The sequence below is a fragment of the Pantoea sp. OVA07A genome (genome assembly GCF_019969975.1).
GTDB lineage: Bacteria > Pseudomonadota > Gammaproteobacteria > Enterobacterales > Enterobacteriaceae > Pantoea > Pantoea agglomerans.
Genome location: NZ_JAHXYM010000001.1, coordinates 346,028 through 403,698 on the forward strand (window position 1 = coordinate 346,028; position 57,671 = coordinate 403,698).

General features: G+C 54.5%; 56 protein-coding genes and 1 pseudogene (1 of these 57 cut by a window edge). 34 read left to right on the forward strand and 23 right to left on the reverse strand.

Going from position 1 to position 57,671, the window contains the following annotated elements; all coding sequences use genetic code 11:
- From LC417_RS01555 to LC417_RS01600, 10 genes are all read left to right on the forward strand, one after another.
- Positions 1-1,083: the 3' portion of a methyl-accepting chemotaxis protein gene (locus LC417_RS01555; RefSeq protein WP_033757951.1), read on the forward strand. Its footprint begins 591 nt before the window's first position; 1,083 of the gene's 1,674 nt are visible here — the last part of the coding sequence; its start codon lies beyond the left edge, outside the window; its stop codon occupies positions 1,081-1,083.
- A 194-nt stretch (positions 1,084-1,277) separates the two neighbouring features.
- A complete protein-coding gene (locus tag LC417_RS01560; protein WP_022625501.1) occupies positions 1,278-2,840 on the forward strand; it encodes a methyl-accepting chemotaxis protein in 1,563 nt (520 codons plus the stop codon).
- A 106-nt stretch (positions 2,841-2,946) separates the two neighbouring features.
- Entirely contained in the window at positions 2,947-4,623 is a 1,677-nt protein-coding gene (locus LC417_RS01565; RefSeq protein WP_010258548.1) for a methyl-accepting chemotaxis protein, read from the forward strand.
- An 80-nt stretch (positions 4,624-4,703) separates the two neighbouring features.
- Positions 4,704-5,576, forward strand: coding sequence for a protein-glutamate O-methyltransferase CheR (gene cheR / locus LC417_RS01570; protein WP_010258551.1), 873 nt, complete (start codon positions 4,704-4,706; stop codon positions 5,574-5,576).
- Complete coding sequence (locus LC417_RS01575; RefSeq protein ID WP_010258555.1) at positions 5,576-6,625, forward strand: chemotaxis response regulator protein-glutamate methylesterase; 1,050 nt, start codon at positions 5,576-5,578, stop codon at positions 6,623-6,625. The genes cheR and LC417_RS01575 overlap by 1 nt, the downstream gene beginning before the upstream one ends.
- A 39-nt stretch (positions 6,626-6,664) precedes the next feature.
- Positions 6,665-7,054, forward strand: a complete 390-nt coding sequence (gene cheY, locus LC417_RS01580) for a chemotaxis response regulator CheY (protein ID WP_010258559.1) — start codon at positions 6,665-6,667, stop codon at positions 7,052-7,054.
- 9 nt (positions 7,055-7,063) lie between these two features.
- A complete protein-coding gene (cheZ, locus tag LC417_RS01585) occupies positions 7,064-7,705 on the forward strand; it encodes a protein phosphatase CheZ (protein ID WP_003849160.1) in 642 nt (213 codons plus the stop codon).
- A gap of 188 nt (positions 7,706-7,893) precedes the next feature.
- A complete protein-coding gene (flhB, locus tag LC417_RS01590) occupies positions 7,894-9,045 on the forward strand; it encodes a flagellar biosynthesis protein FlhB (RefSeq protein ID WP_010258565.1) in 1,152 nt (383 codons plus the stop codon).
- On the forward strand, positions 9,038-11,131 hold the full coding sequence (gene flhA, locus LC417_RS01595; protein WP_010258569.1) for a flagellar biosynthesis protein FlhA: 2,094 nt from the start codon (positions 9,038-9,040) through the stop codon (positions 11,129-11,131). Before flhB ends, flhA begins: the two co-directional genes overlap by 8 nt.
- On the forward strand, positions 11,131-11,523 hold the full coding sequence (locus LC417_RS01600) for a flagellar protein FlhE (protein ID WP_050679619.1): 393 nt from the start codon (positions 11,131-11,133) through the stop codon (positions 11,521-11,523). Before flhA ends, LC417_RS01600 begins: the two co-directional genes overlap by 1 nt.
- Before the next feature lie 162 nt (positions 11,524-11,685).
- On the opposite strand, the gene LC417_RS01605 is transcribed toward LC417_RS01600, so the two are convergent.
- From LC417_RS01605 to LC417_RS22390, 6 genes are all read right to left on the reverse strand, one after another.
- Positions 11,686-12,018 (reverse strand): HigA family addiction module antitoxin, encoded by a 333-nt coding sequence (locus LC417_RS01605; RefSeq protein ID WP_039391120.1) that lies wholly within the window; start codon positions 12,016-12,018, stop codon positions 11,686-11,688.
- Positions 12,019-12,098: 80 nt separating this feature from the next.
- A complete protein-coding gene (locus tag LC417_RS01610; RefSeq protein ID WP_050679618.1) occupies positions 12,099-12,416 on the reverse strand; it encodes a type II toxin-antitoxin system RelE/ParE family toxin in 318 nt (105 codons plus the stop codon).
- 74 nt (positions 12,417-12,490) lie between these two features.
- Positions 12,491-13,489: an aldo/keto reductase gene (locus tag LC417_RS01615; RefSeq protein WP_061703857.1), complete on the reverse strand. Its 999-nt coding sequence runs from the start codon at positions 13,487-13,489 to the stop codon at positions 12,491-12,493.
- A 212-nt stretch (positions 13,490-13,701) separates the two neighbouring features.
- Entirely contained in the window at positions 13,702-14,637 is a 936-nt protein-coding gene (locus tag LC417_RS01620) for a LysR family transcriptional regulator (RefSeq protein WP_223565376.1), read from the reverse strand.
- Positions 14,638-14,724: 87 nt separating this feature from the next.
- Positions 14,725-16,455 carry an arginine--tRNA ligase gene (gene argS / locus LC417_RS01625; RefSeq protein WP_010258588.1) on the reverse strand — a complete coding sequence of 577 codons (1,731 nt, stop codon included), beginning with the start codon at positions 16,453-16,455 and terminating at the stop codon, positions 14,725-14,727.
- Between the two features lie 210 nt (positions 16,456-16,665).
- The gene (locus LC417_RS22390; protein WP_009089698.1) at positions 16,666-16,788 is read right to left on the reverse strand and encodes a hypothetical protein; all 123 of its coding nucleotides are present in this window, start codon (positions 16,786-16,788) and stop codon (positions 16,666-16,668) included.
- A 314-nt stretch (positions 16,789-17,102) separates the two neighbouring features.
- On the opposite strand from LC417_RS22390, the gene LC417_RS01630 reads away from it, so the two are divergent.
- On the forward strand, positions 17,103-17,663 hold the full coding sequence (locus tag LC417_RS01630) for a VOC family protein (protein ID WP_061703859.1): 561 nt from the start codon (positions 17,103-17,105) through the stop codon (positions 17,661-17,663).
- Here LC417_RS01630 and LC417_RS01635 read toward each other — a convergent pair.
- A complete protein-coding gene (locus tag LC417_RS01635; protein ID WP_223565377.1) occupies positions 17,660-18,805 on the reverse strand; it encodes a MalY/PatB family protein in 1,146 nt (381 codons plus the stop codon). The genes LC417_RS01630 and LC417_RS01635 overlap by 4 nt on opposite strands.
- An 85-nt stretch (positions 18,806-18,890) precedes the next feature.
- Between LC417_RS01635 and cutC the strand changes: the two genes are divergently transcribed.
- Together cutC and LC417_RS01645 are read left to right on the forward strand one after the other, a co-directional pair.
- Positions 18,891-19,643, forward strand: a complete 753-nt coding sequence (gene cutC, locus LC417_RS01640; RefSeq protein ID WP_187484297.1) for a copper homeostasis protein CutC — start codon at positions 18,891-18,893, stop codon at positions 19,641-19,643.
- A gap of 413 nt (positions 19,644-20,056) precedes the next feature.
- Positions 20,057-20,905, forward strand: coding sequence for a hypothetical protein (locus tag LC417_RS01645; protein WP_223565378.1), 849 nt, complete (start codon positions 20,057-20,059; stop codon positions 20,903-20,905).
- 30 nt (positions 20,906-20,935) lie between these two features.
- Here the strand turns inward: LC417_RS01645 and LC417_RS01650 are convergent, their stop codons facing one another.
- Entirely contained in the window at positions 20,936-22,033 is a 1,098-nt protein-coding gene (locus LC417_RS01650; protein ID WP_033772007.1) for a glycerol dehydrogenase, read from the reverse strand.
- Between the two features lie 154 nt (positions 22,034-22,187).
- Between LC417_RS01650 and LC417_RS01655 the strand changes: the two genes are divergently transcribed.
- Complete coding sequence (locus LC417_RS01655; protein WP_223565379.1) at positions 22,188-22,808, forward strand: LysE family translocator; 621 nt, start codon at positions 22,188-22,190, stop codon at positions 22,806-22,808.
- 4 nt (positions 22,809-22,812) lie between these two features.
- Here LC417_RS01655 and cmoB read toward each other — a convergent pair whose 3' ends face one another.
- From cmoB to LC417_RS01675, 4 genes are all read right to left on the reverse strand, one after another.
- Positions 22,813-23,781, reverse strand: a complete 969-nt coding sequence (gene cmoB, locus LC417_RS01660; RefSeq protein WP_010258611.1) for a tRNA 5-methoxyuridine(34)/uridine 5-oxyacetic acid(34) synthase CmoB — start codon at positions 23,779-23,781, stop codon at positions 22,813-22,815.
- A complete protein-coding gene (cmoA, locus tag LC417_RS01665) occupies positions 23,778-24,506 on the reverse strand; it encodes a carboxy-S-adenosyl-L-methionine synthase CmoA (RefSeq protein WP_010258614.1) in 729 nt (242 codons plus the stop codon). The genes cmoB and cmoA overlap by 4 nt, the downstream gene beginning before the upstream one ends.
- 81 nt (positions 24,507-24,587) lie before the next feature.
- On the reverse strand, positions 24,588-24,983 hold the full coding sequence (locus tag LC417_RS01670; protein ID WP_010258617.1) for an MAPEG family protein: 396 nt from the start codon (positions 24,981-24,983) through the stop codon (positions 24,588-24,590).
- Between the two features lie 69 nt (positions 24,984-25,052).
- Entirely contained in the window at positions 25,053-25,874 is an 822-nt protein-coding gene (locus LC417_RS01675; RefSeq protein ID WP_201499470.1) for a DUF72 domain-containing protein, read from the reverse strand.
- Between the two features lie 211 nt (positions 25,875-26,085).
- Here LC417_RS01675 and aspS point away from each other — a divergent pair, with 211 nt between their 5' ends.
- The 6 genes from aspS (at position 26,086) to ruvB (ending at position 31,612) form a co-directional block, all read left to right on the forward strand.
- Positions 26,086-27,864 (forward strand): aspartate--tRNA ligase, encoded by a 1,779-nt coding sequence (gene aspS, locus LC417_RS01680; protein WP_201499469.1) that lies wholly within the window; start codon positions 26,086-26,088, stop codon positions 27,862-27,864.
- Positions 27,864-28,295, forward strand: coding sequence for a dihydroneopterin triphosphate diphosphatase (nudB, locus tag LC417_RS01685; protein ID WP_010258628.1), 432 nt, complete (start codon positions 27,864-27,866; stop codon positions 28,293-28,295). The genes aspS and nudB overlap by 1 nt, the downstream gene beginning before the upstream one ends.
- A gap of 284 nt (positions 28,296-28,579) precedes the next feature.
- Positions 28,580-29,323 carry a YebC/PmpR family DNA-binding transcriptional regulator gene (locus LC417_RS01690; protein ID WP_010258633.1) on the forward strand — a complete coding sequence of 248 codons (744 nt, stop codon included), beginning with the start codon at positions 28,580-28,582 and terminating at the stop codon, positions 29,321-29,323.
- A 37-nt stretch (positions 29,324-29,360) separates the two neighbouring features.
- On the forward strand, positions 29,361-29,888 hold the full coding sequence (gene ruvC, locus LC417_RS01695) for a crossover junction endodeoxyribonuclease RuvC (protein ID WP_003849205.1): 528 nt from the start codon (positions 29,361-29,363) through the stop codon (positions 29,886-29,888).
- A gap of 96 nt (positions 29,889-29,984) precedes the next feature.
- On the forward strand, positions 29,985-30,599 hold the full coding sequence (gene ruvA, locus LC417_RS01700) for a Holliday junction branch migration protein RuvA (protein WP_010670803.1): 615 nt from the start codon (positions 29,985-29,987) through the stop codon (positions 30,597-30,599).
- An 8-nt stretch (positions 30,600-30,607) separates the two neighbouring features.
- The gene (gene ruvB, locus LC417_RS01705; RefSeq protein WP_010258640.1) at positions 30,608-31,612 is read left to right on the forward strand and encodes a Holliday junction branch migration DNA helicase RuvB; all 1,005 of its coding nucleotides are present in this window, start codon (positions 30,608-30,610) and stop codon (positions 31,610-31,612) included.
- Here the strand turns inward: ruvB and znuB are convergent, their stop codons facing one another.
- Together znuB and znuC are read right to left on the reverse strand one after the other, a co-directional pair.
- Positions 31,613-32,398, reverse strand: a complete 786-nt coding sequence (gene znuB, locus LC417_RS01710) for a zinc ABC transporter permease subunit ZnuB (protein WP_010258643.1) — start codon at positions 32,396-32,398, stop codon at positions 31,613-31,615. It abuts the gene before it with no gap.
- The gene (znuC, locus tag LC417_RS01715) at positions 32,395-33,150 is read right to left on the reverse strand and encodes a zinc ABC transporter ATP-binding protein ZnuC (RefSeq protein WP_022625516.1); all 756 of its coding nucleotides are present in this window, start codon (positions 33,148-33,150) and stop codon (positions 32,395-32,397) included. Before znuC ends, znuB begins: the two co-directional genes overlap by 4 nt.
- Positions 33,151-33,227: 77 nt before the next feature.
- Between znuC and znuA the strand changes: the two genes are divergently transcribed.
- The 3 genes from znuA to lpxM all read left to right on the forward strand — a co-directional run bounded on the left by znuA (position 33,228) and on the right by lpxM (position 36,620).
- Positions 33,228-34,175, forward strand: a complete 948-nt coding sequence (gene znuA / locus LC417_RS01720; RefSeq protein WP_223565380.1) for a zinc ABC transporter substrate-binding protein ZnuA — start codon at positions 33,228-33,230, stop codon at positions 34,173-34,175.
- A gap of 13 nt (positions 34,176-34,188) precedes the next feature.
- The gene (gene mepM / locus LC417_RS01725; RefSeq protein ID WP_223565381.1) at positions 34,189-35,520 is read left to right on the forward strand and encodes a murein DD-endopeptidase MepM; all 1,332 of its coding nucleotides are present in this window, start codon (positions 34,189-34,191) and stop codon (positions 35,518-35,520) included.
- Between the two features lie 125 nt (positions 35,521-35,645).
- Complete coding sequence (lpxM, locus tag LC417_RS01730; protein ID WP_033771998.1) at positions 35,646-36,620, forward strand: lauroyl-Kdo(2)-lipid IV(A) myristoyltransferase; 975 nt, start codon at positions 35,646-35,648, stop codon at positions 36,618-36,620.
- 120 nt (positions 36,621-36,740) lie between these two features.
- Here lpxM and LC417_RS01735 read toward each other — a convergent pair whose 3' ends face one another.
- From LC417_RS01735 to LC417_RS01745, 3 genes are all read right to left on the reverse strand, one after another.
- Positions 36,741-37,973, reverse strand: coding sequence for an MFS transporter (locus tag LC417_RS01735; protein WP_022625519.1), 1,233 nt, complete (start codon positions 37,971-37,973; stop codon positions 36,741-36,743).
- An 84-nt stretch (positions 37,974-38,057) separates the two neighbouring features.
- Entirely contained in the window at positions 38,058-39,500 is a 1,443-nt protein-coding gene (gene pyk / locus LC417_RS01740; RefSeq protein WP_010258665.1) for a pyruvate kinase, read from the reverse strand.
- 107 nt (positions 39,501-39,607) lie between these two features.
- Positions 39,608-40,486: a MurR/RpiR family transcriptional regulator gene (locus LC417_RS01745; protein WP_010258668.1), complete on the reverse strand. Its 879-nt coding sequence runs from the start codon at positions 40,484-40,486 to the stop codon at positions 39,608-39,610.
- 364 nt (positions 40,487-40,850) lie between these two features.
- Between LC417_RS01745 and zwf the strand changes: the two genes are divergently transcribed.
- Positions 40,851-42,326: a glucose-6-phosphate dehydrogenase gene (zwf, locus tag LC417_RS01750; protein WP_010258671.1), complete on the forward strand. Its 1,476-nt coding sequence runs from the start codon at positions 40,851-40,853 to the stop codon at positions 42,324-42,326.
- Between the two features lie 214 nt (positions 42,327-42,540).
- Positions 42,541-43,179, forward strand: coding sequence for a bifunctional 4-hydroxy-2-oxoglutarate aldolase/2-dehydro-3-deoxy-phosphogluconate aldolase (locus tag LC417_RS01755; protein ID WP_033769234.1), 639 nt, complete (start codon positions 42,541-42,543; stop codon positions 43,177-43,179).
- Between the two features lie 34 nt (positions 43,180-43,213).
- Here the strand turns inward: LC417_RS01755 and purT are convergent, their stop codons facing one another.
- Positions 43,214-44,392, reverse strand: a complete 1,179-nt coding sequence (gene purT, locus LC417_RS01760) for a formate-dependent phosphoribosylglycinamide formyltransferase (RefSeq protein ID WP_223565382.1) — start codon at positions 44,390-44,392, stop codon at positions 43,214-43,216.
- A 166-nt stretch (positions 44,393-44,558) separates the two neighbouring features.
- Between purT and LC417_RS01765 the strand changes: the two genes are divergently transcribed.
- Together LC417_RS01765 and LC417_RS01770 are read left to right on the forward strand one after the other, a co-directional pair.
- A complete protein-coding gene (locus tag LC417_RS01765) occupies positions 44,559-45,215 on the forward strand; it encodes a tellurite resistance TerB family protein (RefSeq protein ID WP_010258682.1) in 657 nt (218 codons plus the stop codon).
- Positions 45,216-45,341: 126 nt separating this feature from the next.
- On the forward strand, positions 45,342-47,405 hold the full coding sequence (locus LC417_RS01770) for a prolyl oligopeptidase family serine peptidase (RefSeq protein WP_061703865.1): 2,064 nt from the start codon (positions 45,342-45,344) through the stop codon (positions 47,403-47,405).
- Here the strand turns inward: LC417_RS01770 and exoX are convergent.
- Entirely contained in the window at positions 47,399-48,070 is a 672-nt protein-coding gene (gene exoX, locus LC417_RS01775; protein ID WP_022625523.1) for an exodeoxyribonuclease X, read from the reverse strand. The two genes, LC417_RS01770 and exoX, sit on opposite strands and share 7 nt — an antisense overlap.
- Positions 48,067-48,300 (reverse strand): DNA polymerase III subunit theta, encoded by a 234-nt coding sequence (locus LC417_RS01780; protein ID WP_010258692.1) that lies wholly within the window; start codon positions 48,298-48,300, stop codon positions 48,067-48,069. Before LC417_RS01780 ends, exoX begins: the two co-directional genes overlap by 4 nt.
- Positions 48,301-48,451: 151 nt before the next feature.
- Between LC417_RS01780 and copC the strand changes: the two genes are divergently transcribed.
- The 6 genes and pseudogenes from copC to LC417_RS01810 all read left to right on the forward strand — a co-directional run.
- A complete protein-coding gene (gene copC, locus LC417_RS01785; RefSeq protein WP_010258695.1) occupies positions 48,452-48,829 on the forward strand; it encodes a copper homeostasis periplasmic binding protein CopC in 378 nt (125 codons plus the stop codon).
- A 5-nt stretch (positions 48,830-48,834) separates the two neighbouring features.
- Positions 48,835-49,710 carry a copper homeostasis membrane protein CopD gene (gene copD / locus LC417_RS01790; RefSeq protein WP_158131630.1) on the forward strand — a complete coding sequence of 292 codons (876 nt, stop codon included), beginning with the start codon at positions 48,835-48,837 and terminating at the stop codon, positions 49,708-49,710.
- A gap of 28 nt (positions 49,711-49,738) precedes the next feature.
- Positions 49,739-50,086: a YebY family protein gene (locus LC417_RS01795; protein ID WP_010258700.1), complete on the forward strand. Its 348-nt coding sequence runs from the start codon at positions 49,739-49,741 to the stop codon at positions 50,084-50,086.
- Positions 50,087-50,566: 480 nt separating this feature from the next.
- Positions 50,567-51,313: a hypothetical protein gene (locus tag LC417_RS01800; protein ID WP_223565383.1), complete on the forward strand. Its 747-nt coding sequence runs from the start codon at positions 50,567-50,569 to the stop codon at positions 51,311-51,313.
- Positions 51,314-51,334: 21 nt separating this feature from the next.
- Positions 51,335-51,784, forward strand: coding sequence for a hypothetical protein (locus tag LC417_RS01805; RefSeq protein WP_031377482.1), 450 nt, complete (start codon positions 51,335-51,337; stop codon positions 51,782-51,784).
- Between the two features lie 86 nt (positions 51,785-51,870).
- A pseudogene (locus tag LC417_RS01810) lies at positions 51,871-52,643 on the forward strand (phage portal protein); the annotation flags it as partial.
- A 28-nt stretch (positions 52,644-52,671) separates the two neighbouring features.
- Here the strand turns inward: LC417_RS01810 and LC417_RS01815 are convergent.
- From LC417_RS01815 to LC417_RS01825, 3 genes are all read right to left on the reverse strand, one after another.
- Entirely contained in the window at positions 52,672-54,930 is a 2,259-nt protein-coding gene (locus LC417_RS01815) for a hypothetical protein (protein ID WP_223565384.1), read from the reverse strand.
- A 1,172-nt stretch (positions 54,931-56,102) separates the two neighbouring features.
- Positions 56,103-56,402, reverse strand: a complete 300-nt coding sequence (locus tag LC417_RS01820; protein WP_223565385.1) for a DUF1493 family protein — start codon at positions 56,400-56,402, stop codon at positions 56,103-56,105.
- Positions 56,396-56,854: an STM2901 family protein gene (locus LC417_RS01825; RefSeq protein WP_223565386.1), complete on the reverse strand. Its 459-nt coding sequence runs from the start codon at positions 56,852-56,854 to the stop codon at positions 56,396-56,398. The genes LC417_RS01820 and LC417_RS01825 overlap by 7 nt, the downstream gene beginning before the upstream one ends.
- A gap of 25 nt (positions 56,855-56,879) precedes the next feature.
- Between LC417_RS01825 and LC417_RS01830 the strand changes: the two genes are divergently transcribed.
- Positions 56,880-57,242: a hypothetical protein gene (locus tag LC417_RS01830; protein ID WP_223565387.1), complete on the forward strand. Its 363-nt coding sequence runs from the start codon at positions 56,880-56,882 to the stop codon at positions 57,240-57,242.
- The last annotated feature ends 429 nt before the right edge of the window (positions 57,243-57,671 follow it).

Sequence of the window (57,671 nt, forward strand, 5' to 3'; positions counted from 1 at the left end):
ATCATGGCCGTCGTGGTCGCCGTGATCGTGCTCTGCTGGTTTGGACTGCGCAAAATCGTGATGACACCCCTCAACAGCAGCATTAATCACATTCAGCATATCGCCCAGGGCGATTTAACCCAGCCGATTGTGGTGGAAGGGCGCAATGAGATGACTCAGCTCGCGGCCAGTCTGCATGACATGCAGCAGTCACTGGTGCGCACGGTGACCAATGTGCGTGACGGCTCGGATGCGATTTTCACCGGTGCCAGCGAGATCTCTGCCGGAAACAATGATCTTTCTGCCCGCACAGAACAGCAGGCTGCGTCACTGGAGCAGACGGCGGCCAGCATGGAGCAGCTCACTGCCACGGTGAAACAGAACGCCGAAAACGCCCGCCAGGCGTCACAGCTGGCACTCAGCGCCTCAGAAACCGCAGAAAAAGGCGGCAACGTGGTGGCGGGTGTCGTGAAAACCATGAGCGAAATCGCCAGCAGCTCGAAGAAGATTGCCGATATCACCAGCGTGATTGATGGCATTGCTTTCCAGACTAATATTCTGGCGCTTAACGCCGCCGTTGAAGCGGCGCGTGCCGGCGAGCAGGGTCGCGGTTTTGCCGTGGTCGCGGGCGAGGTGCGTAATCTGGCCCAGCGCAGCGCCCAGGCGGCAAAAGAGATCAAAGGGTTGATCGATGACTCAGTGAACCGGGTCAATGTCGGTTCGCAACTGGTCGGCACCGCCGGGGAAACCATGAGCGATATCGTCAGTGCGGTTACGCGCGTCACCGACATCATGGGTGAAATCGCCTCGGCGTCGGACGAGCAGAGTCGCGGTATCGATCAGGTCGGGCAGGCGGTCACTGAGATGGATCGCGTTACCCAGCAGAACGCCTCGCTGGTGGAAGAGTCCGCTGCCGCAGCCGCCTCGCTGGAAGATCAGGCCAGCCGGTTAAGTCAGTCAGTGTCGGTCTTCAAAATTAAACGCGGCGCATTGCAGCAGACGCTGACAAAGCATCTGCCGATTGCCGCACCCGCTACGGCGGCGCTGGCACCACGCAAAGCCCTGACGGCACCGGTCAGTGATACTCACTGGGAAACCTTCTGATGTCATGCTGCGCATCCTGCGGGATGCGCAGCAACCCCTCGCGATTCCTCTGCGTAAAGCCAAACTCAGCAGCTCATGCTGATAAAAATAATTACAAAAGCCACTTCTCTCCTGAAAGCGCTGAATAGCGTTAATTAATCCTGTTACATCGCCGATATAGCCGCTGCACCTAAATTAACCTGCAGGGGAACAAGATGTTAAAAAAAATAAAAGTGGTGACCAGTTTAATCGCAGTCCTGGTCATCTTCGGCGCGCTCCAGCTTGTCGCTGGCAGCCTTTTCTGGTCAGCCCTCAATAAAGACAAAGAGTCCTTTGCGCTGTCGCAGGTCTCTAATCGCAATGTCACCGAGATGACTGACGCCTATATTTCACTGAACAACAGCCGTACCACGCTGAACCGCGGCATGCTGCGCTTACAGACCAGCATGGCCTCGCAGATGAACGGTGGTCAGCTTGATGAGCTGATCAACAAAGCCAATACCCAGTTAGCGGAAGCCGATCGCCACTTTAAAATCTATTACCATCTGCCAACCACGTCAGGTCTTGACGAAACCATGGGCGACACGCTTGAAGCCGATTACGCTAACTACGAAAACGGCCTGAAGGCGATGGTAAAAAGTCTGCAGGCGCGTGACCTGGAAGGGATGTTTAAACAGAACATTGAGCAGAAACAGGTCGCGATGCAGGAGAGTTACAACAAATGGCGTGCGCGTCAGACTGAGCTTTCCGATCAGGGAATGGCGCAGAACCAGAAAGCCTTTAAACAGATGATGTGGCTGCTGGCCGCGATTGGTGTTGCGGTGCTTGCGGTGATTATTACCTGCTGGTTTGGCCTGCGTCAGGTGCTGATTCAGCCGCTGCAACAGCTGCTGGCACAGATTCGCGCTATTGCCTCCGGCGATTTGACCCAGCCGATTGTGGTTGAGGGGCGTAATGAGATGAGCCAGCTGGCAGCAGGCATCCATGAGATGCAGCAGTCGCTGGTGATGACGGTGGGGAATGTGCGTGACGGCTCTGATGCCATCTTTACCGGTGCCAGCGAAATCGCCGCCGGTAACAACGACCTGTCGGCCCGCACCGAAGAGCAGGCCGCTTCGCTGGAGCAGACCGCCGCCAGCATGGAGCAGCTCACTGCCACGGTGAAGCAGAATGCTGACAACGCCCGTCAGGCATCCCAGCTGGCGCTGACCGCCTCCGAAACCGCGCAGCAGGGCGGTAAAGTGGTGAATGGCGTGGTCACAACCATGAAAGAGATCGCCGGCAGCTCGAAGAAAATCGCGGACATTATCAGCGTGATCGACGGCATCGCCTTCCAGACTAATATCCTGGCGCTGAATGCGGCGGTTGAAGCGGCACGTGCCGGTGAACAGGGTCGCGGTTTTGCGGTGGTGGCCGGTGAAGTGCGCAGTCTGGCCCAGCGCAGCGCCCAGGCCGCCAAAGAGATTAAAGGCCTGATTGAAGACTCGGTGTCACGCGTCAACAGCGGTTCACTGCAGGTTGAAAGCGCCGGCAGCACCATGAATGAGATTGTGGGTGCCGTGACCCGCGTTACCGACATCATGGGTGAGATCGCCTCGGCTTCCGATGAGCAGAGCCGCGGTATTGAGCAGGTCGGTCTGGCCGTTACCGAAATGGATCGCGTGACCCAGCAGAACGCCTCGCTGGTTGAGGAGTCTGCCGCCGCTGCGGCCGCACTGGAGCAGCAGGCCAGCGTCCTGACCCAGGCCGTCTCCGTTTTCAAAATTTCCCGCGCCTGATTTTTTCCTCTTTCAACATGGCGGCGGCGTAAAGCCGTCGCCATGCATAAAGTTCCCCCCGTCTCCGCCGATAAATACACACGAATCGCCAACCAATGAGGTGTTTATGTTTAGTCGAGTACGAGTCGTCTCCGGCCTGCTGTGTGTGCTGGCGCTGTTTGCGCTGCTGCAGCTGTTTTCCGGCGGAATGTTTTTCAAAACTGTCAGTTCAGATAAAGAGAATTTTGCCTACAACCAACGCCTGAATACTCTGCAACAGGCGATGGGCACCTCATGGGTTTCGCTGGTTCAGGCGCGCAACACCCTTAACCGCGCCGGTATCCGTTTTCTGCAGGATGCACAGATGTCGGGCTCGGGTGCCAGCGTGAAAGAGCTGGTCGCCCTGGCGGGTGAGGAGCTGAAGCAGGCTGAAGTCAGCTATCAGATATTCAACGATAACCTGTCAGAAGAAGGTAAAACGGCCGAAAACGTCCGGGCGTTACAGGCGAACTACAAGGCCTATCACGATGCGCTGGCGGAGCTGATGGTCTTCTTCACTGCCGGCAATTTCAAAGGTTTTGTGGATCAGCCGACCCAGAGCTACCAGGACAAGTTCCAGAAAGATTACAGCGAGTGGCTTGAGCACAATAAAGCGCTGTCTCAGCAGGGTGTGGAAGCTAACCAGCACGCGTATACCCGCTCCATCACTATCGTTATCGCCACGCTGGCAGTGACCTTGCTGATGATTATCCTGGTGTGGAACGTGATGCGCTCGGTGCTGATCCGTCCGCTGCGTCAGAGTATTGAGCATATCCAGCACATCGCACGGGGCGACTTGACCCAGCCGGTTGAGATTAGCGTACGTAACGAAATCGGTGAGTTACTGACTTCGCTGCAGCACATGCAGCAGGAGCTGGTCCGTACCGTGCGTACCGTACGAGACGGCTCTGATGCCATCTATACCGGTGCCAGCGAAATCTCCATCGGCAATAACGATCTCTCTTCGCGTACCGAACAGCAGGCCGCTTCGCTGGAGCAGACCGCTGCCAGCATGGAGCAACTCACCGCGACCGTGAAGCAGAATGCCGAAAACGCCCGTCAGGCGTCCAAGCTGGCGCTGACCGCCTCTGAAACCGCGCAGCAGGGCGGCAAAGTGGTGGATGGCGTGGTCACCACCATGAAAGAAATTGCGGGCAGTTCCAAAAAGATTGCCGATATCACCAGTGTGATTGATGGCATCGCCTTCCAGACCAACATCCTGGCGCTGAATGCGGCGGTTGAAGCGGCGCGTGCCGGTGAACAGGGTCGCGGTTTTGCGGTCGTTGCCGGTGAAGTGCGCAGCCTGGCGCAGCGCAGCGCCCAGGCCGCCAAAGAGATTAAAGGTCTGATTGAAGATTCGGTTAGCCGCGTTAATACCGGCTCGGTGCTGGTAGAGAGCGCCGGTGACACCATGAGCAACATCGTCAGCGCGGTCACCCGCGTCACCGACATCATGGGTGAGATCGCCTCAGCGTCAGACGAGCAGAGCCGTGGCATTGACCAGGTGGGCCTTGCCGTGACCGAGATGGATCGCGTCACCCAGCAGAACGCCTCACTGGTCGAAGAGTCAGCGGCAGCGGCTGCAGCGCTCGAAGATCAGGCAAGTCACTTAAAACAAGCGGTATCAGTGTTCAATATTGGTAAAGAATTTGTCGCTCAGGCCGTTAACAAGACAACGGCGATGAAAACTCTCCAGTCAGATGCACCGTTAGCCGTTGGTCGTTCGCCTGCTACCCGCAGCGACGACAACTGGGAAACCTTTTAAACGCCCGTGGCCCGGCCGCTATTGAGCCGCCGGGCATCGCAGCAGACAAATAATGTATTGAGTTCGGGCCAGGTGCAGAGATGAAAAAATCGACAATTTTAGATCAAAATGAGACGACAACGCTGCTGTCGCAAATGGTGCAGCGTTTACCGCTCTCCGATACGCATTTTCGTCGTATCAGCCAGCTGATCTATCAGCGTGCCGGTATCGTACTGGCCGATCACAAGCGTGAGATGGTTTACAACCGTCTGGTTCGTCGCCTGCGTACGCTGAATATCGATGATTTCGGTCGCTACCTGGCGCTGCTGGAGTCCGATCCGAACAGTGCCGAGTGGCAGGCGTTTATCAATGCCCTGACCACTAACCTGACCGCGTTCTTCCGCGAAGCGCATCACTTCCCGATTCTGGCGGAGCATGCACGTAAGCGACAGGGCAACTTCAGCGTCTGGAGTACCGCAGCGTCAACCGGCGAAGAGCCTTACTCCATCGCCATGACGCTGGCGGAAGCGCTGGGCACCGGACCGGGCAAGTTCCAGGTTCATGCCAGCGATATCGACACCCAGGTGCTGGAAAAAGCGGTGGCGGGTGTTTATCGCCAGGAGGAGCTGCGTACGCTGTCACCCGCGCAAATGCAGCGCTACTTCCTGCGCGGCACCGGTCCTCATGCCGGTATGGTGCGGGCGCGTCCCGAGCTGACCAATATGGTCACTTACGCGCAGCTTAACCTGCTGGCCAATGACTGGGCGCTGCCGGGTCAGTTCGACGCTATTTTCTGTCGCAACGTGATGATCTATTTCGATAAAGAGACGCAGGAGAAGATTCTGCGTCGGTTTGTCCCGCTCCTGAAGCCGGGCGGCATTCTGTTCGCCGGGCACTCAGAAAACTTCAGTCAGATCAGTAAAGAGTTCTGGCTGCGCGGGCAAACCGTCTATGGACTGACGAAGGAAAGATGATGAGCAAAATCACCGTGATGTGCGTAGATGACTCTGCGCTGATGCGGCAGTTGATGACTGAAATCATCAACAGCCATCCGGATATGGAGATGGTCGCTACGGCGCCCGATCCGCTGGTCGCCCGCGATTTGATTAAGCAGTTCAATCCGCAGGTGCTGACGCTGGATGTGGAAATGCCGCGCATGGATGGCCTCGATTTCCTGGAAAAACTGATGCGGTTACGGCCAATGCCGGTGGTGATGGTTTCATCGCTGACCGGGAAAGGCTCTGAAATTACCCTGCGCGCGCTGGAGCTGGGAGCGGTGGATTTCGTCACCAAGCCACAGCTCGGTATCCGCGAAGGGATGCTGTCTTACAGCCAGATGATTGGCGACAAAATTCGTGCCGCTTCCCGTGCCCGACTGCACAACCGTGCAGCGATGCCGGTGCCGGCGACGCTGAAAGCGGGCCCGCTGCTGAGTAGTGAGAAGCTGATTGCGATTGGCTCCTCAACCGGGGGTACCGAGGCGATTCGCCATGTGCTGCAGCCGTTACCGGCGACCAGCCCGGCACTGCTGATTACCCAGCATATGCCGCCAGGCTTTACCCGCTCTTTTGCCGAGCGTCTGAACAAGTTGTGTCAGATCACGGTGAAGGAAGCTGAAGATGGTGAGCGTATTCTGCCAGGCCATGCCTACATCGCGCCAGGCGCAATGCACATGGAGCTGGCCCGAAGTGGCGCCAACTATGTGGTGAAACTGAATGAAGGACCACCGGTTAACCGGCACAAACCCTCTGTGGATGTGCTGTTTAAATCGGTGGCAACTTACGCCGGACGAAATGCGGTGGGGGTCATCCTCACCGGCATGGGCAACGACGGTGCCGCCGGGATGCTGGAAATGCATCGGGCAGGCGCCTGGACTATTGCCCAGAACGAAGCCAGCTGTGTGGTATTTGGCATGCCGCGTGAGGCCATTGCCACAGGCGGCGTGAGCGAAGTCGTGGATTTAAGCAACATCAGCCAGCATATGCTGGCGAAAATTAGCGCCGGACAGGCATTGCGTATTTAACAGGCCCGTCCCGCCGGGCGAGACAACTCAGGAGTAGATATGGCTGATAAAAACATGCGCTTTTTGGTAGTAGACGACTTCAATACGATGCGTCGTATTGTGCGTAACCTGCTGAAAGAGCTGGGCTTCAATAACGTAGAAGAAGCGGAAGATGGTGTGGACGCCCTCGGCAAACTGAAAGCGGGTGGTTTCGACTTCGTGATTTCCGACTGGAACATGCCAAACATGGATGGCCTGCAGCTGCTGCAGACCATTCGTGCCGACGCGGCAATGAGTTCGCTGCCGGTGTTGATGGTGACCGCGGAAGCGAAGAAAGAGAACATTATCGCCGCCGCCCAGGCCGGTGCCAGCGGATATGTCGTGAAGCCATTCACTGCGGCAACCCTGGAAGAAAAGCTGGGTAAAATTTTCGAAAAACTGGGCATGTAAGGGGATGTGATGAGCGACTTTCCGAAACCAACTGAGGATGCCGCGGCACACGACATCATTTCACGTATTGGCTCTCTGACGCGCATGCTGCGCGACAGCCTGCGCGAGCTGGGGCTGGATAAAGCCATAGCCGATGCGGCTGAAGCCATTCCTGATGCCCGCGACCGTCTGGATTATGTTGTGCAGATGACGGCGCAGGCCGCCGACCGTGCGTTGAACTGTGTTGAAGCAGCACAACCCCATCAGGATAAGATGGAAGCCGGGGCAACCCAGCTGAAAGGGCGTTGGGATGAGTGGTTTGAGAACCCGATTGAACTGGGTGATGCGCGGGAGTTGGTGACGGATACGCGCGCATTCCTCACCGCCGTGCCAGAGCATACCGCCTTTACCAACAAGCAGCTGCTTGAAATCATGATGGCGCAGGATTTCCAGGACCTGACCGGTCAGGTGATCAAGCGCATGATGGATGTGATCCAGGAAATTGAGCGCCAGCTGTTAATGGTGCTGCTGGAGAATATGCCAGAAGTCAGCGCTGAGAAGCGTCAGGAAGGCACCAGCCTGCTGAACGGGCCGCAGATTCACGCCGATGCACCGGGCGTGGTGGCGAACCAGGATCAGGTTGATGACCTGCTGGACAGCTTAGGGTTCTAGGTTTCGTCCGCCTGCGGGCGGGCAAAACAGCTGCAGGTTATAATAAACAGGGTCACCTTCGGGTGGCCCCGTTCCGCATTGTCAGACCCATCCCCGAAAGAACGCCTGTTTTCTTCATCTTATCTCCGCTTTAACTTAAGCCAGATTTGGCATCCTATGCTCAGAATTCCTGCCAACCGAGGTTTGTCGTGGCTGAAGATAGCGACGAAGACAAAACAGAATCGCCCACGGCCCACCGACTTGAGAAAGCGCGTGAAGAGGGCCAGATTCCGCGTTCGCGCGAACTCACATCCGTACTGATGCTGCTGGCCGGCATCATGATCCTGTGGATGGGCGGCAACATGATGGCGCACCGGCTGGCGGCGATGGTCGCCACCGGACTCCGTTTTGATCACGGCATGGTCAGAGATGACAAAATTATCGTCAGCCACATCGGCAGCCTGATCACGCAGGCACTGATGGCGCTGCTGCCATTGATGGGCGGTCTGGTGCTGGTGGCAATCGCCGCGCCCATGCTGCTGGGCGGTATCGTTTTCAGCGGTAAATCGATCAAGTTCGACCTGAAGAAGATGAGCCCGATGGCTGGGTTCAAGCGAATGTTTGCGGCGCAGGCCTGGACCGAACTGTTTAAAGGCATCCTCAAGACTATTCTGGTTGGCTCGGTGGGCTGGTGGTACATCTGGAGCCACTGGCCCGAGATGCTGCGGTTGATCAGCGAAGCGCCCGTCACCGCGCTGATTCACGGCATGGAGATGATCGCAGTCTGCTGTTCGCTGGTGATGCTGGGGCTGATCCCGATGGTCGGGTATGACGTCTTCTGGCAGCTGCACAGCCACTTTAAAAAGCTGAAAATGTCGATGCAGGAGATCCGCGACGAGCATAAGCAGCAGGAAGGTGACCCGCACGTTAAAGGGCGCATCCGGCAGCAGATGCGCGCCGCAGCGCGACGCCGAATGATGGCGGATGTGCCGAAAGCCGATGTCATCGTCACCAACCCGACGCACTACTCGGTGGCACTGCAGTACAACGAGAAAAAGATGAGTGCGCCGAAAGTGGTGGCGAAAGGCGCAGGTGAGATCGCCCTGAGAATTCGTGAACTGGCTGCCGAACACCGCATCCCGGTTCTGGAAGCACCGCCGCTGGCGCGTGCGTTATACCGACATACTGAAATTGGTCAGCACATTCCCGGCGCGCTCTATGCCGCCGTGGCCGAGGTGCTGGCGTGGGTCTGGCAGTCGCGTCGCTGGAAGCGCGAAGGCGGCCTGATCCCAACCAAACCAAAAAACCTGCCGGTTCCGGCAGAGATGGACTTTGCAGGAGAGAGCAAAAACGATGGCTAATAACCTGGCCGCAAAACTACGTTTACCGGGCAACTTTAAAGATATGCAGTGGCAGGTGCTGGCCGGGCCGGTACTGATCCTGATGATCCTGTCGATGATGGTTCTGCCATTACCGCCGTTCATCCTCGATCTGCTGTTCACCTTTAACATTGCGCTGTCGATCATGATCCTGCTGGTGGCGATGTTCACCCAGCGGACCCTGGAGTTTGCGGCGTTCCCGACCATTCTGCTGTTCTCTACCTTGCTGCGTCTGGCGCTGAACGTGGCTTCAACCCGTATCATCCTGATGGAAGGGCATACGGGTGCCGCCGCGGCAGGACAGGTGGTTGAAGCGTTCGGTCACTTCCTGGTGGGCGGTAACTTCGCCATCGGTATCGTGGTGTTTATCATCCTCGTCATCATCAACTTTATGGTTATCACCAAAGGTGCTGGCCGTATCGCCGAAGTGGGCGCGCGCTTTGTGCTGGACGGGATGCCCGGTAAGCAGATGGCGATCGATGCCGACCTCAACGCCGGTCTGATCGGTGAAGATGACGCCAAACGCCGCCGTGCCGAAGTGACCCAGGAAGCGGACTTCTACGGTTCGATGGACGGTGCCAGTAAGTTCGTTCGTGGTGATGCCGTCGCCGGTATTATGATCATGGTGATCAACGTCATCGGCGGCCTGCTGGTGGGCGTGGTGCAGCACGGTATGGATGTGGGTCATGCCGCAGAGACCTATACCCTGCTGACCATCGGTGATGGTCTGGTCGCGCAGATCCCGGCGCTGGTTATCTCTACCGCAGCCGGTGTTATCGTGACGCGCGTTGCCACCGATCAGGATGTCGGCGAACAGATGGTCACCCAGCTGTTCAAAGATCCGCGCGTGCTGATGCTGAGCGCCGGCGTGATTGGTCTGCTGGGTCTGGTGCCTGGCATGCCGAACTTCGTCTTCCTGCTGTTCACCGCCGCCTTACTGGGCCTGGCCTGGTGGCTGCGCGGCCGCGAAATGCAGCCGAAGAAGAAAGTGGAAGTCACGGGCGGCATCGCCAAAACGGCGGACACGCCAGCCGCCACCGAAGCGTCGTGGACCGATGTGCAGCTGGAAGATACGCTGGGCATGGAAGTGGGCTATCGCCTGATTCCGATGGTCGATCATCAGCAAAACGGTGAGCTGCTGGGACGTATCCGCAGTATCCGTAAGAAAGTCGCCCAGGATGTCGGTTTCCTGCCGCCGGTAGTGCATATCCGCGACAACATGGAGCTGCCACCGGCACGCTATCGCATCCTGATGAAAGGGGTGGAGATTGGCAGCGGTGATGCCTATCCTGGCCGCTGGATGGCGATTAACCCGGGCACGGCTGCCGGAAGTCTGCCAGGCGAAGCGACCGTTGATCCCGCCTTTGGACTGGCGGCGGTCTGGATTGATAGCGCGCTGAAAGAGCAGGCACAGATTCAGGGCTTTACCGTAGTTGAAGCCAGTACCGTGGTGGCAACCCACCTTAACCATCTGATTGGCCAGTTCGCCAGCGAGCTGTTTGGCCGTCAGGAAGCGCAGCAGCTGCTGGATCGTGTGACTCAGGAGATGCCGAAGCTGACCGAAGATCTGGTGCCGGGAGTGATCTCGCTGACCACCCTGCACAAGGTGCTGCAGAACCTGCTGGTGGAGCGGGTGTCGATTCGCGATATGCGCACCATTATCGAAACGCTGGCGGAACATGCGCCGGTGCAGAGCGATCCGCAGGAGCTGACCAGCGTGGTGCGTGTGGCGCTGGGCCGTGCGATTACTCAGCAGTGGTTCCCGGGTAATGACGAAGTGCAGGTTATCGGGCTCGATTCCACGCTGGAGCGCCTGCTGTTACAGGCGTTGCAGGGCGGTGGCGGACTGGAGCCGGGTCTGGCCGATCGGCTGTTAAGTCAGGCACAGGCGGCATTGCAGCGTCAGGAGATGCTGGGTGCGCCACCGGTGCTGTTGGTCAATCATCCGCTGCGTGCGCTGCTGGCGCGCTTCCTGCGCCGCAATCTGCCCCAGCTGGTGGTGCTCTCTAATCTGGAGCTGAGCGACAACCGCCAGATCCGTATGACTGCCACCATCGGAGGCAAATAATGCGCTGGCTGGTGATGGCATTCGTGATGCTGCCACTGATGGCGCAGGCGGCCGGTGGTGCCTGGAGTGCCACGGCCAATGGGCCGCTGCTGGCGAACCGCGGCAGCTGGCAACGGGCGCAGCCGCTGACGCCGCCCGCCGACATTGGCGGGGAGGTCAGCGTTATTAACTGGCGTTATCAGCTGAGCAGACCGGCCCCGTCCGGCCTGCAGGTGCGCTTGTGCGGCGAACAGCGCTGCACTTCCCTGGAGGGGGCCAGCGGCACCACGCGCGGGCTGGCACATCTGAGCGCCGGTGAGACCCTGCACATGGTGTTTGGTTTTGCCGGAAGCGGGGCGCTGCCACCCGGATTACGGGTGGTGAGCAGTGAAGTGATGGTCAATTACGAGTAAGGATATCGTTGCTGAATTGACTGAAGGCGAGCCGGAGATCGCCTCCTGGCTCCCTTGTTACGTGATGACCCTGGCTGTAAACCGATGCTAACCCTGACCCAGCGGCTGACAGATAATTGACCCGTTTCAAATCCCGTCATGACCAGTGCGTTATAAAGCTTTTCACGCCAGCTGATTCTCTTTCTGCGCCAGAAAATCCTTCAACGGTGTTACGCGACTGATCTCCTCCTGTGCCCTGGCATCATGCATCACTTCCCAGATATCGACACTGTTTTGCAGATTAAGCCAGAACTCAACGCTGGTTTCGAAGGCTGCAGCCAGCCTGAAAGCCATATCCGGCGTCAGCTTCCGGTTATTGTTGACCAGGGCGCTGACGGTGTTGCGGTGCACTTTTAGCATCTCCGCTAAGTCGAGAATCTTCAGGCCGGTTGGCTCCAGATATTCGTAAAGTAATACGTCACCGACAGTGGTCGGTTTGCGGGTCGCCTGGTTCATAGTCTTGCTCTCTTTATTACTGACAGAGGTTGATGTGTTACATGCTGTCTTACAGCGCCTGATGCAGCCAGGCTCAGTTTTCATCGCTTGTGCGTTTTATAGCTATGAGCATCCAGATAAAGGTCAACGGCCTTACCTTCTATCCATTTAAAGATCAGCCGATATTGCTCATTGACCCTGATTGAAGCATATCCCTTGAGAGGCGGGTTTAGTTCCTCATAACGATTGCCTGGGGGTGAATTTAAATCCTTATAGCTAATCGCCGCATTGATGATGTCGAGCTTTCGCGCCAGCGCTGATGAGAGGCTTGACGGTATTCTTTTGGAAAATTTGCCATATAAAAAATAATCCTTAAGCCAGTCATCCCTGAAACTTTCAATATTCCTTAACGTTGCCACCTCATTACCTCCCTGTATCACACTGAAGACAATTTAACGCACCGATGCACAGTGCGCAAGTGCGTAGTTTGTATTCAGGCGTTCACCCCCTTCATTCCCTCCTCAGAGTAGCGACCGCCTTTAACTTCAATCTGCTGATGCACAGCGTTCAGCATCGCGATATCTTCCTCTTCTAGCTCGATATCTGCGGCCTGCGCGTTTTCAGTAAGGTAAGCGATCTGTTTGGTGCCTGGTATCGGCACAATTTTTTCATACTGTGCCAGTAGCCAGGCCAGCGCAATCTGCCCGGTGGTGGCGTGATATTTCTCAGCAAGTGGCGTCACCGCGTTAAGAAGCTGGAGATTGTGATCGATATTTTCCTGCCGGAAACGGTCATTATTTTTGCGGAAATCACCCTCGGCAAAATCGCTGTTTTTACGGTATTTACCCGTCAGGAATCCTCTGCCCAGCGGCGAGTAGGGCACCAGTCCGATACTGAGCTTTTTCACCATAGGGAGAATCTCCTCTTCGATGTCACGCGTCCAGAGTGAATACTCCGTCTGCAGCGCGGCCAGCGGATGGATCGCCTGCGCCCGATTCAGCGTTGAAGCCGATGCTTCACACAGCCCAATCCGGGCAATCTTTCCCTCCTGCACCAGACGGCTGAGACACTGCATGCTCTCCTCAATCGGTGTCGCCGGACTGATCCGGTGCAGATAAAAGAGATCGATACGCTCCACGCCCAGCCGTTTCAGTGATGCATGGCAGCAGCGGGTAATGTAGTCCGGCTGATTGTTGATGGTGCGGGCATAGGCCGCATCAGCAGGGCGTTCAATACCACATTTGGTGGCAACGGTGAACTTCAGCCGTTCGGCCCGATTGAGCCCGGCAAGAAACTGACCTATCAACTGCTCGTTGTGACCGCGCCCGTAAAGATCGGCGGTATCGATAAAGGTGATATCCAGATCGCGCAGCTTATTGAGCAGTTGCAGGGAATGACGGTCATCGGTCTGACCATAAAATTCGCTGAGCCCCATCGCGCCATAGCCGATTGCGCTGACGTCCAGACCCTGAGTTAACGTTCGCTTTTTCATTGTCGCTCCTCGTATGTGAGACGCGATTGTTTCACTCCGCGTGAAAGCAATGAATTGCTCTTTCCGTCATGCAAAAAAGGTATCAGGCGAATGAAAGGGCTTCAGACATCCATCCGGCGTGTCGACACAGTAAGCTCTCAGCAACAGGCTGAGCGGGGATTAACAAGGAAGAAGAGTGTGGTGGTGCTTCGCTCTGTTTTAGCGGCGCGGCATCATGCGGACTTTATCGCATTCCCGGGATGAGAGAGTTCTCTCAGCGCATTAAGAACCGCCTCATTTTTTTCATCGGCGCGAATCGCCGCGTAAACATCTATCGCCAGCTGCTGTGCCGCATCTTCTGTCAGCGGGCGGTAACAGAGACCTGCCTGATTAAAAGTGCATTTTGACTGCGGCATCAGGGCGAATCCTTTTCCTCTGGCGATGTGTGACAGCATCAGCAGGGAATCGTCCGGCTCTCTCACCCGTTTCAGCGAGACGCTGAGCGTGGCGAAGTAGCGCTCGCATTTATCGTAAAACAGCGGATTGGCGCTGCGGGCAAACCAGAACAGCGGCAGATCGGCCAGCGCTTCCAGCGAGACCCGTTCCGCTACACTGGCAGGATGCGCCGACGGTATGGCAATCAGCAGCGGCTCACGGTAAACCCAGGCGTACTGAACGGTGTCTTCCGCATCCGACCCCTTTTCTCCGGTGAGTATTAAATCCAGACTGTTTTTTCCCAGGCTTTGCAAAAGCTGAGGGGAGGTCAGGCGGGGCATCTCCATCTCTTCGCTGGCATGAAAAGCGGCGAGCTGCCGGTTAAGTGGCGAAATCAGTTCAAAGTTCAGCGTGCGGGTCAGCCCGATGCGTAGCCGTGCCTCGGCGGGCTGCGCATCCTGCTTCAGGGCATTCAGCGCAGTCAGGATCGCTTCCGCCTTCGCGACCAGCGCACGGCCAGAATCGGTGAGCGTTACCTCATGGGTCGTGCGGCTGAACAGCGAGTGGCCCAGCAGATCTTCCAGACTCTGAATCTGACGGGTCAGCGGAGGTTGCGTCATGCTGAGACGTTCTGCGGCCCGGCGAAAATTCAGCTCGTGCGCAACAGCCAGAAAGCACTGCAACTGTTTTATCGTGGGAAGGTGGCTGCTGATGAGGTGCGCGGCTACAGACATAACACCATCCTGCTGCGAAGATTTGGGGGATTAGAGCGGATATACGAATTCAGCAACGGAGAGGGAAACCCCTCTCCGTTTCAGAGATTACATGCGCTCGACGGTGTCGATGCCCAGCGTATCCAGACCCTGCTTCAGCGTCTTCGCGGTCAGTGCGGCCAGCTGCAGTCGGCTCAGACGGGTTGTGTCTGATTCTGCGGTGAGAATCGGGCAGTGCTCGTAGAATCCGGAGAACAGACCAGCCAGATCGTAGAGATAGGCACACATCACGTGTGGCGTGCCGTCACGAGCGACCTGCGTAATAACCTCTTCGAACTGCAGCAGACGGGTGGCCAGCTGCGCTTCACGCTCTTCGCTGATCACAATCTCCGCATCCAGCGAATCGGCATCAATGCCCGCCTTGCGGAACACGGAGAGAACGCGGGTATAGGCATACTGCATGTAAGGCGCGGTATTGCCTTCGAACGCCAGCATGTTGTCCCAGTCGAAAATGTAATCGGTGGTACGGCTTTTTGACAGGTCGGCGTATTTTACCGCGCTGATGCCAACCACTTCCGCCAGCGTTTTCACTTCCGCTTCGCTCATCTCCGGGTTCTTCTCACGCACCAGCGTGTAGGCACGCTGATAGGCTTCATCCAGCAGATCGGAGAGCTTGATGGTGCCGCCGCTGCGGGTTTTGAACGGACGGCCATCTTTGCCCAGCATCATGCCGAATGCATGGTGCTCCAGCGGAACAGATTCCGGCACATAACCCGCTTTACGGACGATAGTCCAGGCCTGAACCAGATGCTGATGCTGACGTGAGTCGATGTAATAGAGCACACGATCGGCTTTCAGCGTTTCGTAACGATATTTCGCACAGGCGATATCGGTGGTGGTGTAGAGGTAGCCGCCATCCTTTTTCTGGATGATGACGCCCATCGGTTCACCCTCTTTGTTCTGGAATTCATCCAGGAACACCACGGTCGCACCTTCACTCTCTACCGCTAAGCCTTTCTGTTTCAGATCGGAGACGATACCAGGCAGCATATCGTTATAGAGACTTTCACCCATAACATCATTGCGCGTCAGCGTGACGTTCATGCGGTCATAGATTTTCTGGTTCTGACTCATGGTGATGTCGACCAGCTTCTTCCACATCTGGCGGCAATAGTCATCGCCGCCCTGTAATTTCACCACATAACTGCGTGCGCGCTCGGCAAACTCAGGATCTTCATCATAAGTGCGCTTGGCTTCACGGTAGAAGCCTTCGAGATCGGCCAGCGCCATCTCTGCATGATCTTCATTCTGCTGCTTTTCCAGGAACGCGATCAGCATACCGAACTGTGTTCCCCAGTCGCCAACGTGGTTCGCTCGGATCACTTTATGGCCGAGAAATTCCAGCGTACGCACCGCCGCATCACCAATGATGGTGGAGCGGACGTGGCCCACATGCATCTCTTTCGCAACGTTAGGCGCGGAGTAGTCGACGACGATAGTCTGGGGTTCGGCCAGCTGCACGCCAAGGCGCGGCAGACGCAGCGCTTCCCGGGCATGACTGGCCAGCCAGTTGTGGTCAAGGAAGATATTGATGAAGCCCGGCCCGGCAATTTCGACTTTGCTGGCGATGCCGGTCAGGTCGAGGTGCTGAATCACCGTTTCCGCTAATTGTCGCGGTGCCTGTCCCAGCTTTTTCGCCACGGCCATAATTCCGTTGGCCTGATAGTCTCCAAACTGAACCCGGGCGGATTGACGAACCTGGGGTTCGCAATCGGCGGGTGCGCCGGCTAAAACCATTGCCTGACTGACTTTTGCGGAAAGAAGTGCCTGAATATTCACCGAGTTACCTTCATGTGCTGAGCAACGCCCGGACCAGAAAGCCGGGCTGTCATCATCTTGCCTGAGCGCATCGCGTCACGGAGAGGCAGAAACGGATGGGGCAGACAAAACGGAAAAAAATGAGGGGAAAAGTATACGTGAAATGTCAGTGGGCGTCAGCAGTTGGATGAAGCGGGGAAACAGAGCTGAATAAGATGTTTCCCTGAAGCATTAACGACGTCGCAGATGACGGCGTGGGTTCTTTACGCTTTTATCTTCACGCACCTTCCAATGGCGGGAGATTGCAAATCCCATCAGTGCGATCAGGACAGCGACAACGATGAGCATAGACATAGAGCCATTCCTTTTGGTTGTGTTAGGTCAAATTTATAGGAAGGCGGGGTGGGCTGCAATTGTTTGCCAGGTAAATGAGAGTTATCTTATTGTATTAAAGAAGTTGATATAAATCATACAGTTAACATGCTTTCATCAAGGAACTCATGGTCCTAAACAGGAGATAAATCCGAAATGAAAGATGTTATTATAAGGATTAGCGTTAAATTTCGGGCCAAATAAGATGAATCTTATCATTATGTGATGCTCAGCATGCGGCGCGCCAAAAGCCAGGCGGGTTATAAATGCTAAACAAATTGAGAGGAACTGGAGTAGTGACGAGAACTTTTCCGGCAGAATTGGATGATTTAAAGACAGATTTAGGACGTTTTGAAGAATCGTTGCAAAGTTTTGCGCAGCGGCTCGGTTTGCGTCTTACCGATCTGGAAGTGGACCATATCGCGGTGCGTTGCCATCAGGACACGACGGCGATGCGCTGGCAGCAAGGTTTGCAGCAGATTGGCACGCAGTTTTCGGCGGCGATGATCAACGGCAGACAGATTTGCCTGTTTAAACTCCATGACCCGCTGATTGTCGCAGGCAGGCAGATTGATGTGGTTGAACTGCCATGGCCGGGTGAAAAGCGTTATCGCCATGAAGGCTGGGAGCATATTGAGGTGGTGTTACGGGGCGATCATCAGACGCTGGGCGTGCGCGCGATGGCCTTGCTGTCAGATGAGGCGCTGACGCAGCCGGGTATTTCATTTAAAACCAGTTCACCGCAGGGCGAGAATGAGCGCCTGCCCAATCCGACCCTGGCGGTAACGGATGGGCAGACGACAATCAAGTTCCATCCGTGGCGACTGGAGGAGATTGTCGCCAGCGAACAGAACTAAAGGCGGGCGGCTAACGCACGCTTCAGGCGCGCAACAGCTTCGTCGAGCAGCGCGCGGGTACAGCCGAAATTGAGCCGGACAAACTGGTCATTGCCAAACTCACGTCCGGCGGTTAAGCCCAGCCCGTGCTTTTCAAAATAGAGCGCCGGACTGGCCACACCCAGCGCGCTGGCGTCGATCCAGGCCAGGTAGGTCGCTTCCGGCGAGGCGAGTGACAGGCCGGTCATCTTATTGACCTGCGACACCAGCCAGTCACGGTTACTGCGCAGATAGGCATTCTGCGCATTCAGCCAGGGCTCACCCTCGCGCCATGCCGCTGCTGCTGCCGTGAGTGCCAGAATATCAACATCTGGCACAATGCCGCGTCGTACCCGGTTAAAGCGCGCGCGCAGCCCGGCATTGGGAATGATGGCGATGGAAGCCCCAAGACCGGCAATATTAAAGGACTTTGAGGGCGACATCAGCGTCACGCTACGCTGGGCTGCATCTTCGCTCAGTGAAGCAAAGGGTATGTGCTTAACGCCGGGTTCCAGCAGCAGATCGCTGTGGATCTCGTCGGAACAGACAATCAAATCGTGCTTCTGCGCCAATTCCAGTTGCGCCTGCAGTTCTTCGCGGCGGTAGACGGTGCCGCCCGGATTCTGCGGGTTGCACAGCATTAACAGCCGCGCTTTATCGTCCAGCTGACCTTGCGGCGCAGCCAGATCCAGTAGCCAGCGTCCCTCTTGCAGCGTCAGTGGCAGCGTGATCTGACCGCGCTCTGCCAGTTTTGCTGCACCGCGAAACGGCGGATAGATGGGTGTTGGCGCAATCGTCAGCTCGTCAGGCGCGGTGAAAGCGCGCACTGCCAGATTCAGCCCGCTTACGACACCCGGCAAAACCACAATCCATTCCGGATTAACGTGCCACTGATAGCGCGAGGCGAGCCAGGCTATCGCACTATCGATAAATTCAACTGGCGTGTCGCCATAGCCAAAAATCCCATGTTCGGCACGGGTTTTAATCGCATTGATGACGCAGTCAGGCGATCGGAAATCGGTGTCTGCCACCCACAACGGCAGAATGTCCTGGTCCGCATATTTGTTCCATTTAAGGCTATCGCTGTGACGACGGTCTATCCGTTGGTCGAAATTGAATGCCATAGTTAACTTTCCCGGTAAACTCATTCCAGCAGCCAGACTAACTGATGAATCTGCCTTGAACCAGAGTCATGTAAAGGAGAAGAGAATGACCACACTGGAAATTTGCTGCTATGGCGTGGATTGCGCTGTGACCGCACAACAGGCGGGCGCCGATCGGGTTGAACTCTGTGCCGCACCGCGTGAAGGCGGCCTGACCCCATCAGCGGGGATGCTGAATGCCGCCCGGCAAGAAGTTTCGATTCCGGTTCATCCTATTGTCCGGCCACGTGGTGGCGATTTTTGTTATACCGCACGCGAATTTGAAGCGATGAAATCGGATGTGGCGTTAATCCGTGAACTCGGTTTTCCTGGCCTGGTGATTGGGATGCTGGATGAAGATGCTCACATTCATCATGGTCAGATGCGGCAGATTATGGCGCTGTGTGACGGCCTGGCCGTAACCTTTCATCGCGCCTTCGATCTCTGTCACAGCCCCAGGCGTGCGCTGGAAGAACTAACGGATTTGGGAGTGGCGCGTATTCTGACATCCGGTCAGCAGCAGAGCGCTGAAAACGGAATTGCATTACTCAGGGAACTAAATGAGGCCAGCACCGGTCCTATTATTATGGCGGGTGCCGGGGTACGTCTCAGCAACCTGCAAAAGTTTCTCGACATGGGGATTGAGGAAGTTCACAGCTCGGCCAGTCGCCTTGTCGCGTCGCCGATGCGCTACCGCAAAGCGGGGGTCTCCATGTGTTCAGAAGCCGAGACTGACGAGTTCAGCCGCTACTGTGTAGACGGCGATGTGGTTGAGGCGATGAAAAGCGTGATGCAGATGAGCACCGTTCGGGTCGCCTGAACCACAACAGATTTTGCCGCGCAGCACGCCGATCATTGACGTGGTGTTTGCAAGTACCAAGCCCCAGTATCCTTGCTGGGGTTCTTTTTGTGTAAAGCACACTCCTTACCAGCTAAATTGTTTTGCGCTTCTCAGGCATGTTATTGATGTCAGAGAGATCTGAAATCTGGCTGCAGCGAAGTTATCACTCTTTCGCCTGGCTCGATAAAAATGACCTGCCCCATATTAATCATTACATGTCATCCAGGACTTTCAGGCCCGGCAGCAAAGTAATCACTCGCTTTCTTCGTTATGCTGATGCCGTGTCGCCTCTTCGGTTCTTAAAGGGCGATGCAGGCTGAAATCTTCACAGATTGCCGCTGTTCATCACCGCAGCGTTTACACTGAAAGCAACGTCGCCTGGAAAAGATCCTATGAAACCCAATCCGATTGCTGTCCTGACTCTGATCCTGACTGCTCTCTGCAGTGGCAGCGCTGCCGCCAGCGCATGTAGCCCGAACAACATTGCTGTGGCTAACAGCAATAACCTGATTTTGCTGGGCGGGAATGCGAAAGGCGCGGTCAAGCAGGTGGTTGCGGGCGAGTTTGGTAAAGATGTGAACTCGCAAAAGCGGGTGTTGGGGCAGTTTGACGCCTGTGGCGATCTGACGGTTGCCGACGTCAGCTATGACAAAAGTGAGCGCAACGTTATTCTCAGCATGGAGCAACACATTGCCCGCGTGCAGGGCGGCTGGGTGGCGGAATATGCGTATCTGGTAAAAGTGCTGAAAGAGGGCAAAGAGGTGGTGGTCGATAACCGACAGGGGACGATTAACTGGCAGAAAGGTCAGCATGGCAACATTACCAGCGCCTCCGACAGGTTTACCAGCATGGGTAAAAGCGGCTTTACCGACACGACTTACCTTTATGATCGGCAGTTCCGGCTGGAGAAGAGCGTGGCACGCGGCAGCGATCCCCTGACCAACGGTGAAAATCATTACCACTGGAATCCGCAAGGTCTGGTGACCCGCACCACATCGGCCCGCAGCACCGACAGTTATACCTACGATCCCCAATGGCGTGAAGTGCGGCTCAACGGCACGGCGACCACACCGCTGAGCACCATCCGGTCAGTAGATGAGTGTCAGTCCTGGGATCAGGTGGGTAACTGTACCCTGAGCTATCTGCACGAGACCGAAATCTTCACGCGCGGCACTATTGAGCGCCATCTCAGTTCCGCCTACAAATATGAGTACTGGGACCAGCCGGCGGCGGCGGAGTAAAAGGCGATCGGATGATCGCCTGTCGGGTGGTTATTTAACCGTCTGACTAAAGGCATCCAGCGCCAGCAGGGCGTTTGCAATATCTTCCGGTGAAAGGTTTGGATTAAGGTTTTTCAGCGTGTCGCCCTCACTGTTCGCCAGTGCACCCACTTTGACCAGATTCTCCCAGCTCTCATTTTCCAGATGCAGCTCCCGGAGCGTGGTCGGCATGTTGATCGAGCGATAGAAGCGGATATAGCGCGCAATGTCCTCATCCGGACGCTTCTCAAGCACCATCTGCGTCAGTGTGCCGTAGGCGACTTTCTCGCCATGGGTCAGATGGTGGATATCACCATCAATCGCGGTGAACCCATTATGAATAGCGTGCGCAGCTGCCAGCCCTCCGTTTTCAAAGCCCAGCCCCGATAACAGCGTATTCGCCTCAACCACCGCTTCCACGGCGGGCGTCACTCGTTTTTGGGTGACGGCAACATAGGCGCTGTAACCCCATGTAAGCAGCGTTTCTTCACAGGCACGGGCAATCGCCAGTCCGGCAATTGTCGGATCACCATTGACCATCGATTTTGAATGCGAACGCGCCACCGCCTGCGCTTCAACCCAGGTCGCCAGTCCATCGGCAATGCCGGAGGCAAAGAGTCGTGCTGGCGCACTGGCGCAGACGGCGGTGTCCACCAGCACCAAATCAGGATTTTTACTGTAGAAGCGATAGCTCTCAAATACGCCGCTATCAGAATAGATGACCGATAGGGCGCTACAGGGGGCATCGGTGGAGGCGATAGTAGGCACGATGGCTACCGGCTGCTTCAGCTCATCCGCCACCGCCTTAACGGTGTCCAGCGTTTTGCCGCCGCCCAGTCCGACAACCACATTACAGCCCTGACTTTTTGCCAGCTGGCTAAGGCGGGTGATCTCATTGCTCGACGCCTCGCCGTTGAACGGGTGCCAGTTGAAGGTAACGCCCGCCTTTTGCAGCGCCTGTTGGGCGCGTTCGCCAATCAATTTCCAGACGACATCATCCGCGACCAGGAAAGCGTTATCACCCAGTTCGGCCACGTAGGGGCCCAGCTCGTCCAGCACGCCCGCGCCCTGCACATATTTACGGGGTGAAGAGAAGATAAATTTACTCATAATCACAGCTCCTTAATATGAAGTTAAACCGCCCTTAGCCTGGCACACGCTGACGAACAGGGAGAGTGACAAGGGTGAGATAATTCTACGGGCCTGTTACGCTGGCAGGACACCCATACGCTGCTGACCGGCTGTTACCTCCAGGGAGAACGCCATGACCACCACGCTGTTTTCATTTCTGTTTGCCATCACCATACTGACGCTGACGCCGGGCTTTGATACCGCGCTGGTACTGCGCTCAGCAGTCGCTCAGGGCGCAAAGCGCGCCAGCGTGACGGCACTGGGTATCACGCTCGGCTGTCTGGTCTGGGGTGTCGCGGTGGGATTCGGATTAGGCGCGCTGCTGCTGGCCTCCGAAATGGCCTATAACCTGCTTAAGTGGCTGGGTGCCGCCTGGTTACTTTATCTGGGGCTGAAATTGTTGCTGAAACCCCGCCAGACAGCAATCGACACGCAACAACCGGCGCTGCAACAGGGCTATCTTGCCTGCTTAAGCCGCGGGCTGCTGGGCAATCTGCTAAACCCCAAAGTGGGCATCTTCTATGTGAGTTTTTTGCCACAGTTTATCCCGGCGGGGGCGTCGGTGGCGCTCTGGTGTAGTCTGATGGCGCTGGCACACATGCTGCTGGGGCTGATCTGGAATGCGGTACTGATTGGCGGCAGCCACTATTTCGCCGGTCATTTGCGAAAACCGCGGGTGCTGAAGGTGATGGATCGCCTGACCGGCTGCGTTTTTATAGGATTTGCGGCGAAACTGGCGTTGTCTCGCCGCTAGGGCATTACGGTTTGGTGGCGACCAGCACGGCGCGCAGAGGCGCCGGATAGCCCTCGACCGTTTTGCTGGGGTCATCGGGATCGAGGAATTCAGCCAGAGACTCGCTGGTCATCCAGTCAGTACGGCGTTGCTCTTCAGTGGTAGTGAGGGCGAAATCGACAATCCGGACATCGACAAAGCCGCTTTTTTCCAGCCAGCTTTTCAACGCTTCAGCTGAGGGAATGAAGAAGACATTGCGCATCTGCGCATATCGCTCACCGGGCACCAGCACCTGATTCACATCGCCCTCAATCACCAGCGTCTCCAGCACCAGTTCGCCACCGCTGACCAGCTGATTCTTAAGCTGTAACAGGTGATCGAGCGGCGAACGGCGATGATAGAGCACGCCCATCGAGAACACCGTATCGAACGCCTGCAACACCGGTAACTGCTCAATGCCCAGCGGCAGCATATGCGCCCGGCGATCGTCGTTCAGCAGCTTACGCACCGCTTCGAACTGCACCAGGAATAGCTGCATTGGATCGATGCCAACCACCAGATGGGCACCCGCGCCAATCATCCGCCACATGTGATAGCCACTGCCGCAGCCCACATCGAGCACTGTGCGGCCGGCCAGCGGAGAGATGTGCGGTAGCACGCGCTCCCACTTCCAGTCAGATCGCCATTCGGTGTTGATGTGGGTGCCATAAAGGAAATAGGGCCCCTTACGCCACGGCATCAGGTTGCGCAGTAATTTCTCAATACCCTGACGATGGCGATCGCTGATGTCATCGCGGTCGGCAGTAACGCTGTGCAGCAGGTCAAGTTTTTGAGGCTCCAGCAGCGGCAGATACTCCAGCGACTTGTACCAGTCGCGGAAGTGCCCATGCAGGTTTTCACGCTGCCACTCGCTGATTTGCGCCGGTAAGACTTCCAGCCACTTCGCCAGCGGTCCCACCGCAATTTGCTGATAAAAACGGCCAAAGTCGATCATTTCAACGCCACCAGAGATCCAAAATTAAAGCACTGGAACCAGAGTTCGGCGTGCGAGAAACCGGCCTGTTTCAGACGGGCTTTATGAGCTTCAACGCTGTCAGTCAGCATCACATTTTCCAGCATGCTGCGTTTCTGGCTGATTTCCAGTTCGCTGTAGCCGTTGGCGCGCTTGAAGTCGTGATGCATGTTAAACAGCAGCTCACCGACTTCGGCATCTTCAAAACTGAATTTTTCTGACAGCACCAGCGCGCCGCCCGGTTTCAGTCCCTGCCAGATCTTTTCCAGCAGCGCCAGACGCGCAGGTGGTTCCAGAAACTGCAGCGTAAAGTTGAGTACCACCAGAGAGGCGTTCTCAATCTCAATGTCGCGGATATCCGCTTCCAGCACCGTTACCGGCGTGTCCGCGCGAAACGCATCAAGATGGCGACGACAGCGCTCCACCATCGCCGGGGAGTTATCCACTGCGATGATCTGGCAACCCGGCACCTGAATATTGCGGCGCACCGACAGGGTGGCCGCGCCCAGCGAGCAGCCCAGGTCATAAACCTTGCTGTCCGGGGTAACAAAACGTTCTGCCAGCATGCCAATCATCGAAATGATGTTGGAGTAGCCCGGCACCGAGCGCTGAATCATGTCAGGAAAGACTTCAGCTACACGCTCGTCAAAAGTCCAGTCGCCCAGTTTTGCAATGGGCGCTGAGAAGAGTTGATCGCGGTCAGACATATCGAAAATCCGAAGAGACGACGGAAAGGGCGCTATTCTCGCAGAAAGTGGGGCGGGCTGCACCCCTTAACCCAGGCCAGCTTAATGCAGCGTCAGCACCAGTTCCCACGGCATATAGATCAGGTTAAAAATCACCATGCCGCAGAGGGAAAACAGCGTCAGCAGCATGCCATATTTGCGGCCTGCCATTGCGCTGCTGCGCAAACCCCAGGCGTGCAGCAGGCGACTGATAAAGAACAGCAGACCCGTGAGATGCACCATCCAGATATCGGCGCCGTTCATCTCCATCATTACCAGCAGGAACAGCGCCAGCGGAATGGTTTCGATGGCATTGCCGTGAATGCGAATCGCCATTTTCAGGTCGTGGTAGCCGCCATCGCCATACGCCACACGGTAGAATCGGCGATAGCGGACCACGTCCAGCGTGAATTTCATCACCAGTAATGCACCCATCACCACATATAACGCGCTAACCATAGCCACCCCTGCGACTGTCCATAATGCTTCTATTCTAACGGGCGCATAGCCCGCTGTCCTGGGCAGGAATCAAAACAGTGACGTCTGTTGCGGCCAGTCCGGTCCATTGCCTATAGCCGGATCGATCTCCTGCAACTGCGGCCACAGCGCCTGCACCAGCGGAAAAACCTGGCCCATATCGGGGGTGTGCAGAAACAGCATGGCGTCACCCTGTTGCTGCCACTCCGTCAGCTTGTCTCGCCAGATCTGAAACAGCGGCACGCTCTCTTCCAGGCTATCGCTGCCGATAAACCGCACCATCGGCTGTGAGCCGGTTCGCAATGCATGAGGCGGCACCCGGGGCTTCTGCGCGCGGGCCACCAGCGCGGCCGGACTTTGCGAGGTAGAGGCGTGAACCGGACGGCTGTCGAGCATCACGCGATTGATGCCGCGCGCCAGCAGGCCGCGATTCAGGGCCCGTTCGGCATCCCCTTTAGCGAAGAAAGCGGGATGGCGGACTTCGACGCCGTAGTGAAAACGGCGCGGCAGGCTGTCGAGAAAGCGCCACAGGTCGTCGAGCTGCGTCGGGGAGAAGCTGGCAGGCAGTTGCAGCCAGTACTGACCGATGCGATCGGCCAGCGGCTCCATCAGGCGCAGGAAATCGGTCAGCAGGTCATCGCTGTGCTGCAGCGCTGCCTGATGGCTGATGGTATTGGGAAACTTAAAGCAGAAGCGAAATGCATCGTGCGTCATATCGCGCCAGCGCATCACCGTTTCCGGATTCGGCAGCGCATAGAGCGTGGTATTTCCCTCTACACAATGGAAATAGCGGGCATAGTCCGCCAGGCTTTCGATGCCCCAGCGTTTCCAGTGTGAATGCTGCCACTGGGGCAGGCCAATACGAAGTGTCACGCGCGCTCCTGGCTGCAGATTAAGATACCCCATTATCTGCTATGGTCAGGCTGGGGGGCAAATGCACACAGGAAATCGGTGCTTTGGCGCGGATCTGCTTATCCTGTCTGGCTTTTTCCATTATAATGACCGCCATTTTTGCGACAGCATCGCAACAGGTAACGCGGCCGGATGCTGTCAGATGCAGCGGCGAAGTTAAAAGGATAGTGTTATGCGTACAGAATATTGCGGACAGCTCAATCTGTCTCATGTGGGTCAGCAAGTCACGCTTTGCGGCTGGGTAAACCGCCGTCGCGATCTGGGCAGTTTGATTTTTATCGATATGCGCGACCGTGAAGGCATCGTGCAGGTGTTTTTTGATCCCGATCGCCAGGACGCATTTAAGCTGGCTTCTGAACTGCGTAACGAATTCTGTATCCAGATCACCGGTACCGTACGTGCGCGTGATGAGAAGAACAAAAACAGCGACATGGCGACCGGTGGAGTGGAAGTGTTTGCCCAGGCACTGACCATTATTAACCGCTCTGAGCCACTGCCGCTGGACTCGAATCAGACCAACAGCGAAGAAGCGCGCCTGAAATACCGCTATCTGGATCTGCGCCGCCCTGAGATGGTGACGCGTCTGAAAACCCGCGCAAAAATCACCAGCTTCGTTCGTCGCTTTATGGATGACGCAGGTTTCCTGGATATCGAAACCCCGATGCTGACCAAAGCGACGCCGGAAGGCGCGCGTGACTATCTGGTGCCAAGCCGGGTACATAAAGGCAAATTCTATGCGCTGCCGCAGTCACCTCAGCTGTTTAAACAGCTGCTGATGATGTCCGGTTTTGACCGCTACTATCAGATCGTTAAATGCTTCCGCGACGAAGATTTACGCGCCGATCGTCAGCCAGAATTTACCCAGATCGACGTGGAAACCTCCTTTATGACCGCGCCACAGGTGCGTGAAATCATGGAGCGTTTAATCCGCAATCTGTGGCAGGACGTGCAGGGCGTTGATCTCGGCGAGTTCCCGCAAATGACCTTTGCGGAAGCAATGCATCGCTACGGTTCAGATAAACCGGATCTGCGTAACCCGATGGAGCTGGTGGACGTCGGCGACCTGCTGAAAAACGTGGAGTTCCAGGTCTTCTCTGGCCCGGCTAACGATGAAAAGGGCCGTGTTGCCGCGCTGCGCGTGCCGACCGGTGCACAGCTGAGCCGTAAGCAGATTGATGAATATGGCAAGTTCGTGGAGATTTACGGCGCCAAAGGTCTGGCGTGGATGAAGGTTAACGTCCGTGCTGACGGCCTGGAAGGCGTGCAGAGCCCGGTTGCCAAATTCCTGAATGCGGAGATTGTAGAAGGCATTCTGAGTCGCACCGGTGCTCAGGATGGCGACATTATCTTCTTTGGTGCCGATCGCGCCAAAGTGGTCGCGGATGCACTGGGTGCGCTGCGTCTTAAAGTGGGCCGCGAGCTGAACATCACTGATGAGAAAGCCTGGGCACCGCTATGGGTGATCGACTTCCCGATGTTCGAAGAGGACGAAGAGGGCGGTCTGGCTGCGATGCACCATCCGTTCACGGCGCCAAAAGAGATGAGCGCAGAAGAGCTGGCCGCCGATCCAACCCGTGCCGTGGCGAATGCCTACGACATGGTGATCAACGGTTATGAAGTGGGCGGCGGTTCAGTGCGTATCCACAACGGCAAAATGCAGCAGACGGTGTTCAGCATTCTGGGTATCGAAGAGCATGAGCAGCGTGAGAAGTTTGGCTTCCTGCTGGATGCGCTGAAGTTCGGTACGCCACCGCATGCGGGCCTGGCCTTTGGTCTGGATCGTCTGACCATGCTGCTGACCGGCACCGATAATATTCGTGACGTCATTGCGTTCCCGAAAACCACGGCGGCCGCCTGCATGATGACCGAAGCGCCAAGCGAAGCTAATCCGGCTTCCCTGCTGGAGCTCGGCATTCAGGTCGTTAAAAAAGAAAAGCCTGAGAATAAATAATGGGCTATAAACACCCGGTTTCAGTGCTGGTCGTCATTTCGGCGCGCGATACTGGCCGGGTGTTGATGCTGCAGCGGCGTGACGATCCCACGTTCTGGCAGTCGGTCACCGGCAGCCTGGAGGCGGGAGAGTCACCGCTGGCGACCGCGTGTCGTGAAGTGAATGAGGAAATCGGCATCGACGTGCTGGCCGAGCGGCTGGAGGTGGAGGATTGTCAGCGTCAGATCGACTTTGAAATCTTTCCCCATTTCCGCCATCGCTACGCCCCTGATGTCACTCATAATCACGAGCACTGGTTTCGCCTGCAACTGCCAACGGAGCGCGATGTGATGCTCACCGAGCATCTGGCGTTTCGCTGGCTGGCACCCGCTGACGCTGCAGCATTAACCCGATCATGGAGTAACCGCCAGGCAATTGAAGAATTTATCTGAATGCTCGCCATCGCCCGGTATTCCGGCGGCGGATAGATTAAATTTTATGAATCTGGTGAGTTTTAACAGGACTTCACCAACATATTGAACAGTCAGGCGTAATCGGCACCGTGAGGTTGTTCACCGCCCGCGCGACGTCGTCAGCGTACGCTTGTACGTGAGGATGCTTCGCGACGCTCGCCCTCGGGGCATTCAGGTTGTCAGTCACCTGTATGCGTACGGACGGTAAACAGGCTCGCAAGCAGGATAGCCTGCACCCTGTAAAAGATCGGAGAAAATTTAAAATGGCAGGACACAGTAAGTGGGCAAACACCAAACACCGTAAAGCGGCGCAGGATGCCAAGCGCGGCAAAATCTTCACCAAAATCATTCGTGAGCTGGTGACGGCGGCCAAGCTGGGCGGCGGCGATCCGGGCTCAAACCCGCGTCTGCGTGCAGCAATGGATAAAGCGCTGGCGAACAATATGACGCGTGACACCATGGATCGCGCTATCGCGCGTGGTGTGGGCGGCGATGACAATGCCAACATGGAAACCATCATCTATGAAGGCTACGGTCCTGGCGGCTCGGCCATCATGATTGAATGCCTGAGTGACAACCGTAACCGTACCGTGGGCGAAGTGCGTCACGCCTTCACCAAAACCGGCGGGAATCTCGGCACCGACGGCTCCGTGGCTTACCTGTTCAACAAAAAAGGCGTGATCTCCTATGCGCCGGGTCAGGATGAAGATGCGGTGATGGAAGCGGCTCTGGAAGCGGGCGCAGAAGATGTGGTCAGCTATGACGACGGCGCGATTGATGTCTTCACCGCATGGGAAGAGATGGGCACGGTGCGTGATGCACTGGAAGCGCTCGGCCTGAAAGCGGACACTGCAGAAGTGGCAATGATCCCGACCACCAAAGCAGAGATGGATGCGGAAACCGCACCTAAACTGCTGCGTCTGATCGACATGCTGGAAGATTGCGACGATGTGCAGGAGGTCTATCACAACGGTGAAATCTCCGACGAGGTAGCGGAAACGCTGTAATGGCGTCTGCCGTAATCACTTTAACCAAAGAGGCGTAATGTCGATTATCTTGGGTATCGATCCCGGCTCACGCATCACCGGTTATGGTGTTATTCGTCAGACTGGCCGCCAGCTCACTTATCTGGGCAGCGGCTGTATCCGCACTAATACCACCGAGTTGCCCGCCCGTCTGAAGCTGATTTATGCGGGCGTCTGTGAAATCATTACGCAGTTTTCACCCGACTTCTTCGCCATTGAACAGGTGTTTATGGCGAAGAATGCAGACTCCGCACTGAAGCTCGGCCAGGCGCGTGGTGCCGCGATTGTTGCCGCGGTAAACCACGATCTGCCGGTGTTTGAGTATGCCGCCCGTCAGGTAAAACAGACCGTGGTTGGCATCGGCAGCGCCGAGAAAAGTCAGGTGCAGCACATGGTGCGAACCCTGCTGAAGCTACCGGCGAACCCGCAGGCGGATGCCGCCGATGCGCTGGCGATTGCCATTACGCACTGTCATGTGGCTCAGAATGCGGCTCGCATGAGTGACAGTAAGCTGGTGCTGACGCGCGGACGGTTACGCTCAGGTTAGCCGTCATCGCTCAGGCCGCACTCACAGGCTGGATATTCATCCAGCCTTTTTTATGTTATAAAATCCGCCACATTCGTTAGTTAAGGAAGCGTTCAGGTGATAGGTCGTTTACGGGGCAATATTCTGGAAAAGCAGCCGCCACTGGTGCTGCTTGAGGCACACGGCGTCGGCTATGAAATTTATATGCCCATGACCTGTTTTTATGAGTTGCCTGAACTTCAGCACGAAGCGGTGATTTTTACCCACTTTGTGGTGCGTGAAGATGCTCAGCTGCTGTTTGGTTTTAACAGCAAGCAGGAGCGCGCGCTGTTTCGCGAACTGATTAAAGTGAATGGCGTCGGACCTAAGCTGGCGCTGGCGATCCTCTCCGGCATGTCGGCGCAGCAGTTTGTGACCGCTGTCGAGAAAGAGGAGATCGCGTCACTGGTGAAACTGCCAGGCGTGGGCAAAAAGACGGCTGAGCGTCTGGTGGTCGAAATGAAGGACCGCTTCAAAGGAATGCACGGCGACCTGTTTGGCGGCGATTCTGCGTTTACGCTGACCACGCCGAGCGCCGAGCCGGAAACCAATGATGCGGAAGCCGAAGCGGTTGCAGCGCTGGTATCACTGGGTTATAAACCGCAGGAAGCGAGCCGTATGATCAGTAAAGTCGGTCGACCGGATGCGGATTGCGAAACCCTGATCCGCGAAGCGCTACGCGCCGCCATTTGAGGTAAGTCATGATAGAAGCCGACCGCCTGATCTCCGCTGCCAGTATCAGCGAAGAAGAGGTTATTGACCGCGCTATTCGCCCGAAGATGCTGACCGAGTATGTCGGTCAGCCGCAGGTGCGTGAGCAGATGGAGATTTTCATCAAGGCAGCGCAACTGCGCGGCGATGCGCTCGATCATCTGCTGATCTTCGGTCCGCCGGGACTGGGTAAAACCACCCTGGCGAACATCGTGGCCAACGAGATGGGCGTTAATCTTCGCACTACTTCAGGTCCGGTGCTGGAAAAGGCGGGCGACCTGGCGGCGATGCTGACCAACCTTGAACCGCATGACGTCCTGTTTATCGATGAAATCCATCGCCTCTCACCGGTGGTGGAAGAGATACTCTACCCGGCGATGGAAGATTATCAGCTGGATATCATGATCGGCGAAGGCCCGGCTGCGCGCTCAATCAAGCTCGATCTGCCGCCGTTTACCCTGATTGGCGCCACTACGCGTGCTGGCTCGCTGACCTCGCCGCTGCGCGATCGTTTTGGCATTGTGCAGCGGCTTGAGTTCTACCAGGTTAAAGATTTGCAGCACATCGTGGGCCGCAGCGCCGCCTGTCTGGGTCTGGCGCTGAGTGACGAAGGGGCGTTAGAGATCGCCCGTCGCGCCCGCGGCACACCGCGTATCGCCAACCGCCTGCTGCGCCGCGTTCGTGACTTCGCCGAAGTGCGGGCAAATGGTGACCTGAGCGGTGAAGTCTCCTGCAGCGCGCTGGATATGCTTAACGTAGACAGCGAAGGGTTCGATTATATGGACCGTAAACTGCTGCTGGCGATCATCGACAAATTTATGGGTGGGCCGGTGGGGCTGGATAACCTGGCTGCTGCCATTGGTGAAGAGCGCGAAACCATCGAAGATGTGATTGAACCCTTCCTGATTCAGCAGGGCTTCATTCAGCGCACACCGCGTGGCCGGATGGCCACGCAGCACGCTTATCGTCACTTCGGCATTACGCGCGAAGAGTAATTAGACTGCTGGTTTCCGGACCATACTGAAAATAAACAGGATGGCGGCGCAGAGCACCACTGACGGCCCGGCAGGGGTGTCGTAGAAGGCGGAGAAGGTCAGGCCGCCGGTGACGGCAATCACCCCGATGACTACGGCGACGGCCGCCATGCCTTCCGGTGAACGCACAAAGCGACGAGCGGTCGCAGCGGGGATAATCAGCAGTGAGGTGATAATCAGCGCACCCACGAACTTCATTGCCACTCCGATAGTCAGTGCCGTGACCAGCATCAGGATCAGACGGGTACGCTGGATATTGACGCCGTCCACCTGTGCCAGTTCCGGGCTGATGGTCATCGACAGCAGCGACCGCCACTGCCACGCCATCACCAGCAGCACGATCACCACGCCGCCACCCATCATCCAGAGATCGTCTGGCGTCACCGCCAGCAGATCGCCAAACAGATAAGCCATCAGATCGACGCGAACGTTCTTCATCAGGCTGACCACCACCAGGCCCAGCGACAGCGCGCTGTGCGCCATAATCCCCAGCAGGGTATCGATAGCCAGATGTGGACGACGCTCCAGCCAGACCAGTCCCAGCGCCAGGCAGACCGTGACCAGAATCACCGCGTAGTAAGGATTCACGTTAAACAGCAGGCCAAATGCCACGCCAAGCAGAGAGGCATGCGCCAGGGTATCGCCGAAATAGGACATCTTGCGCCAGACAACAAACGATCCCAGCGGACCGGCAGCCAGCGCTAACATCACACCGCCTATCCAGCCCGGTAATAACAACTCAATCATGATGGACCCTGTCCTTTGCGTAAAACGATACGTCCCTGAAGGTCGTGACGGTGATTATGATGATGACGATAAATCGCCAGCTCCTCCGCGCCGCGCGGACCAAACATGGCGATAAATTCCGGATGCTGCGATACCGCTTCCGGGGTGCCGGAACAACAGATGTGATGGTTAAGGCAGAGCACTTCGTCGGTTTTGGCCATCACCAGATGCAGATCGTGGGAGACCATGAGTACGCCGCAGTTCAGTTCAACACGTAACTGATTGATAAGGTCATAGAGTGACACCTGACCATTCACATCCACACCCTGAGTAGGCTCATCGAGTACCAGCAATTGAGGCTGATTCAGCAGAGCGCGCGCCAGCAGCACACGCTGGGTTTCACCACCGGAAAGCTTTTGCAGCGGGGCGTTGAGCAGGTGACCCGCCTGCACGCGTTTCAGTGCCGGCAGGATCTCGGCGTTTTTGCTGCCACGGGTCAGACGCATAAAGCGTTCAACCGTCACCGGCAGGGTCGGGTCGATGTGCAGCTTCTGTGGCACATAGCCAATTCGCAGTCCAGGATCACGCTTAACGCTACCGGTGGTGGGAGCGAGCAGTCCCAGCACCACACGCACCAGCGTTGATTTTCCGGCACCGTTAGGACCCAGCAGGGTGAGGATGCGGCCAGGCTGCAGTGCCAGGCTGACACCGGATAACACATTGCGCTGGTTAAACTTTATCGAAACATTATCGAGTGTGACAAGTGAGGTCATAGTATTTACAGGTTGCACAGAATTTCGAATGTTATAATATCACATTCCACCTCATGGTCACGATGGAATGACGCAATATGTTACATAATAAAAAGGGCGCAATTTTCGCCTTAACTGCTTTCTCCGTTACAGCTTCGTTAACCCTTCCAGCTCAGGCGAATGTCGTGGCTTCACTCAAACCGGTAGGGTTTATCGCTGCGGCCATTGCCGATGGTGTCACACCGGTTGATGTTCTGCTACCGGACGGTGCCTCTGAACACGACTATTCCCTGCGGCCCTCAGATGCAAAACGCTTAAAAAACGCGGACTTAGTTGTATGGGTCGGGCCTGAAATGGAAGCCTTTATGGCGAAGTCTGCGGCTGAACTTCCGGCCCAAAAAAACCTCTCGATGGTGAACATCGACGGGGTAAAACCGTTATTGATTAGCGGTGGTGAAGATGAAGATGAACACACAGCGGAAAAATCCGAAGAACAGGAGGCCGATGCCCATCACCATCATCACGGCGAGTTTAATATGCACCTGTGGTTGTCGCCAGAGATTGCGCGCAAGACCGCGGTTGCAATCCATGGAAAATTATTGGAACTTATGCCGCAAGATAAAGCCAAACTTGACGCCAACCTCCAGCAGTTTGAGGTAGCTTTGGCGGACACGGACAAACGCGTTAGCGCACAACTCGCTCCGGTCAGAAATAAAGGATATTTCGTTTTTCACGACGCTTACACGTACTTTGAAAAACAATACGGTCTCTCGCCCACCGGGCACTTTACCGTCAATCCTGAAATTCAACCGGGCGCTCAGCGTTTACATCAGATACGAACACAGTTGGTTGAGCAAAAGGCGGTCTGCGTCTTTGCTGAGCCACAATTCAGGCCAGCAGTCATCGATGCTGTCGCCCGCGGAACGCAGGTGCGTAAAGGCACGCTCGATCCCCTGGGAACAGACATCAGCTTAGCCAAAGACAGCTATGTGAAATTCCTCTCACAACTGTCGAGCCAGTATGAAAGCTGCCTGAATGGAGCATGAGGAATAGGTAAAAGTGCAGCAGATAGCCCGCTCTGTCGCCCTCGCATTTAATAATTTGCCGCGCCCCCACCGCGTAATGCTGGGTTCTTTAACTGTAGTCACTCTGGCCGTCGCTGTCTGGCGGCCTTACGTTTATCATCCTTCGGATGATGTGACGCCCATCGTCAAAAACATCGAACTGGATAAGAACACGTTCCGCACGCTGTTGCCGGAAGCCAGTGAGCCTATCGATCAGAGCACACCGGAACCGGAAGAAGAATTGCCTGCGGACGATGTGGACACTGACGTGCCCGAAACGGCCGGTGTTCACGACTACACCGTTTCATCCGGCGATACCCTGAGCAGTGCCCTGAATCAGTATGGCATCGACATCAGTGACATTAATGCGCTGGTGATGAGCGACCGCGATCTGCGTAATCTGCAGGTTGGTCAGCAGCTGAGCTGGACGCTGGATGATGATGGCGGCCTGAAAACCCTGAGCTGGGAAATTTCCCGCCGTGAAACCCGCACCTATGAGCGCACCCCTAAAGGTGGCTTTAAGATGGATGCGGAGATGCAGAAGGGCGAATGGCGCAACAGCGTGATGCAGGGCGAAGTGCGCGGCAGTTTTGCCGCCAGCGCCCAGCGTGCCGGGCTGAGCACTGCCGAAGCCAGCGCCGTGATCAAAGCGCTGCAGTGGCAGATGGATTTCCGTAAGCTGCGTGCGGGTGACCAGTTCAGCGTACTGATGTCCCGCGAAATGCTGGATGGCAAGAGTGCGCAAAGTCAGTTGCTGGGTGTGCGCCTGCGTAGCGGGGGTAAAGACTATTACGCTTTCCGCGCTGAAGATGGCAAGTTCTACGATCGCAGCGGCTCCGGTCTGGCGCGCGGCTTTATGCGCTTCCCGACCGTTAAGCAGTATCGTGTCTCCTCTAACTTTAATCCGCGTCGTCTCAACCCGGTTACCGGCCGCATTGCGCCTCATAAAGGCGTCGACTTTGCGCTGCCGATCGGTACGCCGGTGCTGGCAGTGGGTGATGGTGAAATAGTCGTGGCGAAGAACGGCGGTGCCGCGGGTAACTATGTCGCCATTCGTCATGGCCGTCAGTATATGACGCGCTATATGCACATGAAGAAAGTGCTGGTGAAGCCAGGTCAGAAAGTGAAGCGTGGCGACCGTATTGGACTGTCAGGCAACACCGGACGTTCCACCGGGCCGCATCTGCATTTTGAAATCTGGATCAATAATCAGGCGGTCAACCCATTAACGGCGAAACTGCCGCGCATGGAAGGCCTGACCGGTAAAGATCGCAGCGATTACCTGGCACAGGTTAAATCCTGGCTGCCTCAGCTGGGTCTGAAGTAAGCGAATTTCGTCAAATCGCGCAAAAACCGACGGGTTTCCCGTCGGTTTTTTGCTATATGGCGCAGGATGATTGCAAATTTTCAGGTCGTCACTATCATTAGCCGGTCATTGCTTGAGGCGAGTGCATGGAAACCCGTAAAAAAAATAACACTGAATTTATTCCCGTTTTTGAACGTTCTTTTCTCAAACCTAAATACTGGGGCAGCTGGCTGGCGATTGGTGGTCTGGCCGCGATGGCGATGCTACCGCCGAAAGTGCGCGATCCGCTGCTGGGTCGGTTAGGCAAATTCGCCGGTAAGCTGGCAAAGGGCGCACGGCGCCGTGCGCTGATTAACCTCTATTACTGTCTGCCGGAACTCAGCGAGGCGCAGCGTGCGACGCTGGTCGATGAGATGTTTGCGACGGCACCGCAGGCGATGGCAATGATGACCGAGCTGGTGCTGCGCGATCCGGCACGTATCCGTGAACGTGTAGAGTGGCATGGTCGTGAAATTATCGACCAGATGAAAGCGGAGCAGCAGAATGTGATTTTCCTGGTGCCGCACGGCTGGGCGGTGGATATCCCCGCCATGCTGCTGGCGTCAGAAGGTCAAAAGATGGCGGCGATGTTTCATAACCAGAGCGATCCGCTGATGGACTATGCGTGGAACACCGCACGCCGCGGTTATGGCGGACGACTCCATGCCCGCAACGACGGAATCAAACCCTTTATCAGCTCAATCCGCCAGGGCTACTGGGGCTACTACCTGCCCGATCAGGATCATGGTCCGGAGCAGAGTGAGTTCGTCGATTTCTTTGCCACCTATAAAGCGACGCTGCCGGCGGTAGGGCGACTGATGAAAGTGTGCCGCGCGCGCGTGGTGCCGCTGTTCCCGGTTTATAACAGCAAATCGCATAAGCTTGAGATTTATGTGCGTCCGCCGATGGACGATCTGCTGGAAGCGGACGATCATCAGCTGGCTCGTCAGATGAATGAAGAAGTGGAAGTGTTTGTCCGCCCGCATCCCGAGCAGTATACCTGGATCCTCAAGCTGCTGAAGACCCGTAAAGAGGGTGACATCGAGCCCTATTCGCGCAAAGATCTCTATCCACGTAAATAGCAAAAAGGCCGCGAAAGCGGCCTTTTCTGATCACTTAATCGCTGGCTACAGGCGTATGCTCCCGTCGCTTTGAGCTTCTGAGCTGCCTGCTCAGGGCAAACCTGTGGCTGCGCTGCCTGTTTATAATGCCTCCAGCCTGCTGCGACGTTTACGCTCGCGCATAAACAGGATCACCAGGCCAAACCAGAGCACGCCGCTGATAAAGTTGACCAGGCAGAACCACAGCGTGCCGCCGCTGAAGTAGCCACTTTTCGCCAGCTCAATTCCCACCGCCAGCGTCATAATACTGATCATTCCCAGCATCGCTGCCACGCTGCCTTTGCCTTCGTTGCTGGCGTAGAGCGTCAGGCGATACAGTCCGGCATTGACCATGCCCGCGCCAAAGGCGTAGAGACTCAGGCCAGCGGTTATCAGCAGATAACCGTGGCTGTTCATCAGGCTCGCCACCAGCGCCAGGCTCAGACCAATCAGAATCGGCCAGGCGGCGAACTTCACCGGCTGTTCAATCGGCACGCGTCCCGCCAGCTTACTCAGCGTCAGGTTACCGGCGATCATCGCCAGAAATACCGGCAGCTGCAGCAGGGCGTACTGCATGCGTGACAGACCTTCGTCGTGCATCAGGATCACCGGCGAAAGTGCAACCCAGGTGAGGATCGGGATAAACACCAGCCCGATAGCGAAGGAACCAAACATCACCAGCCGGTCTTTCATCAGCCGGCCATAGTTGCGTGCCAGATTGGGCAGGGCGATGGAATGACTGCGGTCACCAGCGGTTTCGGGCATCACACGCCACAGCACCACAAAGGCGACCAGGCTGCAGGCAGCAAACAGCCAGAACATGCTGCGCCAGCTGCCAATGGTGAGCCAGGCTGCACCGGCAAGCGGACCCGCCAGCGGAGCCAGCAGCGCCACGTTGGCCATCAGCGCCATCATGCGCACCGCCAGCGCCTCATCAAAGGCTTCCTGAATTGCGGCATAGCCGACCGCGCCGATAAAGCAGAGGCTGATGCCCTGAATAAAGCGCAGGCTGACAAATTCCTCAATCGAGCTGACCCAGTGCATCAGCATGCAGGCGACGGCAAAAAACAGGATGCCGAAGAGCATCACCGGTCGCCGGCCAAACTTATCAGAGAGAGGACCCAGCAGCCATTGCAGCACCACGCCGCCAATCAGGTAGGCGGTCAGTGAGGTGGAGACCCATTCAGGGCCGACGGAAAATTCACTGGTGACGATCAGCATGCCAGGCTGGATCATGTCATGAGCAATATAGGTGGCAAACTCGAACAGCACTAACGCCAGAGGAAAGAGTAAAATTCGGCCGGTAAGCTGGCTGATGGGGTGGAAACGGGCCATCTGGCCTCCTTGTCAGAAAAGAAAACGCGACTGGCAGGCAGTCGCGTCGTTTATTCTACACCGACAATGTAAACCCGGGCTCAATTAATCCACGCGTAGCACACGTGTAGTATTGGTGGTGCCGGTGGCACCCATCACATCGCCCTGCGTCACAATGACCAGATCGCCAGAGACCAGGAAGCCTTTGTCGCGCAGCAGGTTAACCGCATCGTGTGCAGCAGCCACACCGTCGTTATTGCTGTCGAAGAACACCGGCGTTACGCCGCGATAGAGCGCGGTGAGATTCAGCGTGCGTTCATGGCGTGACATGGCAAAAATCGGCAGGCCTGAGGTGATACGTGAGGTCATCAGCGGGGTACGGCCCGACTCGGTCATGGTGATGATCGCGGTAACGCCCTGCAGGTGGTTCGCGGCGTACATGGATGACATAGCAATCGCTTCTTCGACATTGTCGAACTGCACGTCCAGACGATGCTTGGAGACGTTGACGCTCGGGATCTTCTCCGCGCCCAGGCAGACCTTCGCCATCGCTGAGACAGTTTCAGCCGGATACTGGCCCGCTGCGGTTTCCGCAGAGAGCATCACAGCATCGGTGCCATCCAGCACGGCGTTCGCCACGTCCATCACTTCTGCGCGGGTCGGCATCGGGTTAGTGATCATCGACTCCATCATCTGCGTCGCGGTAATGATGGTGCGGTTAAGCTGGCGGGCACGACGAATCAATGCTTTCTGAATGCCGACCAGTTCCGGATCGCCAATCTCAACGCCCAGATCGCCACGCGCTACCATCACCACATCAGAGGCCAGAATGATGTCATCCATCGCTTCCTGGCTGGCGACCGCTTCGGCACGTTCCACTTTTGCGACCAGTTTGGCGTCACAACCCGCTTCGCGCGCCAGACGACGTGCCAGATTCATATCTTCACCACAGCGTGGGAAAGAGACGGCCAGATAGTCGACGCGGATTTTGGCGGCAGTGATGATATCCGCTTTATCTTTTTCGGTCAGCGCTTCAGCTGAGAGTCCGCCGCCCAGTTTGTTAATGCCTTTGTTGTTCGACAGCGGGCCACCCACGGTGACTTCGGTGAACACCTTCATATCCTGAACTTCCAGCACTTTCAGCTGCACGCGGCCATCATCCAGCAGCAGGATATCGCCCGGCACCACATCTGCCGGTAGGCCTTTGTAGTCGATACCGACGCGCTCTTTATCGCCTTCGCCTTTACCCAGATTGGCATCCAGCAGGAAACGGTCGCCGATATTCAGGAAAACTTTGCCTTCTTTGAAGGTTGAAACACGAATTTTTGGACCCTGGAGGTCACCGAGGATGGCCACGTGGCGACCCAGTTTTGCGGCAATCTCGCGCACTTTATCGGCACGTAGCTGGTGATCTTCTGGCGTGCCGTGAGAGAAGTTGAGTCGTACAACGTTCGCGCCGGCAGCGATGATTTTTTCTAAATTATTATCACGATCGGTGGCCGGGCCGAGGGTTGTAACGATTTTGGTTCTTCTGAGACGTCTTGACATCGAGGACTCCGTAAACATTTAAGCGTGCCCTGGTCTGTGGACACAGCATGGTTATCTATTCTATATGATCGACGGGTTGTGATACGACTCACATTGTAAATGTGATGTTAATTTTTTTGCTGATCATCCTTTTCCCGAATGGTGTGCTTTTCGTAACGCGACGCTTTCAACGCCTCTTTCACGCGTTTCAGGTTTTCCCGGAAGGGCGCACCCCGTTCCAGGGTGAAACCGGTCGCCAACACATCGATCACGGTCAACTGCGCCAGGCGCGATACCATCGGCAAATAGATATCCGTATCTTCCGGTACATCAAGCACTAAAGCTATCGCTGCTTCATGGGCAAGGGGAGAATCGGCAGAGGTGATGGCTATAACGGTGGAACCGTTTACACGGGCCAGGCGAGCCAGTTCTACCATATTTTTTGTGCGTCCAGTATGCGAAATGAGAACAAAAACGTCACCGGCTCGACTATTTATGCAACTCATGCGCTGGATCACAATATCGTCTGACCAGATGACCGGCAGATTAAAGCGCAGAAATTTGGTAAAGGCGTCATGTGCTACCACAGCGGAAGCCCCCAGCCCGAAAAAGGCGAGTTTATCAGCCTGAGTAAGCAGGGTGACGGCCTGCTGCAGTTGGGCGCTATCCAGTTGATCCCGCACCCGCTGCAGCCCTGCCAGCGCCGAGTCAAAGATTTTGTGGCTGTAGTTCTCCACACTGTCATCGTCCTCCACGCCCCGGCTGACCCAGTTGCTGCTTTTCACCAGGCTCTGCGCCAGTTGCAGCTTAAAGTCGGGAAAGCCGCGCGCGCCCAGTCGATGACAGAAGCGATTTACCGTGGGTTCGCTGACGCACGCTTCGCGCGCCAGGGTCGCAATGCTGGAGTGCATCGCCGCCTGAGGCGCAGCCAGAATCTGCCGGGCGACTTTCTGTTCCGCATTGCTGAGCGCGGCAAACTGCGCCTCAATTTTTTCCAGCATATTCATAAGCCGATGACCATAATCACTTTTACCAATTTCAATTATCCCTGTCGTCAGAGTCGATTAACAGAGACTATATCGTGTCAGCACCTGCCAGGCGCAACGGCGGACAAGTCGATTGCCCTTTTTTTTGGGATACTTTGACCGGTGCCTGATTTTCCTGACACCAACAGACACAGAAAAAACCGGCAATCCGCACGTGTCATCACACGCGCTTAGCACATCCGGTACAGAGTTAATGCGGTTGACCCGGCGAGTCGGTTTACCTGGCGCGGGGAAAAAAGTACATTGTGCTCAAAGAAAATAATAACCTGGACCCGGTGGCAGAGGATGCATCACCACCGGACTATCCTGCAACGAGGAGAGGAAAATGGCGGTAACACAAACAGCCCAGGCATGCGATCTGGTGATTTTCGGTGCCAAAGGCGATCTTGCACGCCGTAAACTGTTGCCTTCACTGTACCAGTTAGAGAAAGCGGGGCAGATCCACGAGGAAACCCGCATTATTGGTGTCGGCCGTGCCGAGTGGGATAAAGCGGAATACACCAAAGTGGTACGTGAAGCGCTGGAAACCTTCATGAAGGAGAAGATTGACGAAGCGCTGTGGGACAAACTCAGCAATCGTCTCGACTTCTGCAACCTCGATGTCAACGACACCACGCACTTCCCGAAGCTGGGCAAGATGCTGGACCAGAAAAATCGCACCACCATCAACTACTTCGCCATGCCACCCAGCACCTTTGGCGCCATCTGCCAGGGTCTGGGCACCGCGAAGCTGAATGCTAAACCGGCGCGCGTAGTGATGGAGAAGCCGCTGGGCACCTCACTGGAAACCTCGCAGGAGATCAACGACAGCGTTGGTGAGTACTTTGATGAGAGCCAGGTGTTCCGTATTGACCACTATCTCGGCAAAGAGACCGTGCTTAACCTGCTGGCGCTGCGCTTTGCTAACTCTATCTTCGTGAATAACTGGGATAACCGCACCATCGACCACGTCCAGATTACCGTGGCCGAAGAAGTGGGTATCGAAGGCCGCTGGGGTTACTTCGATAAAGCGGGCCAGATGCGCGACATGATCCAGAACCACCTGCTGCAGATTCTGACCATGATCGCCATGTCGCCGCCGTCCGATCTCAGCGCCGACAGCATCCGTGACGAAAAAGTTAAAGTGCTGCGCTCGCTGCGCCGCATCGATCAGACCAACGTGCGTGAGAAAACCGTTCGCGGCCAGTACACCGCCGGCTTTGTGCAGGGCAAAAAAGTGCCTGGCTACCTGGAAGAAGAGGGTGCCAATAAGTCGAGCGCCACAGAGACCTTCGTGGCAATACGTGTCGATATCGACAACTGGCGCTGGGCGGGCGTGCCGTTCTACCTGCGCACCGGTAAGCGTTTGCCGACCAAGTGTTCAGAAGTCGTGGTCTACTTCAAAAACCCGGAAATGAACCTGTTTAAAGACTCCTACTCAGAGCTGCCGCAGAACAAGCTGACGATTCGTCTGCAGCCGGACGAAGGGGTTGATATCGAGATCCTGAACAAAGTGCCAGGCCTTGATCACAAGCACAAACTGCAGACCACCAAGCTGGATCTGAGCTACTCCGAGACCTTTAACCAGTCGCACCTTGCCGATGCTTACGAGCGTCTGCTGCTGGAGAGCATGCGTGGTATCCAGGCGCTGTTTGTGCGCCGCGATGAAGTGGAAGCCGCGTGGACCTATGTCGATTCCATTATCGACGCCTGGGCTGCGGATGGCGACTCTTCCAAGCCGTATCAGGCGGGCACCTGGGGCCCGGTGGCCTCAGTGGCGATGATTACCCGCGATGGCCGTTCGTGGAACGAGTTCGAATAACGGAAGTGATGATGAAGCCCGCAACGCGGGCTTTTTTTTCGCCCTTAAACCGGGCCAGTCAACACGAATAAAATTGAACTGCCGTTTCAAAATGGTCGCAGGATGATAGACGCTCAGGAAGTTGATCATGTATGGTAGTGACGCAATTTACAGGGCAGGAGCCGATGCTCCATGACCGGGTCGCAATCCCGGTGTTATCAAGCAAGGGGAACTGATGAAAAACTGGAAAACGAGTGCAGAACAGATTCTGACCACCGGACCTGTGGTGCCGGTCATCGTTGTGAACAAACTGGAACACGCCGTGCCGATGGCAAAAGCGCTGGTGGCAGGCGGTGTCAGAGTGCTGGAAGTGACGCTGCGCACGCCAGTGGCGATGGATGCCTTACGTGCGATGATTAAAGAAGTGCCGGATGCGATCGTCGGTGCGGGAACGGTGATTAATCCGCAGCAGTTACAGGAAGTGACCGATGCCGGTGCGCAGTTTGTGATCAGTCCTGGCGTCACCGAGTCGCTGCTGAAAGCGGCGGTTGAGGGGTCGGTACCGTTGATTCCCGGCATCAGCACCGTTTCTGAGTTAATGACCGGTATGGACTACGGTCTGCGCGAGTTCAAGTTTTTCCCGGCAGAAGCGAACGGCGGCGTTAAAGCGCTGCAGGCGATTGGCGGACCCTTCCCGCAGGTGCGATTCTGCCCGACCGGCGGCATCTCTCCGGCGAACTACCGTGACTATCTGGCGCTGAAAAGCGTGCTGTGCATCGGCGGCTCCTGGCTGGTGCCCAACGACGCGCTGGAAGCGGGTGACTGGGATCGCATCACCCGCCTGGCACGCGAAGCTGTTGAAGGCGCGAAGTAAGTTATGGCGGTGAGCGTCTGCTCACCGCACACGTTTACCCCTGAAGCGTGACCGCTGCTGCGCTGGCAACGGCACGCGCAATCGCCTGATCGGTGCTGTCACCGCTAGCGAGCGCCACGCCCAGACGACGCTGACCGCTGATTTCCGGCTTGCCGAACAGGCGCAGTTGCAGACCGGCACCCAGCGCCGCTTCGACATTCACAAACTGCACATTCTGGCTGGTGAGTTGCGGCAGGATAACGGCGGACGCTGACGGACCATACTGGCGAATCGCGCCAATCGGCAGACCGAGAAACGCCCGCACGTGCAGCGCAAACTCTGACAGATCCTGCGAAATCAGCGTCACCATGCCGGTGTCGTGTGGACGCGGCGAAACTTCGCTGAATATCACCTCATCACCGCAGACAAACAGCTCAACGCCAAACAAACCATAGCCTCCCAGCGCCTTAACCACCTGCGCGGCAACCTCCTGCGCCCGCTGCAGCGCCACATCACTCATCTGCTGCGGCTGCCAGGATTCACGGTAATCGCCATCCTCCTGACGGTGACCAATCGGCGCACAGAAATGAATGCCATCGACTGCACTGATGGTCAGCAGGGTGATCTCGAAATCGAAGTCGACAACGCCTTCGACAATGACGCGTCCGGCACCCGCGCGGCCACCCTGTTGCGCATAGTCCCAGGCGTTATCGAGCTGGCTGGCATCGCGGATAAAGCTCTGACCTTTGCCGGATGAACTCATTACCGGCTTCACAATGCAGGGAAAGCCGATTTCGGTAGCCGCTTCATCAAAGCGCGCCTTGCTATCGGCAAAGCGATAGCGGGAGGTCGGCAGAGAGAGCTCTTCAGCCGCCAGCCGACGAATGCCTTCGCGGTTCATGGTCAGCCGCGCGGCACGGGCAGTCGGCACCACGCGCTGGCCTTGCTGCTCCAGTTCAACCAGGGTCTCCGTGGCGATGGCTTCGATTTCCGGTACGACAAAATCAGGCTTCTCTTCAGCAATCAGCGCAGCCAGCGCCGCGCCATCCAGCATGTTAATCACATGGCTGCGATGGGCGACGTGCATCGCCGGGGCATCGGCGTAACGATCAACCGCGATCACTTCCACACCCAGACGCTGACACTCCAGCGCCACCTCTTTACCCAGTTCACCTGAACCCAATAGCATCACACGCGTTGCTGCCGGACGCAGCGCTGTTCCGAGAGTCGTCATTTCTTCACCTAAGCAGTCAAAATTCGCGCGCAAGTATAAACGAAAACGTTTGCGTTCTCATCTTTCGTCCATCTGGCACGACCTTTTGCCTTACTTTTCCCGCTCTGACGTTTCCTGACATCCTTTTCGTCAGGATAGCGGACTGACATCTTAAAAGGAGTGGATGATGAATAACTGGTTGCAACAAATTCAGTCGGTACTGACGAAGAAGGGCGGTGAGGGCAAATCGGGTGGCGGCTTAAGCGACATGCTGGCGCCGGGTGCGCTGGGCGGCCTGGCCGGTATGCTGATTGCCAGTAAATCGTCGCGCAAACTGCTGACTAAATATGGCGGCAAGGCGCTGATTATCGGTGGCGGTGCGGCTGCGGGCGCGGTGTTATGGAACAAATACAAGCAGCGGGTCAGCGAAGCGCACCAGAATGAACCTGACTTTGGCGTGGCGCAGACGCCGGTTAACCTGCGGGCCGAGCGTCTGGTGACGGCGTTGGTGTTTGCCGCCAAAAGCGACGGGCACATTGACGATCAGGAACGGGCAGCGATTGAGCAGAATATTCATCAGTCCGGTTACGGTCAGGAAGCGGAACAGCTGATCCAGAAAGCGATGAACCGCCCGCTGGATCCGCAGTGGCTGGCCGCCGATGTGAAAAACGAGGAGGAGGCGCTGGAGCTCTACTTCCTGAGCTGTGCCGCCATCGACGTTGATCACTTCATGGAGCGCAGCTATCTCTCCGCGCTGGGCGACGCGCTGAAAATCCCCCAGGATGTTCGCGACGGCATCCAGCAGGATCTTGAGGCTGAGAAAGCCCGTTTACCCGCTAGTTAATCCCTCTGATATTCCGCTGGCGGGACACAGGATGTGATCCGCCAGCGGCTGCTTCTCAACCTATACCTGGCTTCCCGCTGCTGAAGTGTTACGCTTACAGATCATTACGTTCACGGAGACGGATGGATGAAAGCACCCATCGCAAAAAAAATACCCCACGAGATGACGCTGCACGGCGAGACGCGCGTTGACGACTACTACTGGCTGCGCGACGACAAGCGCGAAAACAGCGAGGTCCTTGATTACCTGCGTGCCGAAAACAACTACGGCAAAAAAATCATGTCGTCACAGCAGCCACTGCAGGACCGGGTATTAAAAGAGATTATCGATCGGCTGCCGCCTGAAGATCACTCAGTGCCCTATGTGAAAAATGGCTACCGTTATCAGAGCCGCTACCAGAGCGGTAACGAATATCCGGCCTATTACCGCCAGCCCGCTGCGAGCGATGAGTCTGGCGAGTGGAGCCTGCTGCTGGATGCCAACCAGCGCGCCTCGCACAGCGATTTCTACACCATGGGCGCGCTGCATATCAGTCCGGATAACCTTGTCATGGCGCTGGCTGAAGATTTCCTGTCTCGCCGGCAATATGGCATCCGCTTCCGTAACCTGGAGAGTGGCAGCTGGTACCCTGAAGTGCTGAGTAACGCCTCTTCCAGCTTCGCGTGGGGTAATGACTCGCGCACCCTTTACTATGTGCGAAAACACCCGCAGACGCTGCTTTCTTATCAGGTGTGGCGACACGAGCTGGGTACGCCGCAGTTCGACGACCAGCTGGTCTATGAAGAGCAGGATGACACTTATCATCTCAGCGTACATAAGACCACCTCCAAGCAGTTCATCATGATTGCCCTCTACAGCACCAACACCAGCGAAATTCAGCTGATTGATGCGAACTTCCCCGACGCGCAGCCGCATGTGTTTTTGCCACGCCGCCGCGATCATGAGTACAGCATCGACCACTACGATCATCAGTTCTTCATTCGATCCAACCGGGAAGGCGAGAACTTCGGGCTGTACCGCAGCCGCTATCTGGACGAATCACGCTGGGAAACCCTGATCCCGGCACGGGAACAGGTGGTGATGGAAGATTTTCAGCTGTTTCGGGACTGGCTGGTGGTTGAGGAGCGCCAGCGCGGCTTGACCAGCCTGCGGCAGATCAACTGGGCCAGCGGTGAAACCAGCGGCATCGCCTTCGACGACCCGACCTATGTGACCTGGCTGGCCTACAATCCGACGCCGCGCACCAGCAAACTGCGCTACGGCTATTCATCGATGACCACGCCGACCACGCTGTTTGAACTGGATATGGATACCGGTGAACGCCGCATCCTGAAGCAGAGCGCGGTGAAAGGCTTTAACGCGGAAGATTACAAAAGCGAACACCACTGGATCAAAGTCAGCGATGGCACCGAAGTGCCGGTATCGCTGGTCTATCACCGCAAACATTATCAGCCCGGTCAGAATCCGATGCTGGTGTATGGCTACGGTGCCTACGGCAGTAGTATGGATGCCGATTTCAGCGTCAGCCGCCTGAGCCTGCTGGATCGCGGCTTTGTCTATGCGCTGATACAGGTGCGCGGCGGCGGTGAGCTGGGGCAGCAATGGTATGACGGCGGTCGCCTGCTGAACAAAATGAACAGCTTCACCGATTTTATCGATGTCACTAACGCGCTGGTGGCGCGTGGCATCGGACACCCGGAACGACTCTATGCCATGGGCGGTAGCGCGGGTGGCTTGCTCATGGGCGGAGTAATTAACCTGGCACCGCAGCGGTTCCACGGCGTGGTTGCCCAGGTGCCGTTTGTGGATGTGGTGACCACGATGCTGGATGAGTCGATTCCGCTGACCACTGGCGAGTATGACGAGTGGGGCAACCCCAACGATCCGGAGTACTATCGCTATATCCGCCAGTACAGCCCTTATGACAACATTGAGGCGAAAGCCTATCCTCATCTACTGGTCACCACCGGCCTGCATGATTCGCAGGTGCAGTACTGGGAACCAGCCAAGTGGGTGGCGAAGCTGAGAACGATGAAAACCGACAATAACCTGCTGCTGCTCTGCACCGACATGGATGCGGGTCACGGCGGCAAGTCGGGGCGCTACAAAGCCTATGAAGGGATCGCGATGGAATACACCTTCCTGTTGGGGCTGGCGCAGGGCACCTTACCGCCAGCCCAGGATTACTGAGATTCGGTCAGGTACTTACGCAGCGCCTGCCGCAATGGCGGGCGCAGATCGCTGACGTTATCCAGCATCCACTTCAGGTAGCCCGGATCCTTGCGCGCAACCACCGCAATCGCCTGGCCGCGGTATTTGCCAAACGGCAGAACGTCATCGCGCTGGGCCGCCGGTTGTGACCGCACAATCATCTCGGAGGCACTCCAGCCGGAGGTCTCCATAATTCGAATCAGCAGTGCTGCCGTAACATAGCAGTCATAGAGCGCGCGGTGGGCATGCAGGTCGGCGGGCGGCGTGACATCCAGTTTCAGCGAATGACGCAGTGCCTGGTTGCCATATTTAATGCCCGGCCAGAGCTGACGCGCCAGCTGCATGGTGCAGATCCACTCTCCGTACATCTCCGGCAGCATCCGGCGATCAAAACTGGCGTTGTGCGCCACGTAAAAAGCACTGCCGTGATAGCGTGGGATCGCCTCTTCAATGGTTGGCTTACCGGCGACCATCGCTTCGGTGATGCGATGCACGGCCATCGCCTGACGGCTGATAGGGCGATCGGGCAGGGTGAGATCGCTCATCGGATTCACAATCTGACCGTTGACCACATCCACGGACGCCACTTCGACTACGCCACCCTGCAGACCGCAGGTTTCGGTATCAATAACGCGAAATATCATTGCTTCATCTTCGGTTCATAAGGAAGGCGCGACAGGCTGAGCGACGCCTGGCGGTAGTGCATCAGACGCTGACGAAACCAGTCACGCAGCGCTTCGGGCTGCTCCTGCGCCACCATTTCGGCGACGATCGGCATGTTATAGCGCTCTTTAAACGCCACACCCGCTGCCGCCAAATCGACATTAATCTTGTCTTTCTCTTCCTGGGACAGCAGGGCAAGGTTATGGCTCATAATATTCTCCTGACGATAGCGGGCAAAAGTAATGTTTTCGGCGGTCTGAATCAAGGATAAAGGATCGCATCGCTGGCCTCGACAGTGCAAATACAGCAGCGTATCCTTTTGCCACGTTTATCGCCCTGGCGGCGGTTAAAAGGATGATCTTATGCATAAAAAACTGATTTCCCGCATGGTTATTGCGCTGGCGACAGCCGGACTGATGACATTCAGCTCGCTGGCGGCAGCGCATGCGCATCTCCAGTCTTCTATCCCGGCTGCTAAAGCGCAGGTAACGACATCCACCGATGCGCTGACGCTGAACTTCAGTGAAGATATTGAAGCGGCATTCAGCGGCGTCACGCTGCTGGATAGTGAACAGAAGCCTGTCGCCACTGCTAAAGCCCGCGTTGAATCTGGCCAGAAAAACCGGCTGATTGTGGGCCTGTCTCAGCCGCTGCAAGCGGGCAGCTATCAGGTTAACTGGCATGTGCTGTCGGTGGATGGACATAAAACCGCAGGAAGCTATCGCTTTAGCGTGAAGTAACTCCGGTGACCACCCTCTGGATCCTGTTGCGCGCGCTGCATTTTGCCGCCGTGATGCTGCTGACCGGCAGCGCCTGTTACAGTGCGCTGCTGGCACCCAAACGCTATCGACCCCTGCTGGCGCGACGATTAAACCCGCTGGTGAAAGGGAGCGCCTGGCTGGCGCTGCTGAGTGCACTGGCGATGCTGGCCTGCCAGAATGTGTTGATGAGCGGCGACAGCGCCAATCTGGCCGATGTCGATATCTGGCTGGCGGTGATTGGCACGCACTTCGGTGGCGTGTGGCTGTGGGAAATCCTGTTTAGCCTGCTGGCCGTTGCCGGTTTGTTATTGACCGGACGGCTGCGTCATCAGGTGTTACTGCTGGCGGGCGTGCTGCAACTGGCCTGCATGGCTCTGATTGGTCATGCCGCGATGCGCGATGGCTGGCCGGGATTGTTTCAGCAGCTCAATCATGCACTGCATCTGATTGCCGCGGCGTTCTGGACGGGCGGATTACTGCCTCTGTTGCTGTTGATGCGGGAGGCGCGCCAGATCGATCGCCGCACCGACGCTATCCGTACCATGATGCGCTTTTCGCGCTATGGTCATCTGGCGGTGGCGTTAACGCTGCTGAGCGGCCTGATAAACAGCGTGATGATCGCGGGCTGGCCGCTGACGTGGCACGATTCACGCTACATTGTATTGTTGCTGTGTAAAGTGCTGCTGGTTGCCCTGATGGTGCTGGTGGCGCTGATTAACCGATACTGGCTGGTGCCGCGATTCCGCCTGGCTGGCAGCGGGACGCAGCAAAAATTTATTCGCATGACGCAGCTTGAACTGCTGCTGGCGTGCGGAGTGGTTGGGCTGGTCAGCGTATTTGCCACGCTGTCGCCAGCCTGAATGTGGTTTAAGAGAGAAAAGGGTAGTTATGTTGCTGAAGAAAGTGATCCCCGCAATCCTGTTGTTATCCGTATGCGGCCAGGCGCTGGCGGCACAAATCATTACCGTCAGCCGCTTTGAGATCGGTAAAGAGAAGTGGCCGTTTAACCGTGAAGAGGTGATGCTGACCTGTGAGAAAGATGGTGCGATGTTTGCCATCAACCCGAGCACGCTGATGACATACCCCCTGAACGATATCGCCGACACACTGTTCAAAAACAAACAGGTGAAAGCGCAGCCGATCAGCGTGATTCAGGTTGAAGATAAAGCGCATCCGGGCCAGATGATGAGTCTGCAGCCGATTGTTGAGCGCACCCAGGCGCTGTGCGGTAAATAAACCTGTCGGGTGCAGCACCGCGCTGCGCCCAACCCCTCTTTTTTGCCGTTGCGATCACAAACTGATCCGGTTTATGGTCCTGCGCCTCCCGTTTGCTGGCAATTCCACCGCGCTGTTCTAATGTTAAATGGCAAGGCGACATCGCCTTCATAAATGCCAACTTTTAGCGCACGGCTCCTTGAGAGCCATTTCCCTGGACCGAATATAGGAATCGTATTCGGTCTTTTTTTGTCAGATGCCGCCCATCAGTTAATGATTTTCAATCAATAACTTAGTCTTTTCCGTTGTGTTCTTCTGCAAGACGCCATTCCATTATGTCATTGCCATTTTTCCTATTCATATAAGTTACAACCCTGCTTTACTACCTCTCTATGAAAGGGACACCGTGGCGATAATCTGCCAGCTGTTTTACTCATGGTTGAAGCCCTGTCAGGAGCATCAGGTATAGGCTGTACAGCCCGTGCGAGAGAAGTTTGCTGAGTGAACGGCGTTGCAGTACTCGGTAATGACCGCTCTACTATCCTGTGGCACTCTATTAAGTCACATGAAAATGAGGGAACGATAATGAATGCAGGGAATGCAATCACCGAACCTGGCAGATATTACACATTTCAGTCACCATTATCGGGCAACGTATTTTTTGAATTGAGACCACGTGTGCTGCCACGAAACGCACAGCCGGTGCTGGATGAGTCCAGCGGCATGTGCATTGGTTATTCTGTGGCTCAGGCTCCCGGTCTGTGGCAGATATACGATGTGCAGGGGCATTTTGTTCGACTTGAAGAGGCACCTCTCGAAACGCCACTGATTGATCCTACAGACATAGCGCTTCTTGCGTTTGGTGTATTTCGAATTTTCCGCGCTGGCCGCGCATTATTGGAGGCTGGTACAAGAGCTGCTATAAGTGCCAGACTCAGCCAGGCAACAATAATGTTCCTGCGTGCCAGGTTAAAAACGGGTTTATCGGCGTGTAACCTGAAAATGACCGAAACAGCGGCGAGGCACATGTATGAGCCGGGTCGCTATGTTCCGTTACATATTCAGGAAAGAGCTATCCGCTATGGCAGACGCATGGCCGATCCTCGCAACGGAGAGGGTATGTATCGTTATGAAACGGAAATGTATAAATTACACCGTAAGAAAAATATCACTGAGTATAAGAAGTACACTCTTGAGGTTGTGGTAAGGGTATCAGATTGGACGATAACTCATTTTAAGTATTTTTGATTAACCGACAGGAACGTACATATGTTTGATATCAGAGATGAAGAATTCGTTTTTGCGGTGTCGCCTTTTGAACGGGTTGTCGATAACGAAGTCGATCCGGTTAATCATAATTGGGACTGGATTAAGTCCTTTGTTGAGTTTTCTGTCACTGGTGTGAAAATACAGTATCAGACTGAATTTACTATTGGAAAACTTAAACAACTAAAGGAGCAGTTTGCTGCCCACTATCAGGCTGTTATTGGCCAACTAGAAATCGAACCTTTTGAGTTTCGTAGTGACCTAAATCAGCTAAATATGCTGCTCAGGAAGGTAAAGGGTGATGACGTTGTGGTCATTGAGTATGTTCTTCGTCCTGAGGCACATGCGGATAGTGTGCAGGTAAAAGGGGGATTCGCTATCGATGAAAGCTATTTTTCCGACATCCTTTCCAGGCTTGATGAGATGATTGAATGGCCCGGTAAGCAAGGCTGAAGGTTTATTTTTGATTGTGGTTCTGATCAAAAATGAGTGCTGATGAGCCACCGGTCAGCGTTCACTGATTGGCATAAATCCTAGTGGCAGACGTACATCAAAGTTCGGCTATTGATTTGAATCGCAACATTTTGGCTTCAACCTTTATCCTCCATCCCATGCTGAACCAACAGTAATTGAGCAAGTTCGCCGTAGACTATCTGGTGTTCGGTAACGCTTTTTCTGAGCTGTGCCGCAATGGCCTAGACTAGCTGCTGCGCCTTAAAACCACCCCAGCAAAACTCACTCAGCAAGTCGTTAGGACCACGTTTACTGATTTTTGCATGAGTGGAAAAAACAGTACTAGTTCAAAAAGGGCAGCGTGTTTCGCCTGATGCAGCCGGGTATTAATCATGAGCTGTATGGTCTGCCGGAATACCTGAACACGCTTAAGTTGCCTGACTGAATGAGGCGACGACGCTGTTCTGCCGCAAGTATTATCAGAACGGGGGAGCACGCAGGTTACATCCTGTATATGACCGATGCGGCCAGAGCAGCAGTGACGTTGACCGGATGCTGCAGGGCTCTGCGCGACACGAAAGGGCTGGGTAACTTACGCAATCTGTTTATGTAAGCACCGAACGGGAAGCCGGACGGCATTAAAATTCTGCCGCTCAGCGAGGTGGCTACGAAAGACGATTTCTTTAATATAAAGAAGGCTAGCCGCGATGACCTGTCAGGCGGGCACCGCTTACCGCAGCAGATGATGGGGATTATTCCGGATAACATTGGCAGGTTTAGGGATGCGGTGAAAGCGGCGCAGGTATTTGTAAGAAATGAACTTATCCCATTTTTTAATAGCCTTAATTACTTTGCTTGAAGAGGGGGGTACCCCCCTCTATATAGGGTTACATTTGCATTATCAATTTTTTTATTTCATTTCGTAAAACTTCTTTTTTATCCTCGTCAAACTTGCCTTTGGTTTTAGAAATGAGAACTTTCATGAGTTCTTCTTTATGACTTGAATCATTAAATAATTTTATTATTTTTTCAAATTCATCTTTAAACTCCCGGTGTATGAAAAGCAATACGTAACTAATATTGTTGTACTGCTCAATATTAATTTCTGATTGTTCCAAAGATTCTTCATTCACCTTTCGCTTAAGTGATGTTACAAGTTTTATGACCTGCCCTTCACTTGCTCGGTTGTCGCCAATAATTATTGCAAGAGTATCAAGCAGGCTTGCAGAGTTTTCTTTGAAAAAGTATTCATCTGATATAGTTGCAAGAACACCATCTTTTAAAGATTTCGATGAAATTTTCAAACCAATTAATGATAACCTTTCAATTGCGCGCTGAGGAGTATAAACGAGCCACTCTGCATGTTTCTTTTCTTTTCTAATTATTGTTCTAAGTAAATACTGTGATGCATCCAAGGTAATAAGCATTGGCGTACTGAAATAGCCTTTAGAGTCCAAGTGCTCTTTGTTATCGCATAATATACAGGCACAATAAACGTCATTTTCTATAGCCCTGTACGGCCTGAAAGTATGTGACTCCCTTATGAACTTCCTCCTTATTCTTTCTACAAACTCCTCTGAAATAGAATCTTTGTTATCAACGACATCGAAGTTTCCAGAAGTCAATAAACCATACATACAGTTGGCAACTACATCAAATCTGTTTGCCCCTCGTAAATCATCACTATCAAGACCTAGGAAAGCATAAATAAATTCATCAAAACTCAGGTTGCCACCTTGGCTATTGCTCCATTGAATATAGAAATTAAAATAAACATTTTTTGACTCACCGAGCTGCTCAATAAGTTGGCTGGTAACGAACTGGCTTAATTTTTCAGCTTGAGTAAAATGTCTAACAGTTTCTTCAAAGTGTTCATTAGACACTCTTAATCTTTTATTTTTAAGTGAGTTAATGTGCTCGCGCATCAAGTTTATATTTCTTATTGATTTGTCATAAAAGGTTTTATTGCCAAATATGATTGTTATCAAGTAAGGTATCAAAACCGGAGCATCAAGATAAATATAAAAATGCTTATTTTCGATGTATTTCTCAAGCTTGCTATCTGCTAATAAGTTAACACAAAGCTTAGCGGAGCAATGTTCAGATAAATAATCGTTATCTCCAGCCAATTCCATAAGCTTTTTTGCGAGGGCATCAGAATCAGACTCACTTAGACCACATTCGGTGGATATTAACACCTTTAGCCTTTGAATGGTGGATTTGAATATTTGTAGCTTAGGCGGCTCGAAATTACTTTCAGTTATCTGGACGCTTAATGATTCTTCATAAGCAGTAGTTATCAACTCAACTATACCAGAAGCTAAATCTTTGTCGGTGTTCTTAGAGATTTCTTTTTTTATTATGTCAATTAGTTCTTGCTTGCGTGATAGTTCTCTGAGCTTGATGTTCTCTAATTTCAAGTTTTCATCTCGAGATAAACTATATATACCATCAATTAAATCGACCTTACCTGCATGGGCAAGCATCTGCAGCCTGCCTTTCAAACTACCAGTTCTGATATTGACATCTTTTAAATCATGCTCAAGAGCCTGAATACTTTTACCCCCATCGAGAAGGTGAGACATTATATTCGCATCAACAATAACATTTTTTAAATTTGTACTATCCTTGCTTAACAATAAATATTCGTAAAATGCCCTTTGCTGAATATTTATCGGCATCTCGTTATTTATATCTATTTTATGAATTTTCTTTATTAGATGGTTTAACAAATGAGGGTAGTGATCAGTTATATCTTGAGCTATACGCTTTGCGTCATAAAATTCTAGAGTTATGAAATAATCTGTATTAGCGGATTTTTTTATTTTATCTAACTTATTTTCAGATATTGGATGACTCCAAAAGAAATAAAGAACCGGCGGGTAACCATGGTCATCTACAAGTTGAACCACTTTTTTTAAATCTTCATCAATCTTTTTTTCTATATTATTTTCTTGAATTGATATTTGGGCCGCCTGTTTTATCTCCCTTCCTCTTCTTTTTATAACTAAATCCTTTCCGCTATCCCAAGGACCACCAATCAAATAAGCGTTCCCTTTAAAAACCTCCTCTGCATAACTTTTTATTAGATTTTCAAAATCAGATTCTATTGAAATTGTGCTAATAAGCTTAACGTTATTATTCATTTTAATTCCTTAAAAATATGAACTTATTTGATTTTTATCACATGATTTTCAAAGAGTTTGCCTGAGTAAAACTTTTTTATTTTTTGGCCTTTAACTAGATATGTAATCTGGAAATTAATGTATAGCGTGGTTAATGAATCTCAACTCACTTATACATGTTTTTGCACTTGCGCGCAATGCTATCCCCGCCACGCCTGCCCGCTTTATGCATCGCTTTTCATGCATGTGCATGCACCCACTCAAACCGCGCTAGTACTGACCTCATACAAGCTTCGCAATCCAATTTGGATCATGTAGATTCATGCCAGCATATGCACTTTGGTGCAGAAGCAAAAGGCCACCTGAAAGGTGGTTAGTATAGGGTGGTAGGGAAGGCAATTAATCATTCAGCCTGGCGGTATATAGCGGCTTTGAAAACAGATCTGTCGATTTTTCCTGCTATGTCACTGAGCAACGAAAGTATTTTTTTTAATTCATCTTCTTTGCAGTGTGCGATCAGCGATACGTCAGCAATGGACTGGATGCATGTAACCGTCTCGCTTATATTATCTATTTCATTCAATTGATTAACTTCGTCTAGTCAAAATATCACGTATCCATAAGCAGTGCTATGATGATCATAAATCGTAAAGAATCGCGCGGCTCAGATTAGTCCGGCTGCCGATTTATTAATCAGGAAACTGTATGCCTCTTTTTCTCGCCAGTGCATTGAAGCGCTTAAATAGGGTGGTATTTTTGCACCGTGTATGGAAGAGGTACCCGCTTGCACCGCTCCAGTAAGAAAGCTCCCAAACCTTAATTTGTGACGTTCCTTCATGCGCACAGCTTCACCGTCGGACAGGGTTAACCTGGAGATCTCAAAGAAAATCTTTTTCAACGCCATCCGTTCTGTGTACTGACTCAGTTCTGAGTGATATGTGTCGGGCTCAAGTTGCTCCTGCGCTGGTTTTTCTCTTAATATTCATTCTACGCTCGGCGCGAGTAAGGGGGCTAGAGAAATCGATAGCAGCTTCAGAGCCTGTTGGCTCCGTACATTTATTGACAGAACTCCGAGAGGACGCGGATGCGTCCTTAAATTATAAACCAAAATCAACGGCACGTTTTCCACTCTTGTCCTCTGGAAGAGGCCGCAACAAACTGAAGAGATTAACGCCTGTGTTTGCAGGCGATAATTATTTGCCCAACCAGCGTCCGGCCTGTGCAGACTCAATTAACAGACGAATAGTCAGCGGATCGTGCGGCGCGGTGAAATCTTCCGGGAAATATTCGGCAAACGTGATAGTACTGGGATTAATGCCAAATGTTTCAGCATACCGCTCTAGCAATTCATACGCGTCAAGAGGATCCATGCGAAAGTCATTGTTCAGATCGGTATCCAGTTCAAGCTTATAGCGTCTGAACGTAAACAAACTTCTGCCGTTATAATCTTCAACCAGCGCAAATACAGCTTTCTCTATATCCTCGTTTACCATATCTTGTCTTCCTTATGAGCAAGAAGGTTATATTTTGCCGTAGTTTTCCAGCCAATTTCTGCCACATCAGCGGCCATAATTACCCAGCCTAAAACCGGGATTGTACGACCGACGAACGTCCCCAGCTTGTGAGTCATTAACATTTTAATTTGAAGAGGGTTTTTAGGGTTCTGTATCCACGTGGGTAATCTGAATGGAAGACGGTAATCCCGTAACAGCTTTCGAGAATAGACCGAAGCATAAGAGGTGCCTTTCCATGCTCCGTTTAGCTTACCGGATACGTCAATCGTATTTTGCCCCGAGTAAATCGCAACCAGAGCGATGATATCCTTTTTACCGCTGAAGTGCTCTGCAGTCACATCAATCATTACCCAGAAATAAAGCTCTCCTGCGGAAAGGTTAGTAAGCCCGCCATAGAAGTAAGTTCCGTTTAACTTCTCAGTTGTATCCATACCATTCCCTTAAATGGGTACTGTAATGGTCAAAACTGTATCACATCAATTCCGGTCACTGCCAGATGCTGGCTGGCGCTATCTGATGCATTTTGCGACTCTCAAATCCATAGTTGTCGCTCCGCTGGAATCAAACGATCACGATGCGCACGCTCGGGTCGTTGAACGCTGCACGATCTATGCATCTTATCCCTCAGCCCACAGTAGCTATCATCGCAATGGCGGATCAATGGATGCATGCTTTAACTGCAGTTTTACTAACGTTCATCTCATCATTGCTACTATGGCAGGATTTGGCAGCGAGAAGAAAAAGCAAAGAGTTTGTCAATATATAAAGGTCAACGCCCCTCATAACAGATATTTAGTTATTGCGAAACCAATAGGTTGATTTGTGAAAAAAGTAAATATAAGTTATAGGGTGCTCTATGGCTGAATTACAGGATGTTTACTTATGAAATGTTTAATTCATATAGGTTCTTGAAATTGAAGGTAAACATCAAAAATATTGGGTGCAGGCTATGTATAACAGCGAAGAGGAAATTGCTGACGCTCTATATGAGATTCTGAATAAATGAAGCGTGCTATTTTATGGCTGATTCAGTCATTTTTCTATTTAGTTCCTGCTGCAGTTTTTGTGGCTGGCGTGTATATCTTCATCTGCTTTGTTCCGCAGTATGCAGCACTTCTTAGTTTTGCCTGGGTTATCGTATTTTCTTATGTGTATATTAAATTTAACCGATGGTATTGATAAAATCCTGACATATTAGTGAGCTTAAAATTTGAGTGGAAAAGCGAACGCAAAATAACCCTACTAGCT

Coding starts and splice junctions, on each gene's coding strand:
- LC417_RS01560 (WP_022625501.1), top strand. CDS start 1,278: ATGTTAAAAAAAATAAAAGTGGTGACCAGTTTAATCGCAGTCCTGGTC.
- LC417_RS01565 (WP_010258548.1), top strand. CDS start 2,947: ATGTTTAGTCGAGTACGAGTCGTCTCCGGCCTGCTGTGTGTGCTGGCG.
- cheR (WP_010258551.1), top strand. CDS start 4,704: ATGAAAAAATCGACAATTTTAGATCAAAATGAGACGACAACGCTGCTG.
- LC417_RS01575 (WP_010258555.1), top strand. CDS start 5,576: ATGAGCAAAATCACCGTGATGTGCGTAGATGACTCTGCGCTGATGCGG.
- cheY (WP_010258559.1), top strand. CDS start 6,665: ATGGCTGATAAAAACATGCGCTTTTTGGTAGTAGACGACTTCAATACG.
- cheZ (WP_003849160.1), top strand. CDS start 7,064: ATGAGCGACTTTCCGAAACCAACTGAGGATGCCGCGGCACACGACATC.
- flhA (WP_010258569.1), top strand. CDS start 9,038: ATGGCTAATAACCTGGCCGCAAAACTACGTTTACCGGGCAACTTTAAA.
- LC417_RS01600 (WP_050679619.1), top strand. CDS start 11,131: ATGCGCTGGCTGGTGATGGCATTCGTGATGCTGCCACTGATGGCGCAG.
- LC417_RS01605 (WP_039391120.1), bottom strand. CDS start 12,018: ATGAACCAGGCGACCCGCAAACCGACCACTGTCGGTGACGTATTACTT.
- LC417_RS01615 (WP_061703857.1), bottom strand. CDS start 13,489: ATGAAAAAGCGAACGTTAACTCAGGGTCTGGACGTCAGCGCAATCGGC.
- LC417_RS01620 (WP_223565376.1), bottom strand. CDS start 14,637: ATGTCTGTAGCCGCGCACCTCATCAGCAGCCACCTTCCCACGATAAAA.
- LC417_RS22390 (WP_009089698.1), bottom strand. CDS start 16,788: ATGTCTATGCTCATCGTTGTCGCTGTCCTGATCGCACTGATGGGATTT.
- LC417_RS01635 (WP_223565377.1), bottom strand. CDS start 18,805: ATGGCATTCAATTTCGACCAACGGATAGACCGTCGTCACAGCGATAGC.
- cutC (WP_187484297.1), top strand. CDS start 18,891: ATGACCACACTGGAAATTTGCTGCTATGGCGTGGATTGCGCTGTGACC.
- LC417_RS01645 (WP_223565378.1), top strand. CDS start 20,057: ATGAAACCCAATCCGATTGCTGTCCTGACTCTGATCCTGACTGCTCTC.
- LC417_RS01650 (WP_033772007.1), bottom strand. CDS start 22,033: ATGAGTAAATTTATCTTCTCTTCACCCCGTAAATATGTGCAGGGCGCG.
- LC417_RS01655 (WP_223565379.1), top strand. CDS start 22,188: ATGACCACCACGCTGTTTTCATTTCTGTTTGCCATCACCATACTGACG.
- cmoB (WP_010258611.1), bottom strand. CDS start 23,781: ATGATCGACTTTGGCCGTTTTTATCAGCAAATTGCGGTGGGACCGCTG.
- cmoA (WP_010258614.1), bottom strand. CDS start 24,506: ATGTCTGACCGCGATCAACTCTTCTCAGCGCCCATTGCAAAACTGGGC.
- LC417_RS01670 (WP_010258617.1), bottom strand. CDS start 24,983: ATGGTTAGCGCGTTATATGTGGTGATGGGTGCATTACTGGTGATGAAA.
- aspS (WP_201499469.1), top strand. CDS start 26,086: ATGCGTACAGAATATTGCGGACAGCTCAATCTGTCTCATGTGGGTCAG.
- nudB (WP_010258628.1), top strand. CDS start 27,864: ATGGGCTATAAACACCCGGTTTCAGTGCTGGTCGTCATTTCGGCGCGC.
- LC417_RS01690 (WP_010258633.1), top strand. CDS start 28,580: ATGGCAGGACACAGTAAGTGGGCAAACACCAAACACCGTAAAGCGGCG.
- ruvC (WP_003849205.1), top strand. CDS start 29,361: ATGTCGATTATCTTGGGTATCGATCCCGGCTCACGCATCACCGGTTAT.
- ruvB (WP_010258640.1), top strand. CDS start 30,608: ATGATAGAAGCCGACCGCCTGATCTCCGCTGCCAGTATCAGCGAAGAA.
- znuB (WP_010258643.1), bottom strand. CDS start 32,398: ATGATTGAGTTGTTATTACCGGGCTGGATAGGCGGTGTGATGTTAGCG.
- znuC (WP_022625516.1), bottom strand. CDS start 33,150: ATGACCTCACTTGTCACACTCGATAATGTTTCGATAAAGTTTAACCAG.
- znuA (WP_223565380.1), top strand. CDS start 33,228: ATGTTACATAATAAAAAGGGCGCAATTTTCGCCTTAACTGCTTTCTCC.
- lpxM (WP_033771998.1), top strand. CDS start 35,646: ATGGAAACCCGTAAAAAAAATAACACTGAATTTATTCCCGTTTTTGAA.
- LC417_RS01735 (WP_022625519.1), bottom strand. CDS start 37,973: ATGGCCCGTTTCCACCCCATCAGCCAGCTTACCGGCCGAATTTTACTC.
- pyk (WP_010258665.1), bottom strand. CDS start 39,500: ATGTCAAGACGTCTCAGAAGAACCAAAATCGTTACAACCCTCGGCCCG.
- LC417_RS01745 (WP_010258668.1), bottom strand. CDS start 40,486: ATGAATATGCTGGAAAAAATTGAGGCGCAGTTTGCCGCGCTCAGCAAT.
- zwf (WP_010258671.1), top strand. CDS start 40,851: ATGGCGGTAACACAAACAGCCCAGGCATGCGATCTGGTGATTTTCGGT.
- LC417_RS01755 (WP_033769234.1), top strand. CDS start 42,541: ATGAAAAACTGGAAAACGAGTGCAGAACAGATTCTGACCACCGGACCT.
- purT (WP_223565382.1), bottom strand. CDS start 44,392: ATGACGACTCTCGGAACAGCGCTGCGTCCGGCAGCAACGCGTGTGATG.
- LC417_RS01765 (WP_010258682.1), top strand. CDS start 44,559: ATGAATAACTGGTTGCAACAAATTCAGTCGGTACTGACGAAGAAGGGC.
- LC417_RS01770 (WP_061703865.1), top strand. CDS start 45,342: ATGAAAGCACCCATCGCAAAAAAAATACCCCACGAGATGACGCTGCAC.
- exoX (WP_022625523.1), bottom strand. CDS start 48,070: ATGATATTTCGCGTTATTGATACCGAAACCTGCGGTCTGCAGGGTGGC.
- LC417_RS01780 (WP_010258692.1), bottom strand. CDS start 48,300: ATGAGCCATAACCTTGCCCTGCTGTCCCAGGAAGAGAAAGACAAGATT.
- copC (WP_010258695.1), top strand. CDS start 48,452: ATGCATAAAAAACTGATTTCCCGCATGGTTATTGCGCTGGCGACAGCC.
- LC417_RS01795 (WP_010258700.1), top strand. CDS start 49,739: ATGTTGCTGAAGAAAGTGATCCCCGCAATCCTGTTGTTATCCGTATGC.
- LC417_RS01805 (WP_031377482.1), top strand. CDS start 51,335: ATGTTTGATATCAGAGATGAAGAATTCGTTTTTGCGGTGTCGCCTTTT.
- LC417_RS01815 (WP_223565384.1), bottom strand. CDS start 54,930: ATGAATAATAACGTTAAGCTTATTAGCACAATTTCAATAGAATCTGAT.
- LC417_RS01820 (WP_223565385.1), bottom strand. CDS start 56,402: ATGGTAAACGAGGATATAGAGAAAGCTGTATTTGCGCTGGTTGAAGAT.
- LC417_RS01825 (WP_223565386.1), bottom strand. CDS start 56,854: ATGGATACAACTGAGAAGTTAAACGGAACTTACTTCTATGGCGGGCTT.
- LC417_RS01830 (WP_223565387.1), top strand. CDS start 56,880: ATGGTCAAAACTGTATCACATCAATTCCGGTCACTGCCAGATGCTGGC.